This is a genomic window from Burkholderia sp. MBR-1 (assembly GCF_013822785.1).
Taxonomy (GTDB): Bacteria; Pseudomonadota; Gammaproteobacteria; order Burkholderiales; family Burkholderiaceae; genus Burkholderia; species Burkholderia vietnamiensis.
On the sequence record NZ_CP053609.1, the window covers coordinates 623,420 to 678,979 of the forward strand.

Sequence of the window (55,560 nt, forward strand, 5' to 3'; positions counted from 1 at the left end):
CGCGAACAACGCGTCGGACCCGTCGGTGCGGCAGACCGCGATCAGCAACGCACAGATCCTCGCCGACCAGCTGAAGGCCACCGGCCAGCAGTACGACGCGCTGCGTCAGAGCGTGAACACGCAGCTCACCAGCACCGTGTCGCAGATCAACACGTACACCTCGCAGATCGCGCAGCTGAACCAGCAGATCGGGGCCGCGAGCAGCCAGGGGCAGCCGCCGAACCAGCTGCTCGACCAGCGCGACCTCGCGGTGTCGAACCTGTCGTCGCTCGCCGGCGTGCAGGTCGTGCGCAACGACAGCGGCTACAGCGTGTTCCTCGCGGGCGGCCAGCCGCTCGTCGTCGCCGACAAGAGCTACCAGCTCGCGGCCGTCGCGTCGTCGTCCGATCCGAGCGAGCTGACCGTGGTGTCGCAGGGCATCGCCGGCGCGAATCCGAAAACGCCGGACCAGTCGCTGCCCGATGCGTCGCTGTCGGGCGGCACGCTCGGCGGCCTGCTCGCGTTCCGCCGTCAGACGCTCGATCCGGCGCAGGCGCAGCTCGGCGCGCTCGCGACCAGCTTCGCCGCGCAGGTCAATGCGCAAAACGCGCTCGGCGTCGACCTGTCGGGCAATCCGGGCGGCAGCCTGTTCGCCGTCGCGCCGGCGACCGTCTTCGCGAATCAGGGCAATACCGGCAACGCGGCGCTGTCCGTGTCGTTCACGAACCCCGCGCAGCCGACGACGGGCGACTACACGCTGTCGTTCGACGGCACCAACTACACGCTGGCCGACCGCGCGAGCGGCTCGGTGATCGGCCAGTCGACGTCGATGCCGGCGTCGCTGGGCGGGCTGCAGCTGTCGTTCTCGTCCGGCGCGATGAACGCCGGCGACCAGTTCACCGTGCTGCCGACGCGCGGCGCGCTGACCGGCTTCGGGCTCGCGACGACGAGCGGCGCGGCGATCGCGGCGGCGTCGCCGGTCGTCGCCTCCGCGTCGACGACCAACATCGGGACGGGGAAGATCGTCTCGAACGGCGTGAGCTCCGGCTATCAGATTCCGGCCACCAAGCTCACCTACGACGCGGCGACGAACTCGCTGTCGGGCTTCCCGGTCGGCACGACGGTCACGATCGCGGGCACGCCGCCCACCTCGGTGACGATCGCCAACCCGACCGACAGCGTGCCGTACAACGCGAGCCAGGGCGCGAAGATGACGATGTCCGGCACGCTGAACGGTGTGACCGTCACGTTGTCGGGCGCGCCGTCCGACGGCGACTCGTTCTCGATCGGGCCGTACGCGGGCGGCACGAGCGATGGCGCCAACGCGCTCGCGCTGTCGCAGCTGGTGACGGCCAAGTCGCTCGGCGGCGGCACGACCACGCTCACCGGCGCGTACGCGAACTACGTGAACGCGATCGGCAACACGGCGAGCCAGCTGAAGTCGTCGAGCGCCGCGCAGACGTCGCTGGTCGGCCAGATCACCAGCGCGCAGCAGTCGGTGTCGGGCGTGAACCAGAACGAGGAAGCGGCGAACCTGATGCAGTACCAGCAGCTTTACCAGGCGAACGCGAAGGTGATCCAGACCGCGCAGACGCTGTTCCAGACCGTTCTCGGCCTGTTCAACTGACCGGATTCGAGGGATAGAAGCGATGCGGATTTCCAGCGCCCAGTTCTTCCAGCTGAACGTTTCACAGATGAACGATCAGCAGGCTCAGCTCTCGCAGCTGTACCAGCAGATCGCAAGCGGCGTGAGCCTGCAGACGCCGGCCGACAACCCGGTCGGCGCGGCGCAGGCCGTGCAGCTGTCGATGACGTCGGCGACGCTGTCGCAGTACACGGCCAACCAGAGCACGGCGCTCGCGTCGCTGCAGGCCGAGGACCAGACGCTGCAAAGCGTGAGCACCGTGCTGACCGGCGTGCAGACGCTGACCGTGCGCGCCGGCGACGGTTCGCTCGCCGACAGCGACCGCGCGGCGCTCGCGACCCAGCTGCAAGGCTATCGCGACCAGCTGATGACGCTCGCGAACACGAACGACGGCGCGGGCACCTATCTGTTCGCCGGCGTCAACAATTCGTCGGCGCCGTTTACGAGCAGCCCGAACGGCACCGTGTCGTATGTCGGCGATTCGGGCACGCGCCAGGTGCAGATCGGCGATTCGAGCAGCGTCGCGCAAGGCGACACCGGCGCGGCCGTGTTCATGTCGGTGCAGTCGCTCGGCAGCGTCCCGGTGCCGGCGGCGGACGCCGCCAACACGGGCACCGGCCGGATTACCGCGGTGACCGTCACGAGCCCGTCGGCCGCGACCAACGGCCATCATTTCGCGATCACGTTCGGCGGCACGCCGGCCGCGCCGACCTACACGGTCACCGATTCGTCGGCCAAGCCGCCGACCACGACGCCCGCGCAGGCGTACACGGCCGGCGCGTCGATCGCGCTCGGCGGCGGGATGACCGTCTCGGTGTCCGGCACGCCGTCGGCCGGGGACTCGTTCTCGGTCACGCCCGGCCCGCAGGCAACCGGCGGCGCGGACATCTTCTCGACGCTCGACTCGATGATCGCCGCGCTGAAGACGCCGGTGACGGGCAATCCCGTCGCGGCCGCCGCGCTGTCGAACGCGATGATGACCGGCTCGATCAAGGTCGGCAACACGATGCGCAACGTGACGACGATCCAGGCGTCGGTCGGCGGCCGCGAGCAGGAAGTCAAGGCGATGCAGGCGGTCACGCAGACGGCGTCGCTGCAGACCACCAGCAACCTGACGGACCTGACCGGCACCAACATGGTGACGACGATCAGCCAGTATCTGCAGGTGCAGAACGCGCTGACCGGCGCGCAGAAGGCCTACGTGCAGTTGCAGAACCTGTCGCTGTTCCAGTACGTCAATCCTTGATCGGCGCGCAGCATCGCGCGATGTGAGCCTTCGCTCACGTCGCGCGGTGCGCGTGCCGGTCGCCCGCGCGGCGGCCGGCGCGGTGACCCACGGCCGCCCGGCCGGCTCGTTTCCCCGTCATACCGCAAACCAGCTCCCGGCGCGCCATTGCCGCGCGTGCGGCGGCGCGCTTGCCAGCCCCATTTCCGCTCCGTAAACTCGCGCCAGATTCCAGGCCGGCGCACCGTCCGCCGCCGGCGACCGACAGGAGCCCTTTCCCCATGTCCGATTCCTACTTCCCGCGCTGGCGGGTGCAACCGGCCGGCGCGGCGTCGCGCGTGGTCGGGCCCGACGAGCGCCTCGCGTGGCCGCAGATGGTCGCGATGGGCGTGCAGCACGTCGTCGCGATGTTCGGCTCGACCGTGCTCGCGCCGCTGCTGATGGGCTTCGATCCGAACCTGTGCATCTTCATGTCGGGCATCGGCACGCTGCTGTTCTTCGTGCTGGTCGGCGGCCGCGTGCCGAGCTACCTCGGCTCGAGCTTCGCGTTCATCGGCCTGGTGATCGCGGTGACCGGCTACGGCGGCAGCGGGCCGAACCCGAACATTCCGGTGGCGCTCGGCGGGATCGTCGCGTGCGGCGTCGTGTACGTCGCGCTCGGCGCGCTGGTGCAGGCGATCGGCACGCGCTGGATCGAGACGCTGATGCCGCCGGTCGTCACCGGCGCGGTGGTCGCGGTGATCGGGCTGAACCTCGCGCCGATCGCGGTCAGGGGCGTGTCGGCTTCGACCTTCGACTCGGTGATGGCGCTCGTGACCGTGCTGTGCGTCGGCGGCGTCGCGGTGTTCGCGCGCGGGATGGTGCAGCGCCTGCTGATCCTGGTCGGGCTCGTGATCGCGTACGCGATCTATGCGGTCGCGACCAACGGCATGGGCCTCGGCAAGCCGATCGACTTCTCGATCGTCGCGCATGCCGCGTGGTTCGGCGTGCCGCGCTTTCGCGCGCCGGTGTTCGATCCGCACGCGATGCTGATGCTCGCGCCGATCGCCGTGATCCTGGTCGCCGAGAACCTCGGCCACATCAAGGCGGTCAGCGCGATGACGGGCAGCAACCTCGACCGCTACGTCGGCCGCGCGTTCATCGGCGACGGGCTCGCGACGATCGTGTCGGGCAGCGTCGGCGGCACGGGCGTGACCACCTACGCGGAGAACATCGGCGTGATGGCCGTCACGCGGATCTATTCGACGCTCGTGTTCGCGCTCGCCGCGCTGATCGCGATCGGGCTCGGCTTCTCGCCGAAGTTCGGCGCGGTGATCCAGACGATTCCGGGCCCGGTGCTCGGCGGCGTGTCGATCGTCGTGTTCGGGCTGATCGCGGTGACGGGCGCGCGGATCTGGGTCGTCAACAAGGTCGACTTCTCCGACAACCGCAACCTGATCGTCGCGGCCGTCACGCTGGTGCTCGGCGCCGGCGACTTCTCGCTGAAGTTCGGCGGCTTCGCGCTCGGCGGCATCGGCACCGCGACGTTCGGCGCGATCATCCTGTACGCGATCCTGCGCAAGGAGAAGGAGCCGGGCCCGGTGGTGTGAGCGGGTAGCGGAAGCGGCCCCGCCGGCGCCCGCTCATGCGCCGGTGTTCGACTGCCCCTGCAGCCACGCGCAGAACTGCGCGACGAGCGGATCGTCGGCGGACGCGCCCGGCGCGATCCACCAGTAGCTGCGCGTCGCGATGCGCGGCCCGTCGAGCGGCATCACGAGGCGGCCGCTCGCGAGCTCGTCGTCGATCAGCGGCAGCGGGCCGAGCGCGACGCCGAGCCCGTCGACGGCCGCCTGCAGCGCGAGATAGAAGTGGTCGAACGACTGCCGCTTGCGCCCCTTCATCGTCACGCCGGCCGCGGCGAACCAGTCGCGCCAGCCTTCCGGCCGCGTATCCGAATGCAGCAGCACGTGCCGCGCGAGATCTTCCGCGCGGGCGATCGGCGCGCGCTTGAGCAGCGCGGGGCTGCAGACGGGAATCACGCTTTCGTCGAGGAAATGGCCGCTGCGCCAGTTCGGCCCGGGGCCGGGCTCGCGGCGGATCGCGACGTCGAAGCCGTCGAGCGTGTCGAGCGCCGCGTTCGACGTGGACAGCTTCAGCTCGACGTTCGGCACGTCGCGCTGGAACCGCGACAGGCGCGGCAGCAGCCACTTCATCGCGAAGGTCGGCAGCGCGTTGATGCGCAGCACGCGCGTCGCGCCGGCGTTGCGCAGCTGCTCGGTGGCGAGCGCGATGCTGTCGAACGCGGCGCGCACGGTGTCGAGATAACGGCGCCCGTCGTCGGTGAGCTTCACGCGCTTGCCGTAGCGCTGGAACACCGGCTTGCCGAGCCACGCCTCGAACCCGGCGATTTGCCGGCTGATGGCACCGTGGGTCACATGCAGCTCGTCGCCGGCGGCGCTGAAGCTCTCGTGTCGGGCCGCTGCTTCAAAGGCACGAAGCGCGGAAAAGGGCGGTAGGTCGCGTGGCATGCTTGTGATTCTAGATCACAAGGACGCGCCGATAAAATCGTTTTGCCGTCCTCCGCGACGGCGGTAACCTCGTGGCACCGCTTGATGAGGATCCCCATGCAATCCGTTTCCCCACCGCCCGCCGCCGCGCCGCGCCCGATCGGTCTCGCCGAGCTGTTCACCGGTTTCCTGTCGCTCGGGCTGATGTCGTTCGGCGGCGCGCTGCCGTTTGCGCGGCGCACCATCGTCGACGAGCGCAAGTGGCTGTCCGCCGACGAATTCACCGATCTGCTCGGCCTGTGCCAGTTCCTGCCGGGCGGCAACGTGATCAACCTGTCGGTCGCCGTCGGCATGCGCTTTCGCGGCGTCGCGGGCGCGTTCGCCGGCATTCTCGGGTTGATCGCGGGGCCGACGCTCGTCGTGGTCGCGCTCGGCGTGCTGTATGCGAAGACGCAGGCCGACCCGCACGTGCAGCACCTGTTCGGCGGGCTCGCGGCCGCAGCCGCGGGGCTGCTCGTCGCGATGGCGGTGAAGGTCGCGCGGCCGCTGCGGCAGGCGCCGCGCACGGCCGCCGGCATCGCGGCGCTCGCGTTCGTCGCGATCGTGGTGCTGCGCGTGCCGCTGCTGCCGACGATGCTGGTGCTGACGCCCGTCAGCATCTGGCTCGCGTCGCGGCGTCGCGACACGCCGGCGCAGCCGCGCGCCGAGGCACGCGACGGAGGCGGCCGATGAACGACACGTTGATTGCGATCGCGACGATCTTCAGCCAGCTGTCGCTGCTCGCGTTCGGCGGCGGCAACACGATCCTGCCGGAGATGCAGCGGCAGGTCGTCGACGTGCATCACTGGATGAGCGCGCACGAGTTCACCGCGCTGTTCGCGCTCGCGCAGGCGGCGCCGGGGCCGAACATGATGATCGTGTCGCTGGTCGGCTGGCACGTGGCCGGCTGGGCCGGCCTGCTGGTCGCGTCGATCGCGAAGTTCGGGCCGTCGTCGATCGTGACCGTGCTCGCGCTGCACGCGTGGGAGCGCTTTCGCGACCGGCCATGGCGCCGCTACGTGCAGCAGGGGCTGATGCCCGTCACGGCCGGGCTCGTCGCGGCGAGCGCGATGCTGATCTCGCAGGCGTCGAACCGCAGCGCGATCCAGTGGGGTATCACCGCCGCATGCGCGGTGCTCGCGTGGCGCACGCGCATTCATCCGCTGTGGCTGCTCGCGGCGGGCGCGTTGATCGGGCTCACCGGCATCGGCCAGTGAAGGGCGGCCGGCCGCCGCGCCGACGCCGATGAATCGCCCGCCGTCCGCGGCGGCCGGGCGGCACACCACACGGAGGATCGATGAATCTCGACGGCGCCAGCCGCAACCTCACCGTCGCCGCGCTGCTCACGCTCTCGGGCGGCTATCTCGACGCGTACACGTACGTCGGCCACGGCCACGTGTTCGCGAACACGATGACCGGCAACGTCGCGCTGCTCGGCATCAACCTGTCGGCCGGCGAATGGGCGGCCGCGCTGCGTCACGTGCCGCCGCTCGGCGGGTTCGTGGTCGCGGTGCTCGTCGCGCACCTGCTGGGCCTCGCCGCCCAGCGCGGCTGGATGCGCCACACCGCGTTCGCGAGCCTGATCGTCGAGATCGCGTTTCTCGGCCTGGCCGCGAGCGGGCTGGTGGGCGCGTCGAGCGCGTGGCTGATCCCCGGCATCACGTTCGTCGCGACGCTGCAGACGCTGTCGTTCACGCATCTCGAGGCGCTGTCGTACACGTCGGTGATGACGACCGGCAATCTGCGCCGCGCCGCGCAGAAGCTGTTCGTCGGGCTGATACCGCGCTACGACGCCGGCGCGCTGCACGATTCTGCGCTGCTCGCGACGATCAGCTTCTGCTTCCTCGGCGGCGCCGTGTGCGGTGGACTCGTCACGCGGCTCGCGCCCGATGTCGCGCTGTGGGGCGCGGTGTTGCCGCTCGTCGGCGCGTTCGCGGAGATCGTGCGGCGGGCGCGGCAGCGGGCGGGGGATCCGGCAGGCGGCGCGGGCGGTGATGGAGGCAACGGCAGCGATGGCGGCAATGGTAGCGATAGTGGTAACGGCAGCAACGGCAGCAACGGCAGCAACGCCACCAACGCCACCAACGCCACCAACGCCACCAACGCCACCAACGCCACCAACGCCACCAACGCCACCAACGCCACCAACGCCACCAACGGCACCAACGGCACCAACGGCACCAACGGCACCAACGGCACCAACGCCGCCGCACCGGAGTACGTAGCATCGCGGCGGGCGTGACACCCAGGGGCGTCCCAGCGAGCCGCCATCTCGGTACGTTGCTGCAGCGCACTCATCGCGCCACCGATCAGCCGCCGCACCCGATCGCCCGAGCCCTGGCGCGCCGCCTCCGATGCCGGCAACCGCAGCACTCCTCCACGTGCACGACGGCGCGCCGCGACGCAGCTTCATCGCCTCCAACCCCGCACGGTCCTCGCCGCGCCGCGCCCGGCCTCCCGCCGGCGCAATCCCCGCCCGCCCAATCGACCGTTGTTCGCTGACGACAATCGCGCGTGCGCGGACGTTTCAATTTCTTTCGTTCCGCGTACTGGTCTTATGATTCTGCCGACATCGCGGGCGCCATGAGCGCCCGCGATTGCCACCCGGCTGCACACGCGGCCGGCCATGAACGGAGACACCTACAAATAGGAAAGCTCATGAAGCAGACCACCCGGCTCGCAGCCATCGCAGGGGGCGCGGCACTCGCCGTCGCCAGTCAGTTCGCCGAAGCACAAAGCTCGGTCACGCTGTGGGGCGTCGCCGACGCCAGCATCCGCTACCTCACCAACGCCAATGCGAAGAACGACGGCCTGCTGTCGATGACCAACGGCGCGATCACCAACAGCCGCTTCGGCATCTACGGCTCGGAAGACCTCGGCGGCGGCCTGAAGGCCGTGTTCAACCTCGAAAGCGGCGTGAACCTGCAGAACGGCGCATTCGCCGACAGCGGCCGCCTGTTCAATCGCGCCGCGTACGTCGGCCTGCAGAGCCCGTACGGCACGGTGACCCTCGGCCGCCAGAAGACCCCGCTGTTCGACCTGCTCGCGGACACCTACGATCCGCTCACGGTCGGCAACTACCTCGAGAACGCGTGGCTCCCGGTGGCGCTGGGCGGCGGCCTGTATGCGGACAACCAGATCAAGTACACGGGCACGTTCTCGGGCCTGACCGCGAAGGCGATGTACTCGACCGGCACGAACTACGAGTCGACCGGCGCGGGCGGCTTCTCCGGCCAGATCCCCGGCTCGCTCGGCAAGGGCAATGCATGGGGCGTGTCGCTGTCCTACGTGATGGGGCCGCTGAGCATCGCGGCCGGCGCGCAGCAGAACAGCGACAACTCCGCACGCAAGCAGACCATCTACCACGCGAACGTCGTCTACGCGTTCAGCAAGGCGAAGGTCTACGCGGGCTACCTGCGCTCGAAGGACGACACCGGTTTCGTCGACAGCCTGCTCGCGCAGCAGTCGATTCCGGTCGCGAAGGGCACGGGCCGGATCGACGACGGTCCGTTCGCCGGCGTGAGCTGGCAGGTCAGCACGCCGCTGACGCTGACCGGCGCTTTCTACTACGACCACATGCGCAAAGCGATGACCGCCAACGGCACGCTCGCGAGCGGCAACCGCTACGCGATCGTCGGCATCGCCGAATACGCGCTCAGCAAGCGCACGGAAGTCTACGGCACCGTCGACTTCAACAAGACGAACGGCGCCGCGAACGTCGAGCTGCCGGGCCGCAGCAACCAGACCGGCATCGCGATCGGCCTGCGCAATATCTTCTGACGAGAACCGTCGCAGCTGCGCCGCGCCACGCGCGGCGCGCATCCGGGAGGCTCCTGTGGGAGCCTCTTTTTTCGCCCGCCCGCGCCGCCGCGGGCGCTCGTGCTGCCCGTAAGCGTTCCGTCGGCAATCCAGAACATACTTTGACAGTGCGCGCGACGCGTTTGCGCTACGCTGCGCGCATGGTCCGCGGTGCGCGCGGGCGTCGTTCCGGCGCGCGGGTTCGCGCGCGGCCGGCCTGATGGGTAACTTGTGTATCCGGCGATGACAAACGCGGTCCGCCGGTTTTTTTCGTGGGACGATGCGCTCACGATTTTCTTCGAAGGGGATGACGATGGGTATCCTGAATACCGTGGGTGAAATCGCTGGTGCCGTCGCGGCCGTCGAGGCTGCGGAGAAGGTCGATCCCGATGCGGGCCTGCTGACCAAGGCAGCCGCGGCGATCGCCGGCTTCAAGGGCGCGGAGGCGATCGAAGGCATGCTCGAGAAGAAGGACGAGCAGCCGCAGCAGGCAGACGACACGCAGGCGACGGACGGCAGCGACACGTCGCAGGCCTGAGCATGGCGGCCGGTCCGCGGGCGCGCCGTTCGCGCGTGCGGGCGGACCGGCGCCGCGCGGCCGGCTGGCCGGGCATGCGCTCGATCGGTGACGCATGGCACACCCGGCAACCGGGTTGAGCGGCGAGAGGCAAGGTCTCTCGCCGTTTTTTTTCGTGGCGCGCGCCCTGCGTCGGCGCTTCCCGCACGAACGCCGGAATCTTGTTATCGTGCCGTCATCCGAACTGCGATGAGGCTTGCGATGGATTTCGACTACGACCTGTTCGTCATCGGGGCCGGCTCCGGCGGCGTGAGGCTCGCCCGGATGTCGGCGTCTTACGGCGCGCGCGTCGCCATAGCGGAACAGGAGCAGATCGGCGGCACCTGCGTGCTGCGCGGCTGCATCCCGAAGAAGTTGCTCGTCTACGCCTCGCACTATCCGCACGAACTGGAAGACGCGCAGGGCTTCGGCTGGCGCTTCGACGCCGGCACCCACGACTGGCCCGCGCTGATCGCCGCGAAGGATCGCGAGATCAACCGCCTCAGCGACATCTACATCGACCTGTTGCGGCAATCGGGCGTCGACATGCACGCCGGCCGCGCGACGCTCGTCGACGCGCATACGGTCGCCGTCGGCGAGCGCACGTTCCGCGCGCGCCACATCGCGATCGCCACCGGCTCGCGCCCGTCGCTGCCGCCGCGGCCCGGCATCGAGCATGCGATCACGTCGCGCGAGGCGCTGTCGCTGCCGGCGCTGCCCGGACGCATCGCGGTGGTCGGCGGCGGCTACATCGCGGTCGAGTTTGCCGGCATCTTCAACGGGTTCGGCAGCCGCGTCGACCTGTTCTATCGCGGCGAGCGGATCCTGCGCGGCTTCGACGACGACGTGCGGCAGTTCCTCACCGACGAGATGACGAAGCAGGGCGTCGCGATTCATGCGCACGCGGTGGTCGAGTCGATCGCGCGGGCCGACGACGGCACGCTCTCCGTGCAGGTCGGCGACGCGACGCACGGGCGGTACGATGCGGTGCTCTACGCGACCGGCCGCGTGCCGAACGTCGACGGGCTCGGCCTCGAGCGCGCGGGCGTGCTGCTCGACGCGCGCGGCGCGATCGCGGTCGATGCGTATTCGGCGACGTCGGTGCCGTCGATCCACGCGCTCGGCGACGTCACGTCGCGGCCGCAGTTGACGCCGGTCGCGACGCGCGACGGCAGCCTGCTCGCGCGCACGTTGTTCGGTGGCGCGCGCGTCGCGACCGACCACGAATGGGTGCCGTCCGCGGTGTTCAGCCAGCCGGAAGTCGCGACGGTCGGGTTCACCGAAGCGCATGCGCGCGGCGTGTACGGCGAGCTCGACATCTACCGGACGTCGTTCCGGTCGCTGCGCCACACGCTGTCGGGGCGCGACGAGCGCACGCTGATGAAGCTGGTGGTCGCGCGCGACAGTCAGCGCGTCGTCGGCGCGCACATGGTCGGCCGCGACGCCGGCGAGATCATCCAGGGCATCGCGATCGCGATTCGCGCCGGCGCGACGAAGGCGCAATTCGACGACACGATCGGTATCCATCCCACCGCCGCAGAGGAATTCGTGACGATGCGCCAGAAGGTTGCCGACTAGGGGCGATGGAGTGGCGCGATGTCGCGCCATCGGCGTGTGGGGTCTAGCGGGGCTATGAAGTCCGGGGAGTTGGCGCAGTCCGCATAGCTCGCGGAGTTCGAGCCTTCGACGCCGTCGCATCGGACGCGTCCATCGCATCGGTTGAGTCGGTCGAGTCTGACGAGTCGGTCGCATCCGACCCATCCATCGCATCCGACGATCCATCGCCCCGTCGCCCCGTCGCCCCGTCGCCCCGTCGCCCCGTCGCATCCACGATACGCAGGCAACGCAAAAGTTCGTCAATTCGTGCCGGGACGATGCCGAGTCGGCGAAGAGCTTGGTATGATCGGCCAAAAGCATATACGGGGCCAATCATGCGCGATCAACAGCGCAATCACGCACACGACCACATCCACGACAACATGAGCGGCGCATACCGGCGCGCCGCACGCTCGCCTGTCGCCGCAACCCGTCCGTTGCGCGCGCGCTCCCAACGCATGCCGTCACCGTCGCTATCGCCATTGCCGCGATGACGCGGCGCGCGCCGCTGCGCGTCCACGGCATTTCCATCGCTTCCTCCGCCGGTTCGCTCGCGAGCCGGCGCGCCCGTGTCGGGCAATCTTTTTCGCAAGGAGACCAGCAGTGAACATTCAGACACGACGCACCGTTGTCGTCGCGGCGGCACTCGTCGCGGCGCTGTCGGGCTGCGCGACCGAATCGTCGCGCACGCTCGACGTGCCTGCCGTGAGCAGCGCGCAGAAGCCGTATGTGGGCAAGCCCGTCGCGATCGCGATCGGCAAGTTCGACAACCGCTCGAGCTACATGCGCGGGATCTTCTCCGACGGCATCGACCGCCTCGGCGGCCAGGCCAAGACGATTCTCGTCACGCGCCTGCAGCAGAGCCGCCGCTTCAACGTGCTCGATCGCGAGAACCTCGACGAGATCAAGCAGGAAGCCGGCTTCATGAAGAAGGCGCAGGCCGTGAAGGGCGCGAACTACGTCGTGACCGGCGACGTGACCGAGTTCGGCCGCAAGGACGTCGGCGACCACCAGCTGTTCGGCATTCTCGGCAGCGGCAAGACGCAGGTCGCGTACGCGAAGGTCAACCTGAACATCGTCGACACGACGACGTCGGAAGTGGTCGCCTCGAGCCAGGGCGCCGGCGAATTCAGCCTGTCGAACCGCGAAGTGATCGGCTTCGGCGGCACCGCCGGCTACGACTCGACGCTCAACGGCAAGGTGCTCGACCTCGCGATCCAGGAAGCCGTGAATCACCTCGTCGACCAGGTCGACGCGGGCGTGCTGAAGGCGACGAAGTAAGCGCGGTGCGCCGTACGGCGCACCGGATCAATCATCGAATCACAAGAGACCAAACAATGAAACGGGGAATCTGGCTGCCGGCGACGGCAGCCGCCATGCTGCTCGCGGGCTGCGCCGCGCCGACCACGCCGCCGCTCTATCAGTGGAACGGCTATCAGCCGCAGGTGTACGAATACTTCAAGGGCCAATCGTCGCCGCAACAGCAGATCGACGCGCTCGAAAAGGCGCTGCAGGAAATCCGTGCGAAGGGCAACAAGCCGCCGCCCGGCTTCCATGCGCATCTCGGGATGCTCTACGCGAGCGTGGGCAGCGAACAGCAGGCGGGCCAGGAGTTCGAGGCCGAGAAGGCGCTGTTCCCGGAATCCGCGTCGTACATGGATTTCCTGATGAAGAAGAAGGCCGCGCCGACCGCCGCAGCGACCACCGCGGCTGCAAGCGCGCCGACCCCGTCGGCCGCCGGCCAGACGCTCGCCGGCCGCAAGAACGCCGATACGACTTCCGCCAAACAGTAACGCGCCCGCCATGTTCAAGACACTTTCATTCAAGCTGATGTCCGTGCTGTCGCTCGTCGCGCTGCTGAGCGCATGCGCGCAGCCCGTCAAACGCGCCGACTACACGGCGTTCAAGAACAGCCATCCGCGCTCGATCCTCGTGCTGCCGCCGATCAACGAAACGACCGACGTCGGCGCGACCTACGGCGTGCTGTCGCAGATGACGCTGCCGCTCGCCGAGTCGGGCTACTACGTGGTGCCGGTCGCGGTGATGGACGAGACGTTCAAGCAGAACGGCCTCACCAACGCCGCGGAGATCCAGGGCACGTCGCCGGCGAAGCTGCGCGAGATCTTCGGCGCCGATGCCGCGCTGTACACGAAGATCACGAAATACGGCTCGGTCTACCAGGTGCTGGACAGCACGACGGTGGTCGCGGCGTCGGCGAAGCTCGTCGACCTGCGGACCGGCGACGTGCTGTGGCAGGGCGCCGGCCGCGCGACCGGCAAGGAGCTCGGCAACAACGTGAACGTCAACGCGTTCGGTCTCGTCGGGATGCTGGTGCAGGCGGCGGTCAAGCAGATCGCCCATTCGCTGACCGACGAGGCGCACGACGTCGCCGCGCTGACCAGCAACCGCCTGCTGTCCGCCGGCCCGCCGAACGGGCTGCTGTACGGGCCGCACTCGCCGAAGTACGGCACCGACTAAGCGGGGCGCTTCCGCACCTCGGCAACCCCGCTTGCCCGTTGCGCGGAAGCCGCGATAGCCGATGAAACGGCCGCGCATGCGCGGCCGTTTTGCGTTGCAGCGCGAGCGCGTGCCGCACGCGCCGCTCAGTGCACGCCGAACGCGTCCAGCAGCCTGTACCAGCTCATCGCGAGCACCAGCGCCGGCGTGCGCAGCGTCGCGCCGCCGGGGAAGTCGCGGTGGCGGATCTTGTCGAACAGGTCGAAGCGGCTCGCCTGGCCGTCGATCGCTTCGGCGATCAGCTTGCCCGCGAGCGCGGTCGTGTTCACGCCGTGTCCCGAGAAGCCCTGCGCGAAGTAGGTGGTCGGCGTCACGCGCCCGAAATGCGGCGCGCGGTTCATCGTGATGTCGACGAAACCGCCCCACGCATAGTCGATCTTCACGTCCGCGAGTTGCGGGAACGTCTTCAACATGTCCGCGCGCATCGCGGCCGCGAGGTTGCGCGGCGGCCGCGTCGAATAGCTGACCTTGCCGCCCCAGACGAGCCGCGTGTCCGGCGCCGGCCGGAAGTAGTCGAGCACGAAGCGGCTATCGCAGACGGCCGCGCGCGCCGGCATCAGCGCGGCGGCGCGCGCGTCGCCGAGCGGCTCGGTCGCGATCACGTAGGTGCCGACCGGCATGATCTTCTTCGCCAGCGCGGGCGCCAGCGTGCCGACGTAGGTGTTGCACGCGAGCACCACGAAGCGCGCACGCACGTGGCCTCCAGCGGTCTCGACAACATGGCCGCCCGCCACGTCGCGCACGCGCGTCACGCAGCTGTCCTCGTGGATCCGCACGCCGGCGTCGGTCGCCGCGCGCGCAAGCCCGAGCGTGTAGTTGAGCGGATGCAGATGACCGCTGTCGGGGTCGTACAGGCCGCCGCGATAGCGCGCCGACTGCACGAAGTCGCCGAGCGCGTCCGCTTCGACGAAATGCAAGCGCTCGTAGCCGAAGCGCTTCGCGGCCTCGTCGCGCCAGCGCTTCAGCGCATCGGCGTCGCGCTCGGTGTTCGCCGCGGTCAGGTAGCCGGGCACCAGCGCGCAGTCGATCGCATGCTTGTCGATCCGCGCCTTCACGAGCGACAGCGTCTCGAGTCCCATCTCCCAGATCCGCTTCACGTCGCTGTCCGGCATGAAGTTGCCGAACGTATCGATGTCGCACGCGAAGCCGCCGATCAGCTGCCCGCCGTTGCGCCCGCTCGCCGCCCATCCGACCCGCGACGCCTCGAGCACGGTCACCGAATGGCCGCGCTCCGCGAGGTTCAGGGCGGCCGACAGGCCGGTGAGGCCCGCGCCGATCACGCACACGTCGGCGTCGGTCGCGCCGGCGAGCGGCGCATGGCGGGTCGTATCGTTGACGGTCGCCGCGTAGTACGACGCGACGTGGGGCTGGTTCGCGAATGTCTGCATGATGTGGATGTGATCGATTGGCTCAGAACAGCTCGCGCACGCGGTGATACAGCATGCCGAGTTCGAGCGCCGGCTGGCGCCACGCGTCGCCGCCCGGAAAGCGCCGGTGGCGCAGCTGCGCGAACAGGTCGAACGCGCGCGTGTCGCCCGCGATCGCGGCGGCCACCGCGCGTCCGGCGATGCCGGTCAGCGCGACGCCGTGGCCGCTGAAGCCTTGTACGTAGAAGAAGTTGCGATCGAGCGCGCCGAAGTCCGGCGCGCGGTTGCGCGTGACGTCGACGAAGCCGCCCCACGCATGCTCGACGCGCGCGTCGGCGAGTTGCGGGAACACGCCGGTCATGCGCTGGCGGATCGCTTCGGCGAGCACCTCGGGCGGCGCGCCCGCCGAGCTCGCGCGGCCGCCGAACAGCATCCGGTGGTCGGCCGACAGCCGGAAGTAGTCGAGGAAGACGTTGTTGTCGCACACGGCTTCGCGCTGCGCGATCAGCGCGTCGGCGCGCGCGCGCCCGAGCGGCTCGGTCGCGATGATGTACGACGCGACCGGCGCGATGCGCGCGGCCGTCGCGGCCGGCAGGATGCCGCCCGGCCCCGCGTTGCAGCACGACACGACGAAGCCGCAGCGCACCTCGCCCGACGGCGTGCGCACGACCGGCCGCGCGCCGCGCGCGACGTCGAGCGCCGGCGTGTGCGCATGCAGCGCGACGCCTTCGCGCCGCGCGGCGTCGGCGAGGCCCAGGCAATACTTGAGCGGATGCAGATGGCCCGACAGCGGATCGTGAACGCCGGCCAGATAGCGCGGCGACGCGATGCGCGCGCGGATCCCGGCGGTGTCGAGCCATGACAGCGACGGGTGGCCCCAGCGCGTGCGCGCCGCGTCCATCCACGCACGCAGATCGCCGACGCGGCGCGGCTTGGTCGCGACCGTCAGGTAGCCGCGCGTGAAGTCGCAGTCGATCGCGTAGCGCGCGATGCGCTCGGCGATCAGCTCGACGCCGTCGAGCGACAGCGACCACGCGGCCCGCGCGCCGGCCGCGCCGAGCTGCCGCTCGATCACGCCGTCCTTGGCGAAGCCGGTGATCGCCTGGCCGCCGTTGCGGCCCGACGCGCCCCAGCCCGGGCGGTGCGCGTCGATCACCGCGACCGACAGCCCGCGCGCGCGGCATTCGAGCGCCGTCGACAGCCCGGCGAAGCCCGCGCCGATCACGCAGACGTCGACGTCGATCGCGCCGTCGAGCACCGGATCGTTGGTCGGCGGCCGCGTGACGCTGGCTTCGTAATACGAGTCGTGCGCGAGCGCATCGGCGCGGCGGGTGAAAGACTGCGGCATCGAACCGGCTCCCTCGGAGATGGCCGGAGGCGGTGCGCGACGCACCGCGATCCGGCCGGTTGAAATGACGCGGGACGCCGTGCTCGCGGCACGGCGTCCCGCGCGGCCTGCGTCAGAACGAATAGATGAACTGCGTCGCGAGCAGGTCGTTCGACTTGCCGTACGAACCGTCGTTGCGCAGGAACACCTTGTTGTTCGCCCAGTCGTGGCGGTATTCGACCTTCACGGTGATCTGCTGGGTCGGATAGAACAGCAGGTCGAGCGCGACGTCCTGACGGATCGCACCCTTGCAGTCGAAGCCCAGACCGCCGTTCGCCTTCGACGTCGCGAGACAGTCGGCGTCCACGCCGAAGCCGTTGTACGGATCCATGCCGTTGCCGTTCAGCGCGATGCCGCCGCCGCCGCCGCCGTTCTTGCTGTTGACGAGCGCGTCGTAGCGCAGCGTCACGCCCATGCGGCCGACCACCGGCGCGTTGAACTTGCGGTGCGCGAGCAGCGACAGCCCGTACCACTGCGCGAGCCCGCCGTTGTACGCCGCATTCTGCTGCTGGCCGTAGTCGAGCTCGGCGTTGTACTGCGTGTCCGCGAGCATGTAGGTCGCATCGAGTTCGCCGAAGAAGAACGTGCCGTAGCCGCTCCCGCCGTTGCCGCCCGGCCCGTAATGCACGACGCCGTTTGAGTCGAGCGCGCTCGCGAGCGTCTGCCGGCCGATGTTGATCGAGCCGCCGAGATCGAGCGCGCTCGACCACGTGTAGTCCGCGCGCGCGGTGAAGGTCGGCACCTTGTTGCTGGTCGTGATCGGATCGCCGAGCGCGTTGGTGCCCGTCTGCGTGACCGAGCCGTAGGTGCGGTACTGCTCGTTGCCGACGAAGAACTTCCACGCCCAGTTGCCCTTCGTGTAGTTCGCGCCCGCGCCGACGTAGCTGCCCGGATCGGAGAAGTCGTACAGCAGGTTGTGCGTGAGCGTGAGCATCTGGTTCGACTGCTGCACCTCGTAGCCGCCGAAGCTCGGGATCAGACCGGCGACCAGCGTGGTGGTCGCGCTGATCGGCACGTTGATGACCGCCGTGTTCAGCAGGTTGTCGGTGATCGAGCCGCGCGAGTTCTGCAGCAGCGTGATGCCGTTGCCGCGGTTCGGCATCAGCGTGATCTCGGCCGACGGCGCCATCGGGCCGACGCCGAACGTCTTCTTGATGTCGAGGTACAGATCGCCGAACGTGCTGTTGAAGTAGTTGTACGCGTTCTCGTGGTTCGCGAACAGGAACGACGACGAGCCGGCCGCGCGGTTGTAGATGTAGGTCGGATCGAGGTAGCCCGTCACCGACAGGCCCGCGAGCGGCCCGGTGGTGGCCGCGTCGGTCAGCGAGTCGACCTTCAGCTGCTGGTTCGCGATCTGCTGCTTCATTTCGCTGACTTCGTCGTTGGTCAGCGCGGCCTGCGCCTTGCCGTAATCCGGCGACGACGGGTCGGCCGCCACGATGGCCGGCCGCGCCGTGCCGCCGGAGCCGGCCGCCCCGGCCGCGCCGGCGTGGGCGACCGCGGCGCCGCCCGGCTGCGCGGCGAGCTGCGCCTGCATGGCCTTCATCTGCTTCTGCAGCGCGGCGACCTGCGCCTGCAGCGCCTTGATCTCGGCGGATGTGGAGCCGGCCAGCGCGACGCCCGGCAACGCGCCGGCCACCAGCAGGCAGATCAGTTTCTTCTTCATTGCGGACTCTCCTTGTCGTGCACCTGTCAATGTGTGATCTGTATTGCGCGCCGCATCGCGCGGCGCGCGGTCATGTTATGAACAGCTGGAAACGCAACTCACGCGGCCGCGAACGCCGCCTTCATGTCGGCCACGCGGCGTCGCTCGCGCGCGATCATCATCTGGTTGACGACGATCACGCCGATCGTCACGGCCGAGATGAACAGCGTCGCGAGCGCGTTCATCTCCGGGTTCAGCCCGAGCCGCACGCGCGAGAACACCACCAGCGGCAGCGTGGTCGAACCCGGCCCGGACAGGAACGCCGACAGCACCAGATCGTCGATCGACAGCGTGAACGACAGCAGCCAGCCGGACAGCAGCGCCTGCGAGATCAGCGGCAACGTGACCACGAAGAACACCTTCAGCGGCGTCGCGCCGAGATCGAGCGCCGCTTCTTCGAGCGACTTGTTCATCTCCTTCACGCGCGACTGCACGATGATCGCGACGTAGGACACGCAGAGCATCACGTGGCCGATCCAGATCGTCACCATCCCGCGGCCCTTCGGCCAGCCGAACATCTGCTCGAGCGCGACGAACAGCAGCAGCAGCGAGATGCCCTGGATCACCTCGGGAATCACCAGCGGCGCGTTGATCATCCCGGTGTACAGCGTGAAGCCCTTGAAGCGGCCGAAGCGCGCGAGCACGAAGCCGGCCCACGTGCCGATCACCACCGACGCGGTGGCCGTCAGCAGCCCGATCTTCAGCGACAGCCACGCGGCAGTCAGCAGCTCGTCGTCGTCCAGCAGCGCCGCGTACCACTTCAGCGAGAAGCCCGACCACACGGTCACCAGCTTCGACTCGTTGAACGAGTAGACGACCAGGCTGATGATCGGGATGTACAGGAACAGGAAGCCGAACGCGAGAACGCCGGTCGACAGCGGTTTGCTTGGCTTGATCATTTCGCTTCCTCCAGTTCCTTGACCTGGTAGTACTGGAACAACGCCATCGGCACCAGCAACAGCAGCACCATCGCGACCGTCACCGCGGACGCCATCGGCCAGTCCATGTTGTTGAAGAACTCGTCCCACATCACGCGGCCGATCATCAGCGTGTCGGCGCCGCCGAGCAGTTCCGGAATCACGTATTCGCCGACCGCCGGAATGAACACCAGCAGGCTGCCGGCGATGATCCCGTTCTTCGACAGCGGCAGCGTGATGCGCGTGAACGCGACCCACGGCTTCGCGCCGAGGTCGTACGCGGCCTCGAGCAGCGTGAGGTCCATCTTCACGAGGTGCGCGTACAGCGGCATCACCATGAACGGCAGATACGAATAGACCATCCCGATGTAGACGCCCGCGTCGCTGTGATAGAGGCGCAGCGGCGTATGGATGATGCCGAGCGCGATCAGCGCGTGGTTCAGCAGGCCGTCGTCCTTCAGGATGCCGATCCATGCGTACACGCGGATCAGGAACGACGTCCAGAACGGCAGCATCACGGCCATCATCAGCACGTTGCGCCGGCCGGGCTCCGCGCGCGCGATGTAGTAGGCCATCGGATAGCCGATCAGCAGGCACAGCAGCGTCGACACCGCGGCCATCTTCAGCGAGCTGAGATAGGTCGCGATGTACAGGTCGTCCTGCAGCAGGAACGCGTAGTGCGACAGCTGCAGCACGAAGTGCACGGCGCCGTCCTTCATCTCGACGAGCGACGTGTACGGCGGGATGCTCATCACCTGGTCGGCGAAGCTGATCTTGAACACCAGCACGAACGGCAGCGCGAAGAACACGGTGAGCCACAGGAACGGCACGCCGATCGCGACGCTGCGGCCCGACGGCAGCAGGCGCGACAGCGCGGCGAAGCGGCTGCGGCGCGCGCGGCCGGCGCCGGTGCTGGCCGCGCCGGCGGAAACCGGCGCGGACGGAGTGGAAGCGGAGGTTCTGATCATGGCGTCCTCATTGCGTCAGCACGACGCCGCTCGCCGGCGACCACGACACGAACACGTCGTCGTTCCACGACGGCGCGTCGTCGCGCATCAGGTTCGAGCTCGACAGGTTCGACACGACCGTCTTGCCGCTCGGCAGCCGCACGTGATACAGCGAGTAGCTGCCCATGTACGCGATGTCGGTCACCACGCCGCGCGCCCAGTTGTGATGCGAGCCGGGCTTCTCGCGCGACACGTTCACGCGCTCCGGGCGCACCGAGATGCCGACCGGCATCCCGAGCGGGCCGGTCACGCCGTGGCTCACGTACATGCGCGCCTCGAGGTCGTCGCTCTCGACGAAGATGTGATCGGGTTCGTCCTCGACCACGCGCCCCTCGAACAGGTTCGTCGAGCCGATGAATTCGGCCGAGAAGCGGCTGTTCGGGTATTCGTAGACTTCGCCGGGCGTGCCGATCTGCACGATCTTGCCTTCGCTCATCACCGCGAGCCGGCTCGCCATCGTCATCGCTTCCTCCTGGTCGTGCGTGACCATCACGCAGGTCACGTCGACCTTCTCGATGATGTTCACCAGTTCGAGCTGGGTCTTCTGGCGGATCTTCTTGTCGAGCGCCGACATCGGCTCGTCGAGCAGCAGCAGCTTCGGCCGCTTGACCAGCGAGCGCGCGAGCGCGACGCGCTGCTGCTGGCCGCCCGACAGCTGATGCGGCTTGCGCTTCGCGTACTTGCTCATCTGCACGAGCGCGAGCGCGTCGGCCACGCGCTCCTTGATCTCGTTCTTCGGCGTGCCTTCCTGCTTGAGCCCGAACGCGACGTTCGACTCGACCGACATGTGCGGAAACAGCGCGTACGACTGGAACATCATGTTCACCGGCCGGCGGTACGGCGGCAGCGACGCAAGGTCTTCGCCGTCGACGAAGATCTTGCCGGAGGTGGCCGTCTCGAGGCCGGCCAGCATGCGCAGCAACGTCGACTTGCCGCAGCCCGAGCTGCCGAGCAGCGCGAACAGCTCGTTCTTCGCGATGGTCAGGTTCACGTTGTCGACGGCCGTGCTGTCGCCGAACTTCTTCACGACGTTTTCGATGCGCACGAACGCGTCGTTCTTCGAACGGGCCACGGCGGCCGGCTGGGCCTGGCGTGCAGCAGCGGAAGAGGGTATCGATTGCATGGGATTCACCATTCGTTCTTCACGGATTGCAGGCATGAGCGTCCCCGCACGAGGCGCGCAACGCGACTCGCGGACGAACGGCTCGTGCCGGATGGAACCGGGCGCGCGGTGCGCGCGGGCGGACGGACGGTCCGCCGATTCAGGCGGGCACGCGTTCAGTACGCGCGTGCGCCGCCATGACGAAGCCGGCTCAGTGGCCCGTCTTCAACTGCGCCCACAGACGGTTTTCGAGGCGCAGGATGTCGGCCGGCATCGGCTTCATCAGCACCATCTTCTTCAGCACGTCCTCCGGCGGATAGACGGTCGGGTCCTGCGCGACGGCCGGCGTGACGAACTGGTGCGCCGCCTTGTTCGCGGTCGGATAGAACACCGTGTTGGTGATCGCCGCGTTGACCTTCGCGTCGGACACGTAGTTGATCCACTTCATCGCGGCCTCGGGGTGCGGTGCATCCTTCGGCACCACCATCACGTCGAACCACAACAGCCCGCCTTCCTTCGGGTTCGAGAACTTGATGTCGTACGAGCGTTTCGCCTCGGCCGCGCGGCGATGCGCGATGCCGACGTCGCCCGACCAGCCGAGCACGACGCACACGTCGTTGTTCGCGAGGTCGTTGATGTAGCCCGACGAGTTGAACTGCGTGATGTACGGGCGAACCTTCTTCAGCACCTCGAACGCGGCCTGGTAGTCGCCGGGGTTCTTGCTGTTCGGATCGCGGCCCATGTACTGCAGCGTCGCCGCGAACACGTCGACCGCCTGGTCGAGGAACGACACGCCGCAGCTCTTCAGCTTCTCCATGTTGGCCGGGTCGAACACCAGCGCCCAGCTGTCGACCGGCGCCTTGTCGCCGAGCGCCTTCTTCACCGCCTGCGCGTTGTAGCCGATGCCGTCGGTGCCGTAGGCCCACGGCACGCCGTACTGGTTGCCCGGATCGGCGTCGGCGATCATCTTCATCAGCAGCGGATCGAGGTTCGCGAGATTCGGGATCTTCGACTTGTCGAGCTTCTGGTAGACGCCGGCCTGGATCTGCTTGGCCATGTAGTTCGAGGTCGGCACGACGATGTCGTAGCCCGAGCTGCCGGCGAGGAGCTTCGCCTGCAGCGTGTCGTCGCTGTCGTAGTTGTCGTACTTGACGTGGATGCCGGTCTGTTTCTGGAAGTTCGGGATCGTGTCCGGCGCGATGTAGTCGGACCAGTTGTAGACGTTCAGCTCGTCCGCGTGGGCGCACGGGCTGGCGACCGACGTGAACGCGGCGGCGGCGGCGAGGGCCGCGATGGAACAGGCTTGGCGAAGAAAGCAGGCACGCATGGTGGAGTTCCCCTGGTTATGGCGGCGTGCGGCGCCCGCCGCACGCCCGTAGTCAAAGCCGTTACGAAAGGCCCAGCTGCTGGGCGGTTGCATCGACGGCTTTCTTCGCCTTCGATACGAGTTCGTCGATTTCCTGACGCGAGATCACGAGCGGCGGCGACAGCAGCATCCGGTCGCCGGTCGCACGCATGACCAGGTTGCCGTTGAAGCAGAAGTCGCGGCAGATCGTGCCCACCTCGCCGCCGTTCGCGAAGCGGCGGCGCTCGGCCGGCGCCTGCGCGAGCTGCAGGCTCGCGACCATCCCCTGGCCGTGCACCTCGCCGACGATCGGATGCTGCGCGAAGGTGTCGCGCATCAGCGCCTGGAAGTACGGGCCCGTGTCGCGCTTCACGCGCTCGACGATGCCTTCGTCGCGCAGCAGCTTCAGGTTCGCGACCGCGACGGCCGCCGCGACCGGGTGGCCCGAGTACGTGAGGCCGTGATTGAACTCGCCGTTGTCGATGATCGGCCGCGCGACGCGCTCGTGAATGCCGACCGCGCCCATCGGCACGTAACCGGACGTGAGGCCCTTGGCCATCGTGATCAGGTCGGGCTCGAAGCCGAAGTGCTGGTGTGCGAACCATTCGCCGGTGCGCCCGAAGCCGCCGATCACTTCGTCGGCGACCAGCAGGATGTCGTACTTGCGGCAGATCCGCTGGATCTCCGGCCAGTACGTCGACGGCGGGAAGATCACGCCGCCCGCGCCCTGGAACGGCTCGCCGATGAACGCGGCGACGTTCTCCGCGCCGAGCTCGAGGATCTTCGCCTCCAGTTGCTGTGCGCGGGCGAGGCCGAACGCTTCGGGCGTCTCGCCCGCTTGCGCTTCGCCGAAGAAGTACGGCTGATCGATGTGCACGATGTGCTCGACCTTCGACGGCATCTGCTCGTGCATGTAGTCCATCCCGCCGAGCGTCGCGCCGGCGATCGTCGAGCCGTGATAGCCGTTGTGGCGCGAGATCACGTACTTCTTCTGCGGCTTGCCCTGCACGCGCCAGTATTGATAGACGAGGCGCAGCACGGTGTCGTTGCCTTCCGAGCCGCTGTTGCAATAGAAGAAGTGGTTGAAGCCCGCGGGCGTGACTTCGGCGAGCATCGCCGACAGTTCGATCACCGGCGGGTGCGTGGTCTTGAAGAACGTGTTGTAGAACGGCAGCTCCTGCAGCTGGCGATACGCGGCGTCGGCGAGTTCCTTGCGGCCGTAGCCGACGTTCACGCACCACAGGCCGGCCATCCCGTCGATGATCTTGTTGCCGTCCGAGTCCCACAGGTACACGCCGTCGGCCTTCACGATCACGCGGCTGCCGGCGCGATTGAGCGCGCCCATGTCCGAGAACGGATGGATGTGGTGCGCGGCGTCGAGCGCGCGGTATTCGGCGGTCGTGCGCGCCTGCGTGGTGCGCGGTGCGGTGGCCGGCGCGGCCGGCTGGACCCAGGCGGATTCGTTGCGGTAAGTCATGTTTTCTCCGTATTTCCGTAATGCGATCGTGCGCCGCTTACACGTGCAGCAGCAGATGACGGCGTTCCCACGAGCTGATCACGCGGAAGAACGCTTCGTATTCGGTTTCCTTCAGCGCGAAATACGCCTTCAGGAACTTGTCGCCGAGGATGCCGGCGAGCGGCTCGCACGCGGCCATCAGCGTGAGCCCTTCCTCCAGGTTGCGCGGCAGCTGGTACGGCAGCGAGTAGCCGTCGCTGACGAGCGGCTCGGTCGGCTCGAGGCGCTGCGTCATCCCGAGGTAGCCGGCTGCGAGCGTCGCCGCGAGCGCGAGATACGGGTTGCAGTCGACGCCCGGAATGCGGTTCTCGATGCGGCGCGCGGCCGGCCCCGAATGCGGAATGCGGAAGCCCACCGTGCGGTTGTCGTAGCCCCACTGCACGTTGATCGGCGCGGCCATGAAGCGCGACAGCCGGCGATACGAGTTGATGTACGGCGCGAAGATCGGCATCAGCGCGGGCGTGTACTTCTGCAGCCCGGCGAGGTAGTTGTAGAACAGCGACGTCGCGCCGCCCGTCTCCGGCGACGTGAACAGGTTGCGGCCCGTTTCCTCGTCGACGATGCTCTGGTGCACGTGCATCGCGGAGCCCGGCTCGCCTTCCATCGGCTTGGCCATGAAGGTCGCGTACATGCTGTGGCGCAGCGCGGCCTCGCGCACCGTGCGCTTGAACAGGAACACTTGGTCCGCAAGCGACAGCGCGTCGCCGTGCATGAAGTTGATCTCCATCTGCGCGGCGCCCACTTCGTGGATCAGCGTGTCGATGTCGAGGTTCTGCATTTCGCAGTATTCGTAGATGTCCTCGAACAGCGGATCGAACTCGTTGACGGCCTCGATCGAATACGACTGGCGGCCCGTCTCGGGGCGGCCCGTGCGGCCGACCGGCGGACGCAGCGGCAGGTCCGGATCCTTGTTCATGTCGACCAGGTAGAACTCCAGCTCGGGCGCGACCACGGGCTTCCAGCCCTTCGCCTTGTACAGCTCGAGCACGCGGCGCAGCACGTAGCGCGGCGAGATCTCGACCGGCGAGCCGTCAAAGTGCACGCAGTCGTGGATCACCTGCGCGGTCGGATCGACGGCCCACGGAATCAGGCGGATGGTCGACGTGTCGGGCACGCACACCATGTCGGGGTCGGTCACGCCGGTCAGCGAACCGTCTTCCGGATATTCGCCGGTGACCGTCTGCACCATCACGGCCTGCGGCAGCCGCATCGATTCGCCGGACGTGAACTTGTTGCGCGGCGTGATCTTGCCGCGTGCGATGCCGGCCATGTCGGGGATGATCGCTTCGATCTCGGTGATCCGGTGCTGCTTCAGAAAGTCTTCGATGTCTTGCATGTTCGTTCTCGTTATGTGGGTCGGCGCGCTCATGCGAGCGCAGCGGAGCACGCGGCCTGCGTGCGCGCGTGGCGGCGTGCGCGGCATGCGTCGCCGAACGCGCGGAAGATCGCCGTGGACAGCGGGTCCTGCGCGTGCCGCCATTCTGGATGCCATTGCACGGCGAGCGCGAACGCCGGTGCGTCGACGACGCTGACGGCTTCGATCAGACCGTCCGGCGCCACGGCTTCGACGGCGAGGCCGGCGCCGAGCTGCGCGATGCCTTGCTTGTGCAGCGAGTTGACGTGGACGTCGTCGCGGCCGCCCACGAGCGTGTGCAGCAGGCCGCCCGGCGTCAGATGCACGACGTGTGCGGGGCCGTACTGCGTGTCCATCGGCGCGTCGTCGTCCTCGCGGTGATCGTCGAGGCCCGGCACTTCGTGCACGCGCTGATGCAGCGTGCCGCCGCAGACGACGTTCAGCTCCTGAAAGCCGCGGCAGACGGCGAGCACCGGCACGCCCGCGTCGAGCGCGGCGCGCAGCAGCGGCAGCGTCGTCGCGTCGCGGGCCGGATCGTGCTTGGTGCCGGGCGCGCTCGGCTCGCCGCCGTATCGATGCGGCTCGACGTTCGAGTAGCTGCCGGTAAACAGCAGGCCGTCGACCGTCGCGAGCACGTCGTCCACCGACTGGCGATCGCCGAGCGCGGGCAGCACCATCGCAAGCGCGTGCGCGCCGTCGACGATCGCCGCGACGTACTTGTCGCCGACCGTATGCGACGCGTGAGCGCCGATCTGCGTGAGGTCGGCAGTGATGCCGACGAGAGGTTTCCTTTCCATGACGTCTATCAGTTGTGCGTAGGGCGTGTGCGTGCGCGGTTCCCGAACGTGCAGGAACGCAGGCGCGACACGGCCCCGCAGCCGCGCGCAACACGCGAGGCCGCTGATGAATGGGCACGACGGGACGATTGGCGACCCGTGCTGTGCGCGACGGTCAGGCTGTCGTTCGTTTCGCTGCGTGACGCGACGCAGCAACGAATGCGCGAACGCGTTCCGTCACCGCGCGGATGGCGCGGTTAGCGAGCAGGCAGCAGAAACGAACGACGAAAAAGGGGAGAGGCGCTACGGCAGCAGCGACGCGACTTCGTCGGTGTCGACGGCCACGAATGCACGTGCGGAAACAGCGTTGTGACGCCGAACGGAACGACGGGACAGGATGGTGTAGATCGACAGGTGCAGCAGGCGAGGACTATGCCAGCCGCAACTGCCATCGGAAGCGGGTCCGGCGCTGCGCGAACTTCGCGCATCGCGTCGATCCCACCTCACCAGAGGGCCACGGACTCTCACGATTACACTCGACTGGGTTGTTGAAAGTATTGAACACCTGATCGTTTCGGCGCGCGAGGCGTTTAAAATAATCGAGGTGCCCGATCCGCATCATTGACGTCGAACTGCACCGGTTTTTGCGTTGCGATAACGCTTTTGGTGCGGATGATCGACGAATGACGCTGACCTGAGAGCCAGCATATACGAGCCAAAAACGCCGTCAAATGTTTTTTGTCGGTGTCGTGTCAGGGCTTTCCCGAGGCATTCCGAATAAAAGATTCTTAAATGGAATGACCCGCTCGCTGTTCATTATTTCGAACGCCTTTCAGGGTTTTCCCCGCTGATCCGGGCGATAAAGTGATTAGAATATTCAACGGCAGCCAATGCGTCGCTTCACTTTTTTCCCGCACTCCTATCGTGTCCGAAACCGAATCGATGTCCACTGAAGTCGCCGAGCGTCTGCGTTTCGTGCGCAACAAGCATGGCCTGTCGCAGCGCGAGCTCGCAAAGCGCGCGGGCGTGACCAACGGCGCGATCTCGCTGATCGAACAGGGGCGCGTGAGCCCGTCGGTCGGCTCGCTGAAGAAGCTGCTCGAATGTATTCCGATGAGTCTCGCCGAGTTCTTCACGTTCGAACTGGTCGAGTCGCGCTCGGTCGTGTCGCGTCGCGATCAGATGCCGAACCTCGGCAACGACGCGCTCGCGTTTCATCTCGTCGGCGCGGGCGTGAAGGATCGCAACATGTGCATCATGCGCGAGATCTATCAGCCGCTCGCCGACACCGGCGCGGAGATGCTCGCGCATGCGGGGCACGAGGGCGGCGTCGTCGTGTCGGGGCGGCTCGAGCTGACCGTCGACGGCGAGACCTGGCTGCTCGATCCCGGGGACGGCTACTACTTCGAAAGCCGTTTGCCGCACCGTTTTCGCAATCCCAGCGCGGAGCAGCTCTGCGAGGTCGTGTCGGCCAATTCGCCGGCCACCTTCTGACCGCGCATCACCGCATTCGCCGCCGGCAGCGTTGCCGTTGCGCGGCGTGCCGCAGCGCGAATGCCAAACAATGAGAAATCCTGATGAACAAGTTGACTTTGGCTGACTGGCAGGACAAGGCGGCGTCGCTCCGGATCGAAGGGCGCGCATTCATCGACGGCGCGTCGCGCGACGCGCATGGCGGCAAGACGTTCGACTGCGTGAGCCCGATCGACGGCCGCGTGCTCGCGAAGGTGGCCGACTGCGGCGAAGCCGACGTGAACGCGGCCGTCGCGGCCGCGCGGCGCGCGTTCGACGCCGGCGTGTGGGCCGGGCTGAACCCGCGCGCGCGCAAGGCCGTGCTGCTGCGCTGGGCCGCGCTGATGCGCACGCATCTCGACGAACTCGCGCTGCTCGAGACGCTCGATGCGGGCAAGCCGATCGGCGACACGACGACGGTCGACGTGCCGGGCGCCGCGTATTGCGTCGAGTGGTTCGCCGAAGCGATCGACAAGGTCGGCGGCGAGGTCGCGCCGGCCGATCATCATCTGGTGGGTCTCGTCACGCGCGAGCCGGTCGGCGTGGTCGCGGCCGTCGTGCCGTGGAATTTCCCGATCCTGATGGCCGCGTGGAAGTTCGGGCCGGCGCTCGCGGCCGGCAACAGCGTCGTGCTGAAGCCGTCGGAGAAATCGCCGCTGACCGCGATCCGGGTCGCGCAGCTCGCGTACGAGGCCGGCATCCCGGCCGGCGTGTTCAACGTCGTGCCGGGCGCGGGCGAGCCGGGCAAGCTGCTCGCGCTGCATCGCGACGTCGACTGCATCGCGTTCACCGGCTCGACCGCGGTGGGCAAGCTGATCATGCAGTACGCCGCGCAGTCGAACCTCAAGCGCGCGTGGCTCGAGCTCGGCGGCAAGTCGCCGAACATCGTGCTGCCCGATTGTCCGGATCTCGAGCGCGCCGCGCAGGCCGCCGCGGGCGCGATCTTCTACAACATGGGCGAGATGTGCACGGCCGGCTCGCGCCTGCTCGTGCATCGCGACATCAAGGACGCGTTCATCGAGAAGCTGGTCGCGGCCGCGCGTGCGTACGTGCCGGGCAATCCGCTCGATCCGTCGGTGTCGATGGGCGCGATCGTCGACGGCATCCAGCTCGAGCGTGTGCTCGGCTACATCGAAGCGGGGCGCAGCGAGGGCACGCTGGTCACCGGCGGCGCGCGCGTGCGGCAGGAGACGGGCGGCTTCTACGTCGAGCCGACCGTGTTCGAAGTGAAGCCCGACGCGAAGATCGCGCGCGAGGAGATCTTCGGGCCGGTGCTGTCGGTGATCGTGTTCGACGATGTCGACGAGGCCGTGCGGATCGCGAACGACACCGAATACGGGCTCGCGGCCGCCGTCTGGACGTCGGACCTGACGACCGCGCACGACGTGTCGCGCCGGCTGCGCGCGGGCACGGTGTGGGTGAACTGCTACGACGAAGGCGGCGACATGAACTTCCCGTTCGGCGGCTACAAGCAGTCGGGCAACGGCCGCGACAAGTCGCTGCATGCGCTCGAGAAGTACACCGAGCTGAAGTCGACGCTGATCCGGTTGCGGTGAGGTGGGAGCGGGGCGCGCGGCGCCGTACCGCCACCGCGCCCCGTCTGCGTCAAGCCGCGCGCAGCGTCGGATGGAAGCCCGCGGCCTCGATCACCGATTGCACGCGTTCGGCGCCCTGCGCCGATTCGACCTTGACCGTCTTCGCGGCCACGTCGATGTCGAGCTTCGCGGCGGGATCGGCGGCCGTCACCGCGCGCGTGATCGCATTGGCACAGCCGCCGCAGGTCATGTCCTGGACTTCGAATTCCATCGTGTTCTCCTGAGTTGACGATTGACGAGTAGGCTCAGCATGAAGCTTGCCATGGTGGGAAGGTCAAGCGGCGCGCGAGGGTTTTCGTCAGCGTGAAGTCAGACCAATCGACCGCCTCCGCCCGTCCGAATTTTTCCCGATTGACGGTGCGATGACGGGGCCAAAACGCGCCGCTCGCGTTGCCCGGCGCGGTGCGGCACGTGCGCGCACCCATCGATCTTCCCGATTGCTTTAAGAATACGCCAGGGTGAAAATGCGAATCGCTCTTAATATCAATCCGCTTCGGCATTTCACCTCATGATGCACATGAATCGTTTCGTTCTCGGTTTCGCCGTCGCCCTGCTCGGCGCATCGGCCAGCTCCGCATTCGCCGCCGACGACGTCGTCAACCTGACGTTGAAGGACCACAAGTTTTCGCCCGACGGCGTGACGATCCCGGCCGGCAAGCGCGTGAAGTTCGTCGTGAAGAACCTCGACGCGACGCCCGCGGAATTCGAGAGCGACGACTTCAAGGCGGAGAAGGTCGTGCCGGCCGGCAAGTCGGTCGAGATCCTCGTCGGGCCGCTGAAGGCCGGGACTTACGAGTTCCACGACGAGTATCACGAAGCGCAGTCGAAGACGCACCTCACCGTCAAGTAAGCGGACGCCGCCATGCTGTCAACTGCCCTGATCGTGTTCCGTGAAGTGCTCGAGGCCGCGCTCGTCGTGTCGATCGTGATGGCCGCCACGAAGGGCGTGCCGCGCCGCGGCTGGTGGGTCGGCGGCGGGCTCGTCGGCGGCGTGATCGGCGCGGGCCTGATCGCGGCGTTCGCCGACGCGATCTCGCAGTGGGCGTCCGGCATGGGGCAGGAAGTCTTCAACGCGGGCGTGATGTTCGTCGCGACGCTGATGCTGGCGTGGCACTGCATCTGGATGAGCCGGCACGGCCGTGAGATCGCGCTGCAGATGGGCGAGGTCGGCCGCGCGGTGGCGGCCGGCAGCCGGCCGCTGACGGGGCTCGCGATCGTGGTCGGCGCGGCGGTGCTGCGCGAAGGCTCGGAGGCCGTGCTGTTCCTGTACGGCATCGCGGCCGGCGACCCTGGGCAGACGCCGCAGATGATCGCCGGCGGCCTGCTCGGCGTGCTCGGCGGCGCGGGCCTCGGCTACGCGATGTACGCGGGCCTGCTGCAGATTCCGCTGAAACGCCTGTTCTCGGTCACCAACGTGCTGATCGTGCTGCTCGCGGCCGGGATGGCGAGCCAGTGCGTGGGCTTTCTGCTCGCCGCGGGCCTCGTGCCGTCGTGGGGCGATGCGGTGTGGGACACGTCGTGGCTGCTGAAGGAATCGAGCGTCGTCGGCAAGGCGCTGCATGCGCTGATCGGCTATACCGCGCGTCCGGCCGGCATCCAGATCGCCGCGTACGTCGGGACGCTGGTCGCGATCGTCGCGCTGGCACGGCTCGTCGGCCGGCCGCAGCCGGCCGTGCGGCCGCCGCGCGCCGCGGCCTGAATTTCCGCTATCCGAATGCAACAAGGGGCGTCGTCGACGCCCCTTGTTGCATGCGCCCGTCGTGCGGGCCGTTCACTGATGGCCGTCGATCCACGCGCGGGCCCATTCGAGGCCGGCTTCGCGCGCTTCGTCCTCGGTATCGAACACGCCGAGCACACCCGACGCTTCGACGAGCCGGTTGTTCTGCGTGATCGTGCCGCTCGCCGCGAACCGTTCGGGTTGCAGGATCTCGTCCTGCTGCAGGATCGCATGGCCCCAGATCTGGTAGCCGTGATAGGTCTGCGCTTCCATTATCGCGTCACCTCCGCGGAGCGGCTGCCGGTGCCGACGCGCAGCACGTTGCCGTCCGGCGTGTATTGCCGCGGGATGTCGGAGAAGCCCAGCGCGTGCTGCGTATCCGGCGCGGCCGGCTGCATCACGGTGAGCCGGCCGGGCGCGGGCTGCGCGACCGGGCGCGGGGCGGCCGGCGCGTCGGCCGCCGCGGCAGGCGGTCGATGCGGCGTGGCTTTGACGGCTTGCGCGACGCGGCGCTTGTGCGGCTTGACGGAAGCCTTCGGTTGAGCGCTGGCGTGCTTTTCCGCGGTCTTGCCGCCGGCATGCGAGTCGGCACTGCCGCCGGTACGTGCGGTAGGCGTACGGGCATCCGCCGCGTGCGCGGCCGGCGTGCGCGCCTCGGGCGGGTTCCAGACCTCGACGTAGTGCTCGGCCGCCCAGCCCGTCGACGCGACGCTCAGCGCCAGCAATCCGCATCCAAACAGTCTTACCATGGTCTCTCCGTCAGTCTCGTCGGCGCGCCGGGCTGCGCTGCGCCGATTGCTTATTCCACCGTCACCGACTTCGCGAGGTTGCGCGGCTTGTCGACGTCGGTGCCGCGCGCGCACGCGGTGTGATACGCGAGCAGCTGCAGCGGCACCACGTGCAGGATCGGCGACAGCTGCCCGTAGTGTTCCGGCATCCGGATCACGTGCAGGCCGTCGTCGTTGACGATCTGCGTGTCGGCGTCGGCGAACACGTACAGCTCGCCGCCGCGCGCGCGCACTTCCTGCATGTTCGACTTCAGCTTCTCCAGCAGCGTATCGTTCGGCGCGACCGTGACGACCGGCATCGCTTCCGTGACGAGCGCGAGCGGCCCGTGCTTCAGCTCGCCGGCCGGATAGGCTTCGGCGTGGATGTACGAGATTTCCTTCAGCTTCAGCGCGCCTTCGAGCGCGATCGGGTAATGCAGCCCGCGGCCGAGGAACAGCGCGTTTTCCTTGCGCGCGAATTCCTCCGACCACGCGATGATCTGCGGCTCGAGTGCGAGCACGCTGTTCAGCGCGGCCGGCAGGTGGCGCAGCTGCTTCAGGAATTGCGCTTCCTGCGCGGCGTCGACGTGCCCGCGCAGCTTGCCGAGCGTCGCCGCCAGCACGAACAGCGCGACGAGCTGCGTCGTGAACGCCTTGGTCGACGCGACGCCGATCTCGGTGCCCGCGTGCGTGAGGAACTGCATCTCGGTGAGCCGCACCATCGCGCTCGTCGCGACGTTGCACACGGCGAGCGTGTGCGTGTGGCCGAGCGACTGCGCGTGCTTGAGCGCCGCGAGCGTGTCGGCCGTCTCGCCCGACTGCGAGATCACCAGCACGAGCTGGCGCGGGTTCGGCACCGACTCGCGGTAGCGGTATTCGCTCGCGATCTCGACCTGGGTCGGGATCTTCGCGATCGATTCGAGCCAGTACTTCGCGGTGAGGCCCGAGTAGTAGCTGGTGCCGCACGCGAGGATCAGCAGGCTGTCGATGCTCGCGAACGCGGCGCTTGCCGCCGCGCCGAACAGCGTCGGCTCGAACGCTTCGGTTTGCGGCACCGTGTCGCTGATCGCGCGCGGCTGCTCGAAGATTTCCTTCTGCATGAAGTGGCGATAGGGGCCGAGCTCGACCGCGCCGCCGTACGCGCTGACCACGCGCGTCTCGCGCTCGACGAGCGCGCCGTGGCGATCGACGATCTTCACGCCGTCGAGCGACAGTTCGCAGACGTCGCCTTCTTCGAGGAACGTGAAGCGGTCGGTGCTGCCGGCCAGCGCGAGCGCATCGGACGCGAGGAAGTTCTCGCCGTCGCCGTGGCCGACCACGAGCGGCGAGCCCTGGCGCGCGCCGACGACGGTGTGCGGCTGATCCTTGTGCGTGACCGCGATCGCGTATGCGCCGTGCAGTTGCTGCACGGCCTCGCGCACCGCTTCGAACAGATCGCCGCGATACAGGCTGTGCACCAGATGCGCGATCACTTCGGTGTCGGTCTGCGACACGAACTCGTAGCCCTTCGCGCGCAGCGCGTCGCGCAGCGTCTCGAAGTTCTCGATGATGCCGTTGTGGACCAGCGCGAGCGCGTTCGACGAGAAGATCGGATGCGCATTCTGCGTGACGGGCGCGCCGTGCGTGGCCCAGCGCGTGTGCGCGACGCCGGTCGTGCCTTCGAGATGGGCTTCGTGGACCTGAGCGTCGAGATCGGCGACGCGCGCGACGCTGCGTGCGCGGCGCGGTGCGTCGGGTTCGAGCACGGCGACGCCGCACGAATCGTAGCCACGGTATTCGAGGCGCCGCAATCCTTCGATCAGCACCGGAACGATATTACGCTGCGCAACTGCGCCGACAATGCCGCACATGAGTCGTCAATCCCTGTAAGTCGAAGCGGGCGCCGTGCCGGCGCCCGCCATAGGTGTTCAGCTTTTCTTCTTGACCGGGCGGACGTAGCCGCTCTTCGCGGTCTGCGTCTTCTCGTTCAATGCGAGCGTGCCTTCGGCGACGTCCTTCCAGACCGTCGTGCCGGCCGCGATCGTCACGCCCCGGCCGACGCGCACCGGCGCGACGAGCTGCGTGTCCGAGCCGACGAACACGTCGTCCTCGATCACGGTGCGGAACTTGTTCGCGCCGTCGTAGTTGCAGGTGATCGTGCCCGCGCCGATGTTCACGCGCGCGCCGATGTCGGCGTCGCCGATGTAGGTCAGGTGGTTCGCCTTCGAGCCGTGGCCGATCACCGCATTCTTCACCTCGACGAAGTTGCCGACGTGCGCCTCGTCCGCGAGCTGCGCGCCGGGGCGCAGCCGCGCGTACGGGCCGATCACGGTGTTCGCGCCGAGCTGGGCGCCGTCGATGTGCGTGAACGCGTCGATGCGCGTGCCCGCGCCGATCGACGCGTTGCGGATCACGCAGTTCGGGCCGACCGTCACGTCGTCGGCGAGCGTCACGTCGCCTTCGAACACGCAGTTCACGTCGATCGACACGTCGCGGCCGCAGCGCAGCGTGCCGCGCACGTCGACGCGCGCCGGATCGGCCAGCGTGACGCCTTCGACGAGCAGCGCATCGGCGACGTTGCGCTGATGGATGCGCTCCAGCTCCGCGAGCTGCGCCTTGCTGTTCACGCCGAGCGTTTCCCAGTCGTCGTCGGGCTGCGTGGTGACGATCTCGAAGCCGGCCTCGATCGCGAGCTCGACCACGTCGGTCAGGTAGTACTCGCCCTGCGCGTTCTCGTTCTTCAGCGCGCCGAGCCACATCGACAGCTGCGCGGTCGGCGTGACGATGATGCCGGTGTTGATCTCGGCGATCTTCAACTGCTCGGGCGACGCGTCCTTCTGCTCGACGATGCGCGTGACGAAGCCCGCCGCGTCGCGCACGATTCGGCCGTAACCGGTCGGCTCGTCGAGCGTGACGGTCAGAATCCCGTAGCGGCCGTCGTGTGCCGCGTCGACCAGACGCTTGAGCGTCGTTGCACGCGTGAGCGGCACGTCGCCGTACAGCACGAGCGTCGGTTGCGCGGGATCGAGCAGCGGCAGCGCCTGGCGCACCGCGTGGCCGGTGCCGAGCTGCTCGGCCTGCACCGCGAACTGCACGTCGGGCGCGGCGACCGCGGCCTGCACCTGCTCGGCGCCATGCCCGACGACGACGACGAGCCGGGACGGCTGCAGCGTGCGCGCGGTAGCGATGACGTGGGAGAGGAGCGGCCTGCCGGCCAGGGGATGGAGCACTTTCGGCAGCGCGGAACGCATGCGCTTGCCGGTGCCTGCCGCCAAAATCACGATATTCATGGCGCCAGCTTGTCAGAGGAGTTCGAAGCCGTCCATTTTAGCATGCGGCCCCTGGCGTCCCGGGCCTGTCGCGGCGCGGCGACAGCGCCGCAACGGGCGCTCGCGCGCCGTCGCGACGCGCGTTCCGGCCCCTGCTTACAGGTCGTCGAACTGGACGATGGAGATCGGCCGCGCGGCGCCGCTCGTCGTGTTGCCCGCCGCGTCGCCCGCGGCATCGCCGGACGCGCACGGCTCCTCGTCGAACGCGATGTCGCCCAGCGGATCGGCCACGCCGGTCGCGCGCAGCGACGCGAACGGGAACAGGCCGGTATCCATCAGGTGCGACGGCACGACGTTGGCGAGCGCGCTGAACATGTTGTCGACGCGGCCCGGGAAGCGCTTGTCCCATTCGCGGATCAGCGCCTTCATTTCCGCGCGCTTCAGGTTCGGCTGGCTGCCGCACAGGTTGCACGGGATGATCGGGAATTCGCGCAGCTCGGCGTATTTCTCGAGATCGGTTTCCTTCACGTACGCGAGCGGGCGGATCACGACGTTCCTGCCGTCGTCCGACTGCAGCTTCGGCGGCATCCCCTTCAGCTTGCCGCCGTAGAACATGTTCAGCAGCAGCGTCTGCAGGATGTCGTCGCGGTGATGGCCGAGCGCGATCTTGGTCGCGCCGAGCTCGCCGGCCACGCGGTACAGGATCCCGCGGCGCAGCCGCGAGCACAGCGAGCAGGTCGTCTTGCCCTCCGGCACGAGCCGCTTGACGATGCTGTAGGTGTCCTGGTTCTCGATGTGGAACGGCACGCCGATCTGCGTCAGGTATTCCGGCAGCACGTGCTCGGGGAAGCCCGGCTGCTTCTGGTCGAGGTTGACCGCGACGATGTCGAAGTCGATCGGCGCGCGCTCGCGCAGGCGCAGCAGCACGTCGAGCATCGCATAACTGTCCTTGCCGCCCGACAGGCAGACCATCACCTTGTCGCCGGCCTCGATCATGTTGTAATCGCCGATCGCCTGGCCGACCTGGCGCGCGATCCGCTTGAACAGCTTGTTGTTTTCGTACGCTTCCTTCTGCTCGCGGCGCGTCAGCGCGCGGCGGCCGGAGTCGGCGGCGATGGCTTCGGTGGCGGCGCCGTCGGCCGCCGTGTCGTTCGTTTGGGGGGCGTTCATGCGCGCTCCTCGTCCTTGATGCGAAAGACTTCGACGCCGACGGCGTCGCAGTCCGGATAGGCGTCCGGTTTCTCGGTACAGACGCGTACCGCGCGCACGGCATCGTGCGCCAGCAGGGTCGCGGCGATCGCGTCGCACAGCGTTTCCTGCAGATGGATGTGGCCGCGCGCGAGACATTGCGCGACGCTTTGCTTCATCAGATCGTAGTCGACGACTTCATGCAGCCGGTCGTCGATCGGGGTCGACTGCGCGAGCGGCACGAACAGGTCGACGTTGATGACGACGCGCTGCTCGCCGCGCTTCTCGTGTTCGAAGGCCCCGATGTTGATGTGCACCTCGTAGTCGCGCAGGTAGAGCCTGCGGCAGTCCGCGAGGCGGGGGTGCAGGAGAGCGGAAAACATGGTCGTCCCAGTCAAATTGGCGTGCGCACACGCAAAGCGGCGCGGGCGGCGGCCCGCGGGCCGCGCGCTCGCGCGCGATTCATTCATTCGGGCCGGCGTCCGGCGGCACCAGGTGCTCGCCGCCGTCGACGGTCAGCGTCGCGCCCGTGACGCCGGGCGCGCTCGCCAGATAGCAGGCGGCCGCGGCGATGTCGTCGGCCTGCGGCGCGTGGCCGCGCACCAGCGCCGCGACCCGCACCTTCGGCGCGAGCGACAGCGCCAGCGCGGCGGTCGCGCGGTTCAGCGCGGCCTGCATCAGCGCATGCGAGAACTGCGCGGGCGCCGGGTGAAACAGTGCCTGATCGAGCACGTGGATCGCGCACGCGCGCAGCGCCTCGTCGTCGCGCGCCGCGTCGGGCGTCGCGTCGGCGAGCGCGCGGGCCAGCGCGAGCGCGGCCGTCACGTTGCGCGCGAGCGCGCCGGCCAGCGCCGCGCCGTCGGCCGTGTGCGCGTCGTCGGCGCCCGCGCACGCGCTGACGAACACTGCGCACGCCGGGCGGCCCAGCGCTGTGCAGCACGCGGCGACCAGCCCGCCGGCGTCGGCCTCCCGCGCCAGATCGGCGTCGAGCACGACCGCGCGGCGGCCGCGCGCGGCGACTTCGGCGATCAGCGCGTCGGCTGCCGCACGCGGCGCGCCGGGGCTGCGCTGCAGCGCGACGTCCCAGCCGCGCTGCGCGAATTGCGTCGCGAGCGCACGGCCGAGCGTTGCGGCGTCGGCCGCGCTGCCGAGCGCGCCGGCGACGAGCGCGATGCGCGGGGGCGACGTATCGGCTGAAACGGTCATTTACAATGCCGGGATGAACCCGAAAGCTCACGAACCCGCTAGTTTACCTGCTCCCGGCCCCGACGCGCTCGCGCAGTCCGAAACCCTTGCCGCGCAACTGCGCGACGAGATCGCGGCGGCCGGCGGCTGGCTGCCGTTCGATCGCTTCATGGAGCGCGCGCTGTATGCGCCCGGCCTCGGCTATTACAGCGGCGGCGCGCGCAAGTTCGGCCGCCGCGCCGACGACGGCAGCGACTTCGTGACGGCCCCCGAGCTGTCGCCGCTGTTCGCGCAGACGCTCGCGAATCCGGTCGCGGACGCGCTCGCGGCGAGCGGCACGCGTCGCGTGATGGAATTCGGCGCGGGCACCGGCAAGCTCGCGGCCGGGCTGCTCGCGGCGCTCGACGCGCTCGGCGTCGAACTCGACGAATACCTGATCGTGGATCTGTCCGGCGAGCTGCGCGAGCGGCAGCGCGAGACGATCGCGGCCGCCGCGCCGGCGCTCGCCGGCAAGGTGCGCTGGCTCGACGCGCTGCCGGAGCGCTTCGACGGCGTCGTGGTCGGCAACGAGGTGCTCGACGCGATGCCGGTGCGCCTGTTCGCGAAGGCGGGCGACACGTGGCTCGAGCGCGGCGTCGCGCTCGACGCGCGGCACGCGTTCGTGTTCGAAGACCGCCCGGCGGGCGCGGCCGGCGTGCCGGCGGTGCTCGCGACGCTCGACGTCGGCGACGGCTACGTGACCGAGACGCACGAAGCCGCGCTCGCGTTCACGCGCACCGTGTGCACGATGCTCGCGCGCGGCGCGGTGCTGCTGGTCGACTACGGCTTTCCGGCGCACGAGTACTACCATCCGCAGCGCGAGCGCGGCACGCTCATGTGCCACTACCGCCACCACGCGCACGACGATCCGTTCCTGTATCCGGGGCTGCAGGACATCACCGCGCACGTCGAATTTACCGGCATCTACGAAGCCGGCATCGCGACAGGCGCGGACCTGCTCGGCTACACGTCGCAGGCGCGCTTCCTGTTGAACGCGGGCGTCACCGACGCGCTGGCCGCCATCGATCCGTCCGATATCCGCGCCTTCCTGCCGGCCGCCAATGCGGTGCAGAAACTGATTTCGGAAGCGGAAATGGGCGAGCTGTTCAAGGTGATCGGCTTCTCGCGCGGCATCGACGGCACGCTCGACGCGTTTGCGCGCGGCGACCGCTCGCACGCGCTCTAAAGGGAGCCGGCGATGCTGCGCTGGCTGATGACGTCGTTCGTCGCGGTGATGATCCTGACGCGTTGCTGGCCGTGGCTCGGCAAGCTGGGCGTCGGGCGCCTGCCGGGCGACGTCACGCTCACACTGGGAGGCCGGCGCTACCCGTTCCCGTTCATGTCGACGCTGGTGCTGACGATGCTTCTGTCGATGGTCGCGCGGCTGCTGTGAGCGGCCCGCAACGGCGGCGGCGCGCCACGGCCGGAGTCGTGGTGCGCGCGTGACGGTTGGGTTGGTTGCGGCGCGTGAGTCGAAGCTCGAGGTTCAAGCCCGAGGATCAACGCTCGCGGATCAAAGCGCACATCTCAAAGCTCGATCTCGCCGAGGATCCGGTGCGCGAGCGCGATCGCTTCCTCGAATGCCTCTTCCTCGCTCGTGCTCGTCGTATGGACGTCGTAGCGCATGTTCTCGGTCTCGCTGCCGTCGTCCCGGGCGAGGATCACGTAGCCCTGGAACTGGCCGTTGCCGGCGTGGTGCGTATGCGCCTTGGCCGTGTAGATGCCTTTCGTGAATGTGTTCGTGTCCATCATCGTGCCTCTCCCGCAGTAGGACGCCTCATCGTAGCACTGCGGCGCAGCATGTACAGCGCCGCGAAACGGCGACCGATCGACGCGTCGCCGGTGCCCGGTTCGCGGCCCGTCCGCTCCGTCACGCGTCACCGTTCGAGCAGCGCCACGACCTCGTCGAGCGTCGGCGCATGGGCGCCCGTATGCCGGCACGCCGCCGCACCGGCCGCGAGCGCGAATGCGAGGTGCTCGCGCCACGAACGCTGCGGCGCGGCCATCAGGCTGAACAGCATCCCGCCGATCGACGCGTCGCCCGCACCGACCGTATCGACCACTTCGACGCGCGGCGGGCTTGCCTCGAGCACGTCGTCGCCGGCGTAGAGCGTGGCCGCTTGCGCGCCGCGCGTGACGAACACCGCCGCACGCGGGTTCAGCGCGCGCACGGCGGCGACCGCGTCGGGGCCGTCGCCGCCGAACAGGTGGCGCAGGTCCTCGTCCGACACCTTGATCAGGTCGGCGAGGCCGGCCATCTTCTCGAGCGTCGGCCGATACGCGGCCGTCATCAGGTTGCGGTAGTTCGGATCGAAGCTGATCTTCACGCCGCGCGCGTGCAGCTGCGCCGCCAGCGCGACCAGCGTGCTCGCGAGCGGCTCGCGCACCAGGCTGATGCAGCCGAAGTGTGCCCACTTCACGTGCTCGGCCCAGCCCTGCGGCAGCCGCGCGGGATCGAACGCGAGGTCCGCGCTCGCGTCGCCGATGAAGAAGTACGCGGGCGGGCGCGTCTCGTGCACGATCGCGAGCAGCGGCGCACGCGGCACGCGCTGCAGGAACCGCAGGTCGAGGCCGGCGGCCTCGCTCGCGCGCCACAGCACGTCGGAGAAGCAGTCCTCGCCGATCGCGCCGGCCAGCGCGCTCGGCAAGCCGAGCCGCGCGACCGCGCGCGCCACGTTCCAGCCGGCGCCGCCCGGCACCGAGGTCCATTGCGCGTCGCCTGCGCGCACCATGTCGGTCAGGATGTCGCCCGCCGACACGAAAGCCGGGAAGGTGCCGCCGCTCATTGCGTCGTCTCGCTGCGCGCCGCGCGCGCCAGGGTCGCGAGCACGTCGTAGCACGCGCCCATCGTGTGATAGTCGGTCTTGCCGGCCGGGCTCTTCTCGTCGCTGTACTTGCGGTTGTCGCAGGTGAGGATGCGGTACCACGCGCCGTAGCGGTGATCGACGAAGTGCGCCCAGCTGTAGCGCCAGATCTCGTCGTACCAGTCCCAGAAACGCTCGCTGCCGGTGCGCGCGCCGAGCATCGCGGCCGCCGCGAAGGTCTCCGCCTGCACCCAGAAATACTTGTTGTGATCGCAGATCGTGAAGTCGGGGCCGAAGCCGTAGCAGAGGCCGCCGTGATCGGCGTCCCACGCGTGCGCGAGCGCCGCGTCGAACAGCTCGGTCGCGCGCGGCACCAGCCAGTCGAGCGGGCGGTGGCGCTCGAGGATCAGCAGCAGCTTCGCCCATTCGGTCTGGTGGCCGGGCTGGAAGCCCCACGGCCGGAAGATGTTCGAGCTGTCTTCCTTGTTGTAGTCCCAGTCGACCGACCAGTCCGCATGGAAGTGCTCCCACACGAGGCCGCCCGACAGCGCCGCCTGGCGCTGCGTGATGTGGCTCGCGACCTTTTCCGCGCGATCCAGATACGTGAGATGGCCGGTCGCCTCGTACGCGGCGAGCAGCGCTTCGGTCATGTGCATGTTCGCGTTCTGGCCGCGGTACGACGATACGTGCCAGTTCGGCGTCGCGTCGTCGGCGTAGAGGCCGGCGGCGGCGTCCCAGAAGCGGTGCTCGGCGAGCTCGAAGGTCGATGCGATCAGCGCGCGGGCTTCGTCGATGCCCGCCATCGTCGCATGCGCGGCGGCGAGCAGCACGAACGCGAGCCCGTAGCAGTGGCGCGTGGCGTCGAGCGTGGCCTGCTTGCGGCCGTCGCGCCACTCGAGTTCCCAGTCGTAGCCCTGCAGCGCGTCGTCCCAGTGCGCGTCGCGCAGGAAGCGCAGGCCGTGGCGCGCGTAGTCGAGGTGGCGCGTATCGCCGAAATGCCGGTAAGCCATCGCGTAGTTGTAGACGAACCGGCAGCTGCTCACCAGATGCCGCGACGTGGGGTTGTAAATGCTGCCGTCGTCGCGGAAATAGTGGTGGAAGCCGCCCGTCGGGTCGAACGCGTTCGCCGCGTAGAAGCGCAGCGTGTCCTCGACGTGCGACAGCAGGAACGACGGATCGCGGAAGCTCGCGACGAACGGCGCCGCTTGCGCGTGACCGGCCGGCGCGGCCGGAGTGGGTTGGACCGGAGGCATGTTCATGATTCGTGGACCGTGGCGGTATCGAGTGCCGGTGAGCCGGCGGGCTGGCTGCTGGCCCGCACGATCAGCTCGACGGGCAGGGAGATCTCGGTGTGCTCGGGCGCTTCCGCGAGCAGCAGTTCGACGCCGCGGCGGCCGAGCGCCTCCTTGTCGACGGCGAGCGTCGTGAGCGGCGGGTTCGCGTGCGCGGCGGCCGGGATGTCGTCGAAGCCGACGATCGCGATGTCCTGCGGAATCCGCAGGCCGCGCGCGATGCAGACGCGCTGCGCGGCGAGCGCGGCGGCGTCGTTGTACGCGAACACCGCGTCGGGGCGCGGGCCGGGCGCGTCGAGCAGTTGCTCCATCGCGCGCGCGGCGCCGGTGTCGGGGTCGAGGCCGGCGTCGATCGTCACTTCGTAGGCGGGATCGAACAGCTTGCCGGCCTCGAAGAACGCGCGCCGATAGCCGATCGCGCGCTGCGCGATGCTGTAGTGCGCGGCCGAGCCGCCGATGAACGCGATGCGCGAGCGGCCGGTGGCGAGCAGGTGGCGCATCGCGAGCGCGGCGCCGGTCGCGTTGTCGATGTTCACCGAACGCAGGCCGGGCGCCCACAGGTCGATCAGCACGAGCGGCCGGCCGGTCGCCGCGAGCGCCTCGATCGTCTCGGGCTCGATGAAGCCGGCCACCGCGATCGCGTCGGGCGCGTGCGGACGCATCTGGCGCAGCACGTCGTCGTTCGGACCGACCGTGAGCAGCGTGGGCACGATGCCGCGTTCGCGACAGGCGTCTTCGACGCCATGCAGCACGTGCGAGAAGAACGGGCTCGCGGGAAAGCGGTTGTGCTGGCGATGCAGCAGGAAGGTGAGCCGGCGGATGCGCGGCCGCAACTGCGCCTGGTCGTAGCCGAGCCGGTGCGCGATTTCGACGATGCGCGCGCGCGTGGCCTCGGACAGGCCGGGCTGGTTTTTCAGCGCGCGCGAGACGGTGCCGATCGAGACCTCTGCCGCCCGCGCCACGTCGCGAATGGTGGTGCCCATCGTTCGGGTCCGGTTTGTTTAGGGTGAAGGCGATTGTATAGTAAAAATCCGGGCGCAATTCGGGCCGGATAACCGGGGAATACCCGGAAATAACGGGTTTTTAGGTTGCTAATCTGCGAAAACGACGTAACTAAAAATACTAAACAAAACGCGGGAAAGGCAAGGTTGGTGTGGGGCGGTGTTGCGGTGCGCGGGTGGTCGGCGTGAAGTTGCTCATGGGAGCGGCGGCCAGAGAAGGGGCGCGGCGCGGCGCGGTGGCGGGGGCGAGCGCGGGCGAATGAGACGAACGAAGCGGACGCGGCGAACGAAGCGGACGGGGCCGGACGAGGCGAATGAAGCGAACGAGAGCGAGCGCAAGCGTACGACGCGCGCGCCGGCTACCCGATCCCGCCAACCGCCCGCCCCGCCGGTCTCCGCCCGTCGTTCAGCAGGCCACCGCGGCGCGCGGCGGCTCGCCGCGCTCGCGCAGCGCGGCGCGGCCGGCGTCGAGGTCGACGACCGCGAGTCCGCCCGGCTGCTGCTTCGCGCGTCGCTTCGCGAGCGCGGCGACCGACGCGATCTCGTCGCTGCCGTAGCGCATCGCGTCGTTGGCGCCGGCCGGCACGCCGACCGCGCCGATCGCCATCGTCACGAAGCCGAAGAACGCGGCGTTGCCGTGGCGGTCCTCGCCGCGCAGCCCGCCCGCCAGCCGGTCGGCCTGCGTATAGAAGCGCAGCGCGCCTTCGTTGAAGCGCGCGATCGCCTCGGTCGCGCGCGCCTGCCAGTCGTCGCGCTGGAACAGCACCAGGAAATCGTCGCCGCCGACGTGCCCGAGAAAGTCGCGCTGCGGATCGCACACGCCGGCCAGCACCGTCGCGGCGAACTTCAGCACTTCGTCGCCCTGCCAGTAGCCGTACTGGTCGTTGAACGGCTTGAACTGGTTCAGGTCGACGTAGCACGCGTGGAAGCCGGCGTCGCGCGCGAGCAGGCGGTCGATATGCGCGCTGATCGGGATGTTGCCCGGCAGGAACGTCAGCGGATTCGCGTAGCGCGCGGCCTCGATGCGCATCTCGGTCACCGCGCGCACCAGGCTCTCGCCGGTGCCGAGCCCGACGTAGCGGCCGTGTTCGGTGATCACGAAGCCGTCCGCCAGATAGCGCTGGTCGTGGCGCGCGAGCAGCATCGCGAGCTGCTCGACCGTCGTCGCGTTGTCGATCATCAGCGGCGCATCGTTCGCGAACTGCAGACACGGCTTCTTGCCGAACACCTCGCGGTGATACGGCAGCGCGAAGCGGTCGATGAAGCCGTGCCGGTTCACCAGCGCGACCGGCCGGCTGGCTTCGACGAGCGCGACCGCGTGCAGGCCGGGCATCCGGTTGAACAGATCGAGCACGTCGTTGTTGGTCGCGTCGCGCGGCAGCGCCGGCGCGGGCACCAGCATCTTCGCCGCAATCGTCGCGGCTGGACGCACGCTGCGCGTCGCGCCGGGAAACACCGCGATGTGCGGCGTATGAATCGCGTCGCGGGCGGCCGGCGCGAGCAGCGCCGACGGGCGCGCGCTCGGCCGGCCGAGCAGGAAGCCCTGCACGCAGCAGATTCCGATGTCGCGCACGACGGTCAGGTCGCTTTCGTTCTCGATCCCTTCCGCGATCAGCTTCGCGCCGCTTGCTTGCGCGAAATGCTGCATCGCCCGGACCGCCTCGAACTTGAGCGGATCGCGCGCGATGTCGTGAATGAAGAAGCGGTCGATCTTCACGACGTCGGGATGCAGGCGCAGCCACAGGTTCATGCTCGCGTTGGCGGTGCCGTAATCGTCGAGCGCGAACTGGATGCCCGCATCGCGCAGCGTCTCGACCGCCGGCCCGATGCGCGCGATGTCGGGCATCGTCGCCTGCTCGGTGAGCTCGATCACGATGCGCTCGGCGGACACGCCCGCGCGGGCGAGCAGCTGCCGCGCGCGCTCGCGTTCGCGCGCGAGCTGCACGATCGTGCGCGCACTGAAGTTGAGGAACAGTTTGCCGTCGCAGCCGAGCGCCGCGAACGCGTCGATGCAGGTGAGCGCGGCCGCCTGTTCGAGCGCGATGGTGGCGCCGTCGCGGGCGGCCTGCGCGAACAGCGCGTTCGGCGCTTCGAGATCGGTGCCGCGCGGGCCGCGGATCAGCCCTTCGTAGCCGACGACGGTGCCCGACGCGAGATCGACGATCGGCTGGAATACGGCGGCGAGCGCGCGCTCCGCGATCAGGCGCGTGGTGACGGCGGCAGCGGAGCCGGAAGAGGGCGGAGGCATGGGCGGGCTGAAGCGAGGGTACGCCAGACTTTAACGGCAACTCGCGCGGACAATTGAGTGAAGATTTCGTGACCTGATGCACGAGGATGGTGCGTCGGTGTGCGGCGAGCGGCGAAGAGGACACGGCGCGCAGGCGAGCAGCCGCAAGCGAGAGCGAGCCGGGACCGCAAAACCCACAACGCCGCAGCCCGCGAACCCCGCCCGCGGCAAGCACCCAGCCAACCGCCTCCTACCGCTACGCCACCTGCGCCCGCCCGCGTCAGCGCCTGCCCGCGTTCAGCCCGCGGCCGCCGCGTGCGCCCGCGGCGACCCGTCCCCCATCTTCGCCGCTCGTGTCGCGCGCGCCCCAGCGTTGCGCGAGGGCCGCGCATGTCATCAGCTGGATCTGATGAAACAGCATCAGCGGCAGCACGATCGCGCCGACTGCCTGCGCGGAGAAGATCACCTTCGCCATCGGCACGCCGGCCGCGAGGCTTTTCTTCGATCCGCAGAAGATGATCGTGATCTGGTCGGCGCGGTTGAAGCCGAGCCGCTTGCCGACGAAGGTGGTCAGCAGCAGCGCGATCGCCAGCAGCACGATGTTGACGATCAGCAGGCCGCCCAGCGCGCGCGCCGGAATCTGATGCCACAGCCCTTGGTTCACGGCCTCGCTGAACGCGACGTAGACGACCAGCAGGATCGAGCCCTGATCGACGAAGCGCAGCACGCCGCGATTGCGGTCGATCCAGCGGCCGATCACCGGACGCAGCAGCTGCCCCGCGATGAACGGCACGAGCAGCTGCATCACGATGCTGCCGACCGTGCTCCACGGCGACGCGGCCGCGGCCGACTGCGACGTGATCATCAGCCCGACGAGCGCGGGCGTCACGAAGATCCCGAGCAGGCTCGACGCCGAGGCCGCGCACACGGCGGCCGGCACGTTGCCCTTCGCGATCGACGTGAACGCGATCGACGACTGCACCGTGGACGGCAGCGTGCAGAGGAACAGCACGCCGGCGTAGAGCGTCGGCGTGACGAGCGGCTGCAGCACGGGTTTCAGCGCGAGGCCGAGCAGCGGAAACAGCGCGAAGGTGCTGAGCAGCACGACCGCATGCAGCCGCCAGTGGGTCGCGCCGGCGATGACGGCTTCGCGCGACAGCTTCGCGCCGTGCAGGAAGAACAGCAGGCCGACCGCGACGTTGGTCGCCCAGTTGAACGCATGCGCGGCCGCGCCGTGGCACGGCAGCAGGCTCGCCAGCACGACGGTGCCGACCAGCGCGAGCGTGAAATTGTCGGGAAGAAAGCGTGGACGGGCCATGGTGAAACTCGAGTCGGAAACAACGGCGGGGGCAGGCGCGCGTGTCGCGCGCGCGAAGCCGCTATTGTCCGGCCAGCGAATTCAATACACAAATTCATTGTGGGAATCGATTGATGATTCCATTGCACGGGAGCCGGCGTCGCGGCGGGTCGAAATCTGCGCCAATCCACCGAAGAATGTTCTGCGACGATCGCGTCAGGAAGTGAAAAAACCTAGCAGTAACATGGTGTTACACCGATGCCGGCGACCTAACACTTTTTGGCTCGACACCGTTTCGGGCCACCCATAAATTACTGCTGAAAGGCTTGCGTCGGCCGGGGAGTGTCCGGCTGCGGGCCGCAACAGGCACTGAGCGATGGCGGAACGGGCGAAACGGAAGATCGGACGATGGGTGGCAGGGGCGCTCTGCGCGCTGCTGGTGCCGCTCGCGCTTGCCCAGCCGCCGCGCGGCGGCGCAGGTTTCGGCGCCCAGGGTTTCGGTCACGGCTTCGGTCATGGCCTCGGCGCCGGCACGCGCGCATACGGCCAACCGGCCGCGGGCGTACCGGTATGGCGTCGCGGTGCGCCGGCCGGCGGCGTGCGCAGCGGCGGCGTGAACGGCTACGGCGCCCGCTGGGGGCTGCGGCCGACGCCGTCGTATGGCCACTACGCCGCGCAGAACCCGTACCGGCCGATCAGCGCCGATTCGCGCCAGGTGCCGCATCCGTCCGGCGGCGGCAACGTGCCGCTGCGCGCGGGCTCGATCCGCGCGGACGTCGCGCGCTACAACGAGGAGCGCGGCGGCCGTCCGATGCCGCCGCCGCGTGCGCAGGAAGAATCCGGCCGCTCGCCGTTTTTCTCGCCGTTCTACCGAAACTGAGCGCACCGCGGGCTCGTCCCCCGCGCTGTGATGCGAATTCGCCACAGTCGCCCACACATTTCCGCTGATTTTCCCGACGCATTGCGCTATCTTTCGCGCCCGGCACGCGCGCCGCGCGGCCGGCCGGCCGCGTGTCCGTCCCGCGCCGGGCTGCCGCGATGCGCCGCCGCGCATGTTCGCGCCGAGAAGTTAATGCCGCCGCTATACCCGCAATAAGTGCGCGCAATTTTGGTCAGATAAATCTTCCGTAAAGATGGCTGCGCCCCACACGACGCAAGCACTCGGCCCCAAAAACAACGCTCGCGCCGCTTATCGACTATCGACAAAACCTGGAGATCCCATGAAAGCATTCGCTCGCCGTGCGTCGCGCACGTCCGTCAACCTGATCGCCGCGGCCGCCTGCGTCGCCGCCGCCGCACCCGCCCATGCGCAGTCGAGCGTGTCGCTCTATGGTCAGGTCGACGAGTGGGTGGGCGCGACCAAGTTCCCGGGCAGCGATCGCGCATGGAACGTGTCGGGCGGCGGGATGTCGACGTCGTACTGGGGCCTGCACGGCGCGGAGGATCTCGGCGGCGGCTACAAGGCGATCTTCACGGTGGAGAGCTTCTTCCGGGCGCAGAACGGCCAGTTCGGCCGCTTCCAGGGCGACACGTTCTTCGCCCGCAACGCGTACGTCGGCGTTAGCTCGCCGTACGGCACGGTGACGGCGGGGCGCCTGACGACGCACCTGTTCCTGTCGACGATCCTGTTCAACCCGTTCTACGACTCGTACACGTTCTCGCCGATGGTGTACCACGTGTTCCTCGGCCTCGGCACCTTCCCGACCTATCCGAGCGACCAGGGCGCGGTCGGCGATTCGGGCTGGAACAATGCGCTGTCGTACACGTCGCCGTCGTTCGGCGGCCTGAATTTCGCGGCGATGTATGCGCTCGGCAACACGGCCGGCGACAACCGCTCGAAGAAGTGGAGCGCCCAGTTCAACTACGCGAACGGCCCGTTCGCGGCGACCGCCGTCTACCAGTACGTGAACTTCAACAACGGCCCGCAGGATCTCAGCTCGCTCGTGACCGGCCTGAAGAGCCAGGGCATCGGGCTCGTCGGCGCGACCTACGACCTGAAGTACGTGAAGCTGTTCGGCCAGTACATGTATACGAAGAACGATCAGGCAACCGGCAGCTGGCACGTGAACACCGCGCAGGGCGGCGTCTCGGTGCCGCTCGGCGTCGGCAACGCGATGGCGTCGTACGCGTACTCGCGCGACGCCGGCGGCCTCGACCAGACGCGCCAGACCTGGGCCGTCGGCTACGATTACCCGCTGTCCAAGCGCACCGACGTCTACGCCGCGTACATGAACGACCACATCAGCGGGCTGTCGAACGGCAACACGTTCGGCGCCGGCATCCGCGCGAAGTTCTGATTCGCGCTGTCGCCGCCGCGCAGACGCTGCGCGCGCGGCCGGCATGTCGGCCTGCCCGCCCACGAACGGCGCCGCTCACCGCGGCGCCGTTTTGCGTTTGTTGACCTTTATGTTTCCTCGCCTTTGTTACCCTATTGCCAAATTGCATGATTACCTAGGAATTGCGGGCTAGTTCGATGGATACCCTCGTCAGCATGAATGTGTTTCGGTACGTCGTCGAAGTAGGCAGCTTCGTGGGCGCGGCCGAGCGCATGCAGATGTCGGCCGCGATGGCGAGCAAGCACGTGATGCATCTCGAGCAGCAGCTCGGCGCGCGGCTGCTGCATCGTACGACACGACGCGTCGCGCCGACCGAGGCGGGACGCGAATACTACGAGCGCCTCGTGCAGGCGCTGTCGGAACTCGACGAGGCAGGGCAGGCGGTGGGCGCCGCGAGCGTCGTGCCGCAGGGGCGGTTGCGCGTGACGTCGCTGTCGGCGTTCGGCTTGCGGCACGTGATGCAGGCCGTCACCGACTATGCGGGCCGGTTCCCGGACGTGACCGTCGACATGACACTGTCCGACCGTGTCGTCGATCTGATCGAGGAAGGCTATGACGTCGCGGTGCGCGCGGCGCCGAATGGGTTGAAGTCGTCGTCGCTGGTCGCGCGGCAGATCGCGACCGCGCACATTCTGCTGGTGGCGTCGCCGGATTATCTGGAGCGGCGCGGCACGCCGCAGACGATCGCCGATCTCGCGTACCACAACTATCTGCGGCGCGAGTCGAGCGCCTCGGCGCTCGATGCGCTGGTGATCGACGCGGCCGCCGCGTCGCGCGTGAACCTGAACGGCAACCTGATCGTGAACCATCTCGAAGGGCTGCGCGCGGCCGTGCTCGCGGGCGCGGGCATCGCGCTGCTGGGCACCGAGGTGGTCGGCGACGACATCGAATCCGGCCGGCTCGTGCCGCTGCTGCTCGACGCGGTGCCGCCGCACGAGGCGCCGATCTATGCGGTGTACGCGAGCCGCCGTCACGTATCGGCGAAGGTGCGCTCGTTCGTCGATTTCCTCGCCGCGCGCTTCGAAGGGCAGTCGCTGTGCCCGTCGATCGAGGCGCGGCTGCGCGTGCTGCCGATCACGCGAATCAAGCGAGCTTGACTGGGTTTGCACGCGAGCGTGCGTCGATGAAGAAAGCGCGAACCGTAACTGGGTTCGCGCTTTTTTTATTGCGGCGCGGTTGACGCGGTTGACGCGAGTGGCGCGAATGAACGAGCGACGCCAGTGACGCGACGCGCTCGCGGTGCGTGCGACTTGCAGTGGTCCGCGTGATGGCGCACCCGCAACGTCTGCGTGACATCCGCGCGACCTCCGCGCGCCGCACACGCGGCGCCCGCGCCGCGCGTATCCGTCAGCGTGCGATGCCGAGCCGCGCCTTCGCGTCGTCGTACTCGCGTTTCAGCCGCTCGACGAGCTCGCCGACGCTCGGCAGGTCGTCCATCAGGCCGACGCCCTGGCCGGCGCCCCAGATGTCCTTCCACGCCTTGGCCTTGTCGTTGCCGAAATTCATCTTCGACTTGTCCGATTCCGGCAGCGCGTCCGGATCGAGGCCGGCTCGCTCGATGCTCTCGCGGATGTAGTTGCCGTGCACGCCGGTGAACAGGTTCGTATAGACGATGTCCGACGATTTCGCGTTGAGGATCGCGTGCTTGTACTCGTCGACCGCGTGCGCTTCCTGCGTCGCGATGAAGCGCGTGCCCATGTACGCGAGATCCGCGCCCATCGCCTGCGCGGCGAGGATCGAGCCGCCGTTCGCGATCGCACCCGACAGCACGATCGGCCCGTCGAACATCCTGCGCACTTCGCCGACGAGCGCGAACGGCGACGTCGTGCCCGCATGGCCGCCGGCGCCGGCCGCGACCAGAATCAGCCCGTCGACGCCTGCTTCCAGCGCCTTCTGCGCGTGGCGCAGGTTGATCACGTCGTGCAGCACGATGCCGCCGTAGCTGTGTACCGCGTCGACGATCTCGCGCGCCGGCGCGCGCAGGCTCGTGATGAAGATCGGCACCTTGTGTTCGACGCACACGCGCACGTCGTGCTCGAGCCGTTCGTTGGACTGGTGGACGATCTGGTTCACCGCGATCGGGCCGATCACCGCATCCGGGTGCTGCGCCTTGTGGTCGGCCAGCGCCGACTGGATCTGCGTGAGCCACTCGTCGAGCAGTTCCGCGGGGCGCGCATTGAGCGCGGGGAACGATCCGACGATCCCCGCCTTGCATTGCGCGAGCACGAGTTCGGGATAGCTGACGATGAACATCGGCGACGCGATGACGGGCAGCGTCAGATTCTGCAGGACAGCGGGCAATGCCATGTGATTGTCTCCAGTCTCGAGGGCGGCCGGGTCGTGTGCGTGCCGACGCCGGCATCGGTGCTTGCAGTCGAACGAAAGTTCGAGTGTAGCTGCGCAGCGGCGCGTCCGTATTGATACGAACGATCGTGCGATTCTACGCGAGCTTAGCAAAGCGCACGGCGTGCCGACAATCGAGGGAGTGTTCTGTCTCTACGCATTCGGCTGTTGATTGCGCGCAGCGATGTGCCAAGCCTCCTACAATACCGGCCAATAACAAACCGACGAGAAACAAACCATGTCGTTCGACGCGTTCGCACCGTTTCGCGTGACGGTGCAGGACACCGACATCTTCGGTGTCAAAGGAGGCGCGGGGCCGCCGCTTCTGCTGCTGCACGGTCACCCGCAAACCCACATGATCTGGCATCGCGTCGCCGCGACGCTCGCTCGTCATTTCACGGTGATCGCCACCGACCTGCGCGGCTACGGCGCGTCGGGCAAGCCGCCGAGCGATGCGCAGCATGCGCCGTATTCGAAGCGCGCGATGGCCGCCGATCAGCTCGCAGTGATGCGTCATTTCGGCTTCACGCAATTTCACGTGTGCGCACACGATCGCGGCGCGCGCGTCGCGCATCGGCTCGCGCTCGATCATCCGGCGGCCGTCGAGCGGATGATGCTGCTCGACATCGCGCCGACGCTCGCGATGTACGAGCAGACCGACCGCGCGTTCGCGACCGCGTATTTCCACTGGTTCTTCCTGATCCAGCCGGAGCCGCTGCCCGAAACGCTGATCGAAGGCCGCACCGACGCGTACATCGAGCGCGTGATGGGCAATCGCTCGGCCGGACTCGCGCCGTTTGCGCCGCAGGCGCTCGACGCCTATCGCGCGGCGCTCGCGCAGCCTGGCGCCGTGCATGCGATGTGCGAGGACTACCGCGCCTCGGCGACGATCGATCTCGAACACGATCGTGCGGACCTCGAGCGCGGCAACAAGGTCGCGTGCCCGCTGCGCGTGCTGTGGGGCGCGAACGGGACCGTCGCACGGTGCTTCGATCCGCTGGAAGAATGGCGGCGCGTCGCGCGCGACGTCAGCGGCCGCGCGCTCGACTGCGGCCACTACATTCCGGAAGAAGCGCCCACGGCGCTGATCGACGAACTGCTGGCGTTCTTCGACGCGCGCGACGCGGCTGCTTGAGCGGCAGTACAAGCGGCAGTATGCGCGCCCGGCGCGCTCGCATTGGTCACGCGCGCTGGCGCTGAGTGGCGCCGAGTGGTACGTAGTCGCTTTCAGTGCCCGTCAGCGTCGCCCCGCGTCGTCGTCGACGAGCGGCGGCAGGCGGCGCGGCACGGGCGTCGATTTGACGATCGCCGTGCTCGTTTCGGCGCGCTCCGTCACTTTCGACAGGATGTCGTCGAGATGCTCGATCGTGCGCAGGTACAGCCGGCAGATGAAGCAGTCCTCGCCGGTGACCTTGTCGCATTCGACGAATTCAGGAATGCGCCGCAGCACGTCTTCGACGAGATGCAGTTGTCCCGGCAACGGCTTCACGCGCACGATCGCCTGCAGCGTGTAGCCGAGCGCGCGCGGATCGAGCTCGACGGTGAAGCCGGTGATCACGCCCTGCGCTTCGAGCCGCCGCACGCGATCGGCGGTCGCGGGCGCCGACAGCCCGATCTGCCGCGCCAGTTCGCTGGTCGCGATGCGCGCATCGTCGGCGAGCGCGGCGACGATCGCGCGGTCGGTCGCGTCCAGCGATACCGCGGCCGGCGGTGAAAGGCGTTTCGACATGATCGCTTTGGTTTCGAAGGTGAATCGGCGGTTTCGCTTCAGTCTAGCCGTGGATGCACGGAAAGCAAGCTCCTAGAATCGAAGTCATCTTCCCTCGCCACCGGAGCCCACGATGGCCTCGAACGAAATCCGCCGCGGCGCCGCCGAGATGCTGGTCGCGATGCTGATGTCCGGCACGATCGGCTGGCTCGTGATGTCGTCGCAGCAGCCGCTGTCCAACGTCGTGTTCTTTCGCTGCGTGTTCGGCGCGGCGACGCTCGCGATCGTCTGCGCGGCGCTCGGGATGCTGCGCCGCGCGCTGTTCTCGCCGCGCATGCTCACGCTCGCGGCGTTCGGCAGCCTCGCGATCGTCGCGAACTGGCTGCTGCTGTTCGCCGCGTATTCGCGCGCGTCGATCTCGATGGCGACCGCCGTCTACAACACGCAGCCGTTCATGCTCGTCGCGCTCGGCGCAATCGTGTTCCGCGAGCGGATCGGCGCGTCGACGCTCGCGTGGCTCGCGGTCGCGTTCATCGGCCTCGTCTGCGTGGTGCGCGTCGAGCCGGCGGTGCTCGCGGTGCCCGGCGAATATCTCGAAGGCGTGGCGCTGTCGCTCGGTGCGGCGTTCCTGTACGCGCTGTCGTCGATCGTCACGAAGCATCTGAAGGGCACGCCGCCGCATCTGCTCGCGCTGCTGCAGGTCGGCCTCGGCGTCGTGCTGCTCGCGCCGTTCGCGCAGTTCGGCACGTTGCCGGCGACGGCCGCGCAGTGGCTCGACCTCGTCGTGCTCGGCGTGATCAACACGGGTGTGATGTATGTGCTGTTGTACGGCGCGATCCAGAAGCTGCCGGTCGCGATGACGGGCGCGCTGTCGTTCGTCTATCCGGTCGTCGCGATCATCGTCGATCGCATCGCGTACGGGCAGACGCTCGCGTGGACGCAGGTGCTCGGCGCGCTGCTGATCCTCGTCGCGGCGGCCGGCGTGAACCTCGGCTGGCGCATCGTGCCGGCGCGCCGCGCGGCGCCCGGCAACTGAGACGGTCGCGCGCTCCGGCTTGCCGTCAGGGCTCGCGGCCGGGATTTGCTGCAATGGCTTGCCGGCGACGGCAGATGCCCGACGCCCGACGCCCGCCGTTCGACACCCCAAGCCCCAACCCCAAGCCCGATCCGCGCCCCCCGCTCACTCCCCCACGCCACTGTAAGAAGTTGTAGGGAAACACCCGATGCGATGCAGCACGGTCGCTCGTATGATGCGGGCTGTGACGTTGATCACGTTCACAGGATTCCGATCTCATGCCGTTCGCCACGCAGGCCGAACGGCATTTTTTTATGCGCCGCTGCGTGCGATCAGCCGTCGGCGCGCATCGAGGCGCGCGAGCAGCGCGCGTCGCGCGTCGTCGTCCGACGCGCGCCATCCCTTGATTTCGTCGCGGGTGCGCAGGCAGCCCGCGCACCAGTCGGTGCGCGGATCGATCCTGCAGACGTCGGTGCACGGCGAGGTCACCGTGCCGACCGGTACCGGCGTGTCGCTCATGCGTCGTTGCGCAGCGCGACGTCGGCGACCGGCGCGCCCGTCAGCGCGACGAGCTCCTGCGGCGACAGGTTGAACACCGCGTGCGGATGGCCGGCGGCCGCCCACAGGCTGTCGAGCGCGAGGAGATCCGCATCGATCAGCGTGACCGGTTCGACGAGATGGCCGATCGGACAGACGCCGCCGATCGCATAGCCGGTGTTGTCGCGCACGAACTTCGCGTCCGCGCGACCGACCGCGCCGACCTGCGCCGCGACCTTCTTTTCGTCGACGCGGTTCGCGCCGCTCGCGACGACCAGCACCGGCAGCCCGTCCGACTCGCGGCGAAACAGGATCGACTTCGCGATCTGCGCGACCGCGCAGCCGAGCCCGGCCGCGGCTTCGGCGGAGGTCTTGCCGGTTTCGGCGAGCATCACGATGTCTTTCGCATGCCCGCGTTCGCGCAGCAGCAGCGCGACGCGGCGCGCGGAATCGGGGAGGGTGTCGAACGGAGTGGGTGTCGTCATGGGTGAGTCCGGAAGTGTGAGGCTCAGGTGCAGCTCGGCGCGTCGGCGGCGCTCTGCGCGCGGGCGAGCAGTGCGCGACCGGCGCGCGATGCGTTCGCGCGGCCGATCGCAGTGGAGATGAAGTCGCCGGCGGCGACCACCTGCGCGAGGTCGATGCCGGTGTCGATGCCGAGGCCCTGCATCAGGTACAGCACGTCTTCGGTCGCGACGTTGCCGGTCGCGCCCTTCGCGTACGGGCAGCCGCCGAGGCCGGCCACCGACGCGTGGAAGATCTCGATGCCTTCGAACAGCGCCGCATAGATGTTCGCGAGCGCCTGGCCGTAGGTGTCGTGGAAGTGGCCCGACAGCCGCTCGCGCGGGAACACGCGCGTGACGGCCGCGAGCACCTCGCGCGTGCGCTTCGGCGTGCCGACGCCGATCGTGTCGGCGATGTCGATCTCGTCGCAGCCGAGCGCGGCGAAGCGCTCCACCACGTCGACCACCGAGGCGACCGGCACGTCGCCCTGGTACGGGCAGCCGAGCGCGCAGGACACGCTGCCGCGCAGCCGCAGGCCGGCGTCCTTCGCCGCCTGCGCGACCGGCTCGAAGCGCGCGATGCTTTCCGCGATGCTGCAGTTGATATTGCGCTGCGAGAACGCCTCGCTCGCCGCGCCGAAGATCACCACTTCGTCGGCGCGCGCGGCGAGCGCGTTCTCGAAGCCCTTCAGGTTCGGCGTGAGCACGGAATACACGGTGCCCGCGCGACGCTCGATACCGGCCATCACGTCGGCGCCGTCGGCCATCTGCGGCACCCACTTCGGCGACACGAACGATGCGGACTCGACGTTGCGGAAGCCGGCGCGCGACAGCCGGTCGACGAGCGCGATCTTCACGTCGGTCGGCACGAAGGCCTTCTCGTTCTGCAGCCCGTCGCGCGGGCCGACTTCGACGATCTTGACGGCGGTGGG

Annotated in this window: 53 protein-coding genes and 1 pseudogene (2 of these 54 only partly in view); 23 read left to right on the plus strand and 31 right to left on the minus strand. The window is 68.6% G+C overall.

Annotated features, from left to right (window positions below):
- The 3 genes from flgK to MBR110_RS02940 all read left to right on the plus strand — a co-directional run.
- Nucleotides 1-1,606 carry the 3' portion of a flagellar hook-associated protein FlgK gene (gene flgK, locus MBR110_RS02930; protein WP_011886253.1) on the plus strand. 362 nt of this gene lie to the left of the window's left edge, so only the last 1,606 of its 1,968 coding nucleotides appear in the window; its start codon lies off the left edge, out of view; it ends in the stop codon at nt 1,604-1,606.
- Nucleotides 1,607-1,628: 22 nt separating this feature from the next.
- Nucleotides 1,629-2,870: a flagellar hook-associated protein FlgL gene (gene flgL / locus MBR110_RS02935; protein WP_011886252.1), complete on the plus strand. Its 1,242-nt coding sequence runs from the start codon at nt 1,629-1,631 to the stop codon at nt 2,868-2,870.
- A gap of 260 nt (nt 2,871-3,130) precedes the next feature.
- A complete protein-coding gene (locus MBR110_RS02940) occupies nt 3,131-4,438 on the plus strand; it encodes a solute carrier family 23 protein (RefSeq protein WP_059463407.1) in 1,308 nt (435 codons plus the stop codon).
- A 33-nt stretch (nt 4,439-4,471) separates the two neighbouring features.
- On the opposite strand, the gene MBR110_RS02945 is transcribed toward MBR110_RS02940, so the two are convergent.
- Nucleotides 4,472-5,356, minus strand: coding sequence for a transcriptional regulator GcvA (locus tag MBR110_RS02945; RefSeq protein WP_034192495.1), 885 nt, complete (start codon nt 5,354-5,356; stop codon nt 4,472-4,474).
- A 96-nt stretch (nt 5,357-5,452) separates the two neighbouring features.
- On the opposite strand from MBR110_RS02945, the gene MBR110_RS02950 reads away from it, so the two are divergent.
- From MBR110_RS02950 to MBR110_RS02990, 9 genes and pseudogenes are all read left to right on the plus strand, one after another.
- Nucleotides 5,453-6,067, plus strand: a complete 615-nt coding sequence (locus MBR110_RS02950; RefSeq protein ID WP_059568271.1) for a chromate transporter — start codon at nt 5,453-5,455, stop codon at nt 6,065-6,067.
- Complete coding sequence (locus tag MBR110_RS02955; protein WP_011886248.1) at nt 6,064-6,591, plus strand: chromate transporter; 528 nt, start codon at nt 6,064-6,066, stop codon at nt 6,589-6,591. The genes MBR110_RS02950 and MBR110_RS02955 overlap by 4 nt, the downstream gene beginning before the upstream one ends.
- 80 nt (nt 6,592-6,671) lie before the next feature.
- Nucleotides 6,672-7,406: pseudogene (locus MBR110_RS02960) on the plus strand (YoaK family protein); the annotation flags it as partial.
- Between the two features lie 626 nt (nt 7,407-8,032).
- Nucleotides 8,033-9,154 (plus strand): porin, encoded by a 1,122-nt coding sequence (locus MBR110_RS02965; RefSeq protein ID WP_011886246.1) that lies wholly within the window; start codon nt 8,033-8,035, stop codon nt 9,152-9,154.
- A gap of 331 nt (nt 9,155-9,485) precedes the next feature.
- On the plus strand, nt 9,486-9,710 hold the full coding sequence (locus MBR110_RS02970; protein WP_034192573.1) for a hypothetical protein: 225 nt from the start codon (nt 9,486-9,488) through the stop codon (nt 9,708-9,710).
- Between the two features lie 240 nt (nt 9,711-9,950).
- The gene (gene gor / locus MBR110_RS02975; protein ID WP_059696685.1) at nt 9,951-11,306 is read left to right on the plus strand and encodes a glutathione-disulfide reductase; all 1,356 of its coding nucleotides are present in this window, start codon (nt 9,951-9,953) and stop codon (nt 11,304-11,306) included.
- A gap of 621 nt (nt 11,307-11,927) precedes the next feature.
- Nucleotides 11,928-12,605: a CsgG/HfaB family protein gene (locus MBR110_RS02980; RefSeq protein ID WP_011886244.1), complete on the plus strand. Its 678-nt coding sequence runs from the start codon at nt 11,928-11,930 to the stop codon at nt 12,603-12,605.
- A gap of 56 nt (nt 12,606-12,661) precedes the next feature.
- A complete protein-coding gene (locus MBR110_RS02985) occupies nt 12,662-13,117 on the plus strand; it encodes a DUF4810 domain-containing protein (RefSeq protein WP_011886243.1) in 456 nt (151 codons plus the stop codon).
- A gap of 10 nt (nt 13,118-13,127) precedes the next feature.
- Nucleotides 13,128-13,802, plus strand: a complete 675-nt coding sequence (locus MBR110_RS02990) for a DUF799 domain-containing protein (protein ID WP_011886242.1) — start codon at nt 13,128-13,130, stop codon at nt 13,800-13,802.
- 125 nt (nt 13,803-13,927) lie between these two features.
- Here MBR110_RS02990 and MBR110_RS02995 read toward each other — a convergent pair whose 3' ends face one another.
- From MBR110_RS02995 to MBR110_RS32020, 11 genes are all read right to left on the minus strand, one after another.
- Entirely contained in the window at nt 13,928-15,229 is a 1,302-nt protein-coding gene (locus MBR110_RS02995) for an NAD(P)/FAD-dependent oxidoreductase (RefSeq protein ID WP_011886241.1), read from the minus strand.
- A gap of 22 nt (nt 15,230-15,251) precedes the next feature.
- On the minus strand, nt 15,252-16,556 hold the full coding sequence (locus MBR110_RS03000) for an NAD(P)/FAD-dependent oxidoreductase (protein WP_011886240.1): 1,305 nt from the start codon (nt 16,554-16,556) through the stop codon (nt 15,252-15,254).
- A gap of 112 nt (nt 16,557-16,668) precedes the next feature.
- Entirely contained in the window at nt 16,669-18,261 is a 1,593-nt protein-coding gene (locus MBR110_RS03005) for a DUF3138 family protein (RefSeq protein WP_011886239.1), read from the minus strand.
- 98 nt (nt 18,262-18,359) lie between these two features.
- Nucleotides 18,360-19,199, minus strand: coding sequence for an ABC transporter permease subunit (locus MBR110_RS03010; protein WP_011886238.1), 840 nt, complete (start codon nt 19,197-19,199; stop codon nt 18,360-18,362).
- Nucleotides 19,196-20,182: an ABC transporter permease subunit gene (locus MBR110_RS03015; protein ID WP_041493993.1), complete on the minus strand. Its 987-nt coding sequence runs from the start codon at nt 20,180-20,182 to the stop codon at nt 19,196-19,198. Before MBR110_RS03015 ends, MBR110_RS03010 begins: the two co-directional genes overlap by 4 nt.
- 10 nt (nt 20,183-20,192) lie before the next feature.
- Nucleotides 20,193-21,347, minus strand: a complete 1,155-nt coding sequence (locus tag MBR110_RS03020) for an ABC transporter ATP-binding protein (protein ID WP_014723792.1) — start codon at nt 21,345-21,347, stop codon at nt 20,193-20,195.
- A 190-nt stretch (nt 21,348-21,537) separates the two neighbouring features.
- Nucleotides 21,538-22,653, minus strand: coding sequence for a polyamine ABC transporter substrate-binding protein (locus MBR110_RS03025; RefSeq protein ID WP_175994308.1), 1,116 nt, complete (start codon nt 22,651-22,653; stop codon nt 21,538-21,540).
- Nucleotides 22,654-22,714: 61 nt separating this feature from the next.
- The gene (locus MBR110_RS03030; RefSeq protein WP_011886234.1) at nt 22,715-24,148 is read right to left on the minus strand and encodes an aspartate aminotransferase family protein; all 1,434 of its coding nucleotides are present in this window, start codon (nt 24,146-24,148) and stop codon (nt 22,715-22,717) included.
- 37 nt (nt 24,149-24,185) lie between these two features.
- Nucleotides 24,186-25,523, minus strand: coding sequence for a glutamine synthetase family protein (locus tag MBR110_RS03035; RefSeq protein ID WP_011886233.1), 1,338 nt, complete (start codon nt 25,521-25,523; stop codon nt 24,186-24,188).
- A 29-nt stretch (nt 25,524-25,552) separates the two neighbouring features.
- The gene (locus MBR110_RS03040; protein WP_181709159.1) at nt 25,553-26,338 is read right to left on the minus strand and encodes a gamma-glutamyl-gamma-aminobutyrate hydrolase family protein; all 786 of its coding nucleotides are present in this window, start codon (nt 26,336-26,338) and stop codon (nt 25,553-25,555) included.
- A gap of 282 nt (nt 26,339-26,620) precedes the next feature.
- On the minus strand, nt 26,621-26,845 hold the full coding sequence (locus MBR110_RS32020) for a hypothetical protein (RefSeq protein WP_011886231.1): 225 nt from the start codon (nt 26,843-26,845) through the stop codon (nt 26,621-26,623).
- Nucleotides 26,846-27,259: 414 nt separating this feature from the next.
- On the opposite strand from MBR110_RS32020, the gene MBR110_RS03045 reads away from it, so the two are divergent.
- Both MBR110_RS03045 and MBR110_RS03050 read left to right on the plus strand, forming a co-directional pair.
- The gene (locus MBR110_RS03045; RefSeq protein ID WP_011886230.1) at nt 27,260-27,811 is read left to right on the plus strand and encodes a cupin domain-containing protein; all 552 of its coding nucleotides are present in this window, start codon (nt 27,260-27,262) and stop codon (nt 27,809-27,811) included.
- Between the two features lie 83 nt (nt 27,812-27,894).
- Nucleotides 27,895-29,385 carry an aldehyde dehydrogenase gene (locus tag MBR110_RS03050; RefSeq protein ID WP_014723787.1) on the plus strand — a complete coding sequence of 497 codons (1,491 nt, stop codon included), beginning with the start codon at nt 27,895-27,897 and terminating at the stop codon, nt 29,383-29,385.
- A gap of 49 nt (nt 29,386-29,434) precedes the next feature.
- Here the strand turns inward: MBR110_RS03050 and MBR110_RS03055 are convergent, their stop codons facing one another.
- Nucleotides 29,435-29,635: a heavy-metal-associated domain-containing protein gene (locus MBR110_RS03055; RefSeq protein WP_011886228.1), complete on the minus strand. Its 201-nt coding sequence runs from the start codon at nt 29,633-29,635 to the stop codon at nt 29,435-29,437.
- Nucleotides 29,636-29,941: 306 nt separating this feature from the next.
- On the opposite strand from MBR110_RS03055, the gene MBR110_RS03060 reads away from it, so the two are divergent.
- A complete protein-coding gene (locus MBR110_RS03060) occupies nt 29,942-30,274 on the plus strand; it encodes a cupredoxin domain-containing protein (protein WP_011886227.1) in 333 nt (110 codons plus the stop codon).
- A gap of 12 nt (nt 30,275-30,286) precedes the next feature.
- Complete coding sequence (locus MBR110_RS03065; RefSeq protein WP_011886226.1) at nt 30,287-31,123, plus strand: FTR1 family iron permease; 837 nt, start codon at nt 30,287-30,289, stop codon at nt 31,121-31,123.
- A gap of 72 nt (nt 31,124-31,195) precedes the next feature.
- Here the strand turns inward: MBR110_RS03065 and MBR110_RS03070 are convergent, their stop codons facing one another.
- The 7 genes from MBR110_RS03070 to MBR110_RS03100 all read right to left on the minus strand — a co-directional run bounded on the left by MBR110_RS03070 (nt 31,196) and on the right by MBR110_RS03100 (nt 37,550).
- Nucleotides 31,196-31,414 (minus strand): hypothetical protein, encoded by a 219-nt coding sequence (locus tag MBR110_RS03070; RefSeq protein WP_011886225.1) that lies wholly within the window; start codon nt 31,412-31,414, stop codon nt 31,196-31,198.
- Nucleotides 31,414-31,890 carry a hypothetical protein gene (locus tag MBR110_RS03075; protein WP_011886224.1) on the minus strand — a complete coding sequence of 159 codons (477 nt, stop codon included), beginning with the start codon at nt 31,888-31,890 and terminating at the stop codon, nt 31,414-31,416. The genes MBR110_RS03070 and MBR110_RS03075 overlap by 1 nt, the downstream gene beginning before the upstream one ends.
- Before the next feature lie 50 nt (nt 31,891-31,940).
- Nucleotides 31,941-33,758, minus strand: coding sequence for a glutamine--fructose-6-phosphate transaminase (isomerizing) (gene glmS, locus MBR110_RS03080; protein WP_181709160.1), 1,818 nt, complete (start codon nt 33,756-33,758; stop codon nt 31,941-31,943).
- A gap of 57 nt (nt 33,759-33,815) precedes the next feature.
- Complete coding sequence (gene glmU, locus MBR110_RS03085) at nt 33,816-35,177, minus strand: bifunctional UDP-N-acetylglucosamine diphosphorylase/glucosamine-1-phosphate N-acetyltransferase GlmU (protein WP_034192503.1); 1,362 nt, start codon at nt 35,175-35,177, stop codon at nt 33,816-33,818.
- 135 nt (nt 35,178-35,312) lie between these two features.
- Complete coding sequence (gene ttcA, locus MBR110_RS03090) at nt 35,313-36,326, minus strand: tRNA 2-thiocytidine(32) synthetase TtcA (RefSeq protein WP_034192504.1); 1,014 nt, start codon at nt 36,324-36,326, stop codon at nt 35,313-35,315.
- A complete protein-coding gene (locus tag MBR110_RS03095; protein WP_034192505.1) occupies nt 36,323-36,727 on the minus strand; it encodes a dihydroneopterin aldolase in 405 nt (134 codons plus the stop codon). The genes ttcA and MBR110_RS03095 overlap by 4 nt, the downstream gene beginning before the upstream one ends.
- Before the next feature lie 79 nt (nt 36,728-36,806).
- Nucleotides 36,807-37,550 (minus strand): SDR family oxidoreductase, encoded by a 744-nt coding sequence (locus tag MBR110_RS03100; RefSeq protein WP_014723779.1) that lies wholly within the window; start codon nt 37,548-37,550, stop codon nt 36,807-36,809.
- Nucleotides 37,551-37,563: 13 nt separating this feature from the next.
- Between MBR110_RS03100 and MBR110_RS03105 the strand changes: the two genes are divergently transcribed.
- Nucleotides 37,564-38,754, plus strand: a complete 1,191-nt coding sequence (locus tag MBR110_RS03105) for a class I SAM-dependent methyltransferase (RefSeq protein ID WP_046424082.1) — start codon at nt 37,564-37,566, stop codon at nt 38,752-38,754.
- A gap of 12 nt (nt 38,755-38,766) precedes the next feature.
- The gene (locus tag MBR110_RS03110; protein ID WP_011886217.1) at nt 38,767-38,961 is read left to right on the plus strand and encodes a DUF2905 domain-containing protein; all 195 of its coding nucleotides are present in this window, start codon (nt 38,767-38,769) and stop codon (nt 38,959-38,961) included.
- Between the two features lie 134 nt (nt 38,962-39,095).
- On the opposite strand, the gene MBR110_RS03115 is transcribed toward MBR110_RS03110, so the two are convergent.
- From MBR110_RS03115 to MBR110_RS03140, 6 genes are all read right to left on the minus strand, one after another.
- Nucleotides 39,096-39,317: a hypothetical protein gene (locus MBR110_RS03115; protein WP_011886216.1), complete on the minus strand. Its 222-nt coding sequence runs from the start codon at nt 39,315-39,317 to the stop codon at nt 39,096-39,098.
- Between the two features lie 128 nt (nt 39,318-39,445).
- The gene (locus MBR110_RS03120; protein ID WP_011886215.1) at nt 39,446-40,354 is read right to left on the minus strand and encodes a carbohydrate kinase family protein; all 909 of its coding nucleotides are present in this window, start codon (nt 40,352-40,354) and stop codon (nt 39,446-39,448) included.
- Entirely contained in the window at nt 40,351-41,631 is a 1,281-nt protein-coding gene (locus MBR110_RS03125) for an AGE family epimerase/isomerase (RefSeq protein WP_041493907.1), read from the minus strand. Before MBR110_RS03125 ends, MBR110_RS03120 begins: the two co-directional genes overlap by 4 nt.
- Entirely contained in the window at nt 41,628-42,647 is a 1,020-nt protein-coding gene (locus MBR110_RS03130) for a LacI family DNA-binding transcriptional regulator (RefSeq protein ID WP_014723774.1), read from the minus strand. Before MBR110_RS03130 ends, MBR110_RS03125 begins: the two co-directional genes overlap by 4 nt.
- Before the next feature lie 424 nt (nt 42,648-43,071).
- A complete protein-coding gene (locus tag MBR110_RS03135) occupies nt 43,072-44,913 on the minus strand; it encodes an EAL domain-containing protein (RefSeq protein WP_059622198.1) in 1,842 nt (613 codons plus the stop codon).
- A 259-nt stretch (nt 44,914-45,172) separates the two neighbouring features.
- Nucleotides 45,173-46,210: a bile acid:sodium symporter family protein gene (locus MBR110_RS03140; protein ID WP_046424086.1), complete on the minus strand. Its 1,038-nt coding sequence runs from the start codon at nt 46,208-46,210 to the stop codon at nt 45,173-45,175.
- 355 nt (nt 46,211-46,565) lie between these two features.
- Between MBR110_RS03140 and MBR110_RS03145 the strand changes: the two genes are divergently transcribed.
- The 3 genes from MBR110_RS03145 to MBR110_RS03155 all read left to right on the plus strand — a co-directional run bounded on the left by MBR110_RS03145 (nt 46,566) and on the right by MBR110_RS03155 (nt 49,622).
- Nucleotides 46,566-47,069, plus strand: coding sequence for a hypothetical protein (locus MBR110_RS03145; RefSeq protein ID WP_034192510.1), 504 nt, complete (start codon nt 46,566-46,568; stop codon nt 47,067-47,069).
- 340 nt (nt 47,070-47,409) lie between these two features.
- Entirely contained in the window at nt 47,410-48,486 is a 1,077-nt protein-coding gene (locus tag MBR110_RS03150; protein ID WP_011886209.1) for a porin, read from the plus strand.
- A gap of 176 nt (nt 48,487-48,662) precedes the next feature.
- On the plus strand, nt 48,663-49,622 hold the full coding sequence (locus tag MBR110_RS03155; protein ID WP_011886208.1) for a LysR family transcriptional regulator: 960 nt from the start codon (nt 48,663-48,665) through the stop codon (nt 49,620-49,622).
- A 250-nt stretch (nt 49,623-49,872) separates the two neighbouring features.
- Here MBR110_RS03155 and MBR110_RS03160 read toward each other — a convergent pair whose 3' ends face one another.
- The gene (locus MBR110_RS03160; protein WP_011886207.1) at nt 49,873-50,832 is read right to left on the minus strand and encodes an NAD(P)H-dependent flavin oxidoreductase; all 960 of its coding nucleotides are present in this window, start codon (nt 50,830-50,832) and stop codon (nt 49,873-49,875) included.
- 274 nt (nt 50,833-51,106) lie between these two features.
- Here MBR110_RS03160 and MBR110_RS03165 point away from each other — a divergent pair, with 274 nt between their 5' ends.
- Nucleotides 51,107-52,003, plus strand: coding sequence for an alpha/beta fold hydrolase (locus MBR110_RS03165; protein WP_011886206.1), 897 nt, complete (start codon nt 51,107-51,109; stop codon nt 52,001-52,003).
- 102 nt (nt 52,004-52,105) lie between these two features.
- Here MBR110_RS03165 and MBR110_RS03170 read toward each other — a convergent pair whose 3' ends face one another.
- Entirely contained in the window at nt 52,106-52,597 is a 492-nt protein-coding gene (locus MBR110_RS03170; protein ID WP_011886205.1) for an Lrp/AsnC family transcriptional regulator, read from the minus strand.
- Nucleotides 52,598-52,709: 112 nt separating this feature from the next.
- Between MBR110_RS03170 and MBR110_RS03175 the strand changes: the two genes are divergently transcribed.
- Nucleotides 52,710-53,612: a DMT family transporter gene (locus MBR110_RS03175; RefSeq protein ID WP_181709161.1), complete on the plus strand. Its 903-nt coding sequence runs from the start codon at nt 52,710-52,712 to the stop codon at nt 53,610-53,612.
- Between the two features lie 291 nt (nt 53,613-53,903).
- Here the strand turns inward: MBR110_RS03175 and MBR110_RS03180 are convergent, their stop codons facing one another.
- The 3 genes in view from MBR110_RS03180 to MBR110_RS03190 are tightly spaced (at most 23 nt apart) and all read right to left on the minus strand, a layout consistent with a single transcriptional unit that may run on beyond the window.
- Nucleotides 53,904-54,110, minus strand: coding sequence for a DUF1289 domain-containing protein (locus MBR110_RS03180; RefSeq protein ID WP_011886203.1), 207 nt, complete (start codon nt 54,108-54,110; stop codon nt 53,904-53,906).
- Nucleotides 54,107-54,613: a YbaK/EbsC family protein gene (locus MBR110_RS03185; protein WP_011886202.1), complete on the minus strand. Its 507-nt coding sequence runs from the start codon at nt 54,611-54,613 to the stop codon at nt 54,107-54,109. Before MBR110_RS03185 ends, MBR110_RS03180 begins: the two co-directional genes overlap by 4 nt.
- A 23-nt stretch (nt 54,614-54,636) precedes the next feature.
- Nucleotides 54,637-55,560, minus strand: partial view of a hydroxymethylglutaryl-CoA lyase gene (locus MBR110_RS03190; RefSeq protein ID WP_011886201.1) — the 3' portion only. Its footprint extends 9 nt past the window's final position; 924 of the gene's 933 nt are visible here — the last part of the coding sequence; its start codon lies beyond the right edge, outside the window; its stop codon occupies nt 54,637-54,639.

Excerpts from the sequence above, each read along its gene's own strand:
- flgL (WP_011886252.1), top strand. The coding sequence starts at position 1,629 with ATGCGGATTTCCAGCGCCCAGTTCTTCCAGCTGAACGTTTCACAGATG.
- MBR110_RS02940 (WP_059463407.1), top strand. The coding sequence starts at position 3,131 with ATGTCCGATTCCTACTTCCCGCGCTGGCGGGTGCAACCGGCCGGCGCG.
- MBR110_RS02945 (WP_034192495.1), bottom strand. The coding sequence starts at position 5,356 with ATGCCACGCGACCTACCGCCCTTTTCCGCGCTTCGTGCCTTTGAAGCA.
- MBR110_RS02950 (WP_059568271.1), top strand. The coding sequence starts at position 5,453 with ATGCAATCCGTTTCCCCACCGCCCGCCGCCGCGCCGCGCCCGATCGGT.
- MBR110_RS02955 (WP_011886248.1), top strand. The coding sequence starts at position 6,064 with ATGAACGACACGTTGATTGCGATCGCGACGATCTTCAGCCAGCTGTCG.
- MBR110_RS02965 (WP_011886246.1), top strand. The coding sequence starts at position 8,033 with ATGAAGCAGACCACCCGGCTCGCAGCCATCGCAGGGGGCGCGGCACTC.
- MBR110_RS02970 (WP_034192573.1), top strand. The coding sequence starts at position 9,486 with ATGGGTATCCTGAATACCGTGGGTGAAATCGCTGGTGCCGTCGCGGCC.
- gor (WP_059696685.1), top strand. The coding sequence starts at position 9,951 with ATGGATTTCGACTACGACCTGTTCGTCATCGGGGCCGGCTCCGGCGGC.
- MBR110_RS02985 (WP_011886243.1), top strand. The coding sequence starts at position 12,662 with ATGAAACGGGGAATCTGGCTGCCGGCGACGGCAGCCGCCATGCTGCTC.
- MBR110_RS02990 (WP_011886242.1), top strand. The coding sequence starts at position 13,128 with ATGTTCAAGACACTTTCATTCAAGCTGATGTCCGTGCTGTCGCTCGTC.
- MBR110_RS02995 (WP_011886241.1), bottom strand. The coding sequence starts at position 15,229 with ATGCAGACATTCGCGAACCAGCCCCACGTCGCGTCGTACTACGCGGCG.
- MBR110_RS03000 (WP_011886240.1), bottom strand. The coding sequence starts at position 16,556 with ATGCCGCAGTCTTTCACCCGCCGCGCCGATGCGCTCGCGCACGACTCG.
- MBR110_RS03005 (WP_011886239.1), bottom strand. The coding sequence starts at position 18,261 with ATGAAGAAGAAACTGATCTGCCTGCTGGTGGCCGGCGCGTTGCCGGGC.
- MBR110_RS03010 (WP_011886238.1), bottom strand. The coding sequence starts at position 19,199 with ATGATCAAGCCAAGCAAACCGCTGTCGACCGGCGTTCTCGCGTTCGGC.
- MBR110_RS03020 (WP_014723792.1), bottom strand. The coding sequence starts at position 21,347 with ATGCAATCGATACCCTCTTCCGCTGCTGCACGCCAGGCCCAGCCGGCC.
- MBR110_RS03025 (WP_175994308.1), bottom strand. The coding sequence starts at position 22,653 with ATGCGTGCCTGCTTTCTTCGCCAAGCCTGTTCCATCGCGGCCCTCGCC.
- MBR110_RS03030 (WP_011886234.1), bottom strand. The coding sequence starts at position 24,148 with ATGACTTACCGCAACGAATCCGCCTGGGTCCAGCCGGCCGCGCCGGCC.
- MBR110_RS03035 (WP_011886233.1), bottom strand. The coding sequence starts at position 25,523 with ATGCAAGACATCGAAGACTTTCTGAAGCAGCACCGGATCACCGAGATC.
- MBR110_RS03040 (WP_181709159.1), bottom strand. The coding sequence starts at position 26,338 with ATGGAAAGGAAACCTCTCGTCGGCATCACTGCCGACCTCACGCAGATC.
- MBR110_RS03045 (WP_011886230.1), top strand. The coding sequence starts at position 27,260 with ATGTCCACTGAAGTCGCCGAGCGTCTGCGTTTCGTGCGCAACAAGCAT.
- MBR110_RS03050 (WP_014723787.1), top strand. The coding sequence starts at position 27,895 with ATGAACAAGTTGACTTTGGCTGACTGGCAGGACAAGGCGGCGTCGCTC.
- MBR110_RS03055 (WP_011886228.1), bottom strand. The coding sequence starts at position 29,635 with ATGGAATTCGAAGTCCAGGACATGACCTGCGGCGGCTGTGCCAATGCG.
- MBR110_RS03060 (WP_011886227.1), top strand. The coding sequence starts at position 29,942 with ATGAATCGTTTCGTTCTCGGTTTCGCCGTCGCCCTGCTCGGCGCATCG.
- MBR110_RS03065 (WP_011886226.1), top strand. The coding sequence starts at position 30,287 with ATGCTGTCAACTGCCCTGATCGTGTTCCGTGAAGTGCTCGAGGCCGCG.
- MBR110_RS03070 (WP_011886225.1), bottom strand. The coding sequence starts at position 31,414 with ATGGAAGCGCAGACCTATCACGGCTACCAGATCTGGGGCCATGCGATC.
- MBR110_RS03075 (WP_011886224.1), bottom strand. The coding sequence starts at position 31,890 with ATGGTAAGACTGTTTGGATGCGGATTGCTGGCGCTGAGCGTCGCGTCG.
- glmS (WP_181709160.1), bottom strand. The coding sequence starts at position 33,758 with ATGTGCGGCATTGTCGGCGCAGTTGCGCAGCGTAATATCGTTCCGGTG.
- glmU (WP_034192503.1), bottom strand. The coding sequence starts at position 35,177 with ATGAATATCGTGATTTTGGCGGCAGGCACCGGCAAGCGCATGCGTTCC.
- ttcA (WP_034192504.1), bottom strand. The coding sequence starts at position 36,326 with ATGAACGCCCCCCAAACGAACGACACGGCGGCCGACGGCGCCGCCACC.
- MBR110_RS03095 (WP_034192505.1), bottom strand. The coding sequence starts at position 36,727 with ATGTTTTCCGCTCTCCTGCACCCCCGCCTCGCGGACTGCCGCAGGCTC.
- MBR110_RS03100 (WP_014723779.1), bottom strand. The coding sequence starts at position 37,550 with ATGACCGTTTCAGCCGATACGTCGCCCCCGCGCATCGCGCTCGTCGCC.
- MBR110_RS03105 (WP_046424082.1), top strand. The coding sequence starts at position 37,564 with ATGAACCCGAAAGCTCACGAACCCGCTAGTTTACCTGCTCCCGGCCCC.
- MBR110_RS03110 (WP_011886217.1), top strand. The coding sequence starts at position 38,767 with ATGCTGCGCTGGCTGATGACGTCGTTCGTCGCGGTGATGATCCTGACG.
- MBR110_RS03115 (WP_011886216.1), bottom strand. The coding sequence starts at position 39,317 with ATGGACACGAACACATTCACGAAAGGCATCTACACGGCCAAGGCGCAT.
- MBR110_RS03120 (WP_011886215.1), bottom strand. The coding sequence starts at position 40,354 with ATGAGCGGCGGCACCTTCCCGGCTTTCGTGTCGGCGGGCGACATCCTG.
- MBR110_RS03125 (WP_041493907.1), bottom strand. The coding sequence starts at position 41,631 with ATGAACATGCCTCCGGTCCAACCCACTCCGGCCGCGCCGGCCGGTCAC.
- MBR110_RS03130 (WP_014723774.1), bottom strand. The coding sequence starts at position 42,647 with ATGGGCACCACCATTCGCGACGTGGCGCGGGCGGCAGAGGTCTCGATC.
- MBR110_RS03135 (WP_059622198.1), bottom strand. The coding sequence starts at position 44,913 with ATGCCTCCGCCCTCTTCCGGCTCCGCTGCCGCCGTCACCACGCGCCTG.
- MBR110_RS03140 (WP_046424086.1), bottom strand. The coding sequence starts at position 46,210 with ATGGCCCGTCCACGCTTTCTTCCCGACAATTTCACGCTCGCGCTGGTC.
- MBR110_RS03145 (WP_034192510.1), top strand. The coding sequence starts at position 46,566 with ATGGCGGAACGGGCGAAACGGAAGATCGGACGATGGGTGGCAGGGGCG.
- MBR110_RS03150 (WP_011886209.1), top strand. The coding sequence starts at position 47,410 with ATGAAAGCATTCGCTCGCCGTGCGTCGCGCACGTCCGTCAACCTGATC.
- MBR110_RS03155 (WP_011886208.1), top strand. The coding sequence starts at position 48,663 with ATGGATACCCTCGTCAGCATGAATGTGTTTCGGTACGTCGTCGAAGTA.
- MBR110_RS03160 (WP_011886207.1), bottom strand. The coding sequence starts at position 50,832 with ATGGCATTGCCCGCTGTCCTGCAGAATCTGACGCTGCCCGTCATCGCG.
- MBR110_RS03165 (WP_011886206.1), top strand. The coding sequence starts at position 51,107 with ATGTCGTTCGACGCGTTCGCACCGTTTCGCGTGACGGTGCAGGACACC.
- MBR110_RS03170 (WP_011886205.1), bottom strand. The coding sequence starts at position 52,597 with ATGTCGAAACGCCTTTCACCGCCGGCCGCGGTATCGCTGGACGCGACC.
- MBR110_RS03175 (WP_181709161.1), top strand. The coding sequence starts at position 52,710 with ATGGCCTCGAACGAAATCCGCCGCGGCGCCGCCGAGATGCTGGTCGCG.
- MBR110_RS03180 (WP_011886203.1), bottom strand. The coding sequence starts at position 54,110 with ATGAGCGACACGCCGGTACCGGTCGGCACGGTGACCTCGCCGTGCACC.
- MBR110_RS03185 (WP_011886202.1), bottom strand. The coding sequence starts at position 54,613 with ATGACGACACCCACTCCGTTCGACACCCTCCCCGATTCCGCGCGCCGC.